32 protein-coding genes and 1 tRNA gene (1 of these 33 running past the window's edge) are annotated in these 57,671 nt (G+C 67.1%); 13 read left to right on the top strand and 20 right to left on the bottom strand.

Translation table 11 applies throughout. From position 1 onward, the window contains the following. Positions 1–941, top strand: partial view of a spore photoproduct lyase family protein gene (locus tag LWF15_RS15300; protein WP_232811479.1) — the 3' portion only. The gene continues 112 nt to the left of window position 1, outside the view; 941 of the gene's 1,053 nt are visible here — the last part of the coding sequence; the start codon falls outside the window, past its left edge; it ends in the stop codon at positions 939–941. Between the two features lie 7 nt (positions 942–948). On the opposite strand, the gene LWF15_RS15295 is transcribed toward LWF15_RS15300, so the two are convergent. Then, positions 949–2,673: a S8 family peptidase gene (locus tag LWF15_RS15295; RefSeq protein ID WP_232811478.1), complete on the bottom strand. Its 1,725-nt coding sequence runs from the start codon at positions 2,671–2,673 to the stop codon at positions 949–951. Between the two features lie 162 nt (positions 2,674–2,835). Between LWF15_RS15295 and LWF15_RS15290 the strand changes: the two genes are divergently transcribed. Beyond that, positions 2,836–3,216: a VOC family protein gene (locus LWF15_RS15290; protein WP_232811477.1), complete on the top strand. Its 381-nt coding sequence runs from the start codon at positions 2,836–2,838 to the stop codon at positions 3,214–3,216. Here LWF15_RS15290 and LWF15_RS15285 read toward each other — a convergent pair. Next, the gene (locus LWF15_RS15285) at positions 3,213–4,046 is read right to left on the bottom strand and encodes a carbon-nitrogen hydrolase family protein (RefSeq protein WP_232811476.1); all 834 of its coding nucleotides are present in this window, start codon (positions 4,044–4,046) and stop codon (positions 3,213–3,215) included. The two genes, LWF15_RS15290 and LWF15_RS15285, sit on opposite strands and share 4 nt — an antisense overlap. 100 nt (positions 4,047–4,146) lie before the next feature. Beyond that, on the bottom strand, positions 4,147–4,320 hold the full coding sequence (locus tag LWF15_RS15280) for a hypothetical protein (protein WP_232811475.1): 174 nt from the start codon (positions 4,318–4,320) through the stop codon (positions 4,147–4,149). A gap of 83 nt (positions 4,321–4,403) precedes the next feature. Here LWF15_RS15280 and LWF15_RS36420 point away from each other — a divergent pair, with 83 nt between their 5' ends. Next, entirely contained in the window at positions 4,404–4,532 is a 129-nt protein-coding gene (locus LWF15_RS36420) for a hypothetical protein (RefSeq protein ID WP_269810228.1), read from the top strand. 401 nt (positions 4,533–4,933) lie between these two features. On the opposite strand, the gene LWF15_RS15275 is transcribed toward LWF15_RS36420, so the two are convergent. From LWF15_RS15275 to dnaA, 9 genes are all read right to left on the bottom strand, one after another. Continuing rightward, positions 4,934–5,007: transfer RNA gene (locus LWF15_RS15275), tRNA-Ile, on the bottom strand. Positions 5,008–5,196: 189 nt separating this feature from the next. Next, on the bottom strand, positions 5,197–6,360 hold the full coding sequence (locus LWF15_RS15270) for a DUF3566 domain-containing protein (RefSeq protein WP_232811474.1): 1,164 nt from the start codon (positions 6,358–6,360) through the stop codon (positions 5,197–5,199). Between the two features lie 294 nt (positions 6,361–6,654). After that, complete coding sequence (gyrA, locus tag LWF15_RS15265) at positions 6,655–9,276, bottom strand: DNA gyrase subunit A (protein WP_232811473.1); 2,622 nt, start codon at positions 9,274–9,276, stop codon at positions 6,655–6,657. Between the two features lie 112 nt (positions 9,277–9,388). Further along, a complete protein-coding gene (gyrB, locus tag LWF15_RS15260) occupies positions 9,389–11,404 on the bottom strand; it encodes a DNA topoisomerase (ATP-hydrolyzing) subunit B (protein WP_232811647.1) in 2,016 nt (671 codons plus the stop codon). Positions 11,405–11,763: 359 nt separating this feature from the next. Next, positions 11,764–12,285, bottom strand: a complete 522-nt coding sequence (locus LWF15_RS37545; RefSeq protein ID WP_232811472.1) for a DUF721 domain-containing protein — start codon at positions 12,283–12,285, stop codon at positions 11,764–11,766. A 253-nt stretch (positions 12,286–12,538) separates the two neighbouring features. After that, positions 12,539–13,708 (bottom strand): DNA replication/repair protein RecF, encoded by a 1,170-nt coding sequence (gene recF / locus LWF15_RS15250; RefSeq protein WP_232811471.1) that lies wholly within the window; start codon positions 13,706–13,708, stop codon positions 12,539–12,541. 223 nt (positions 13,709–13,931) lie between these two features. Next, complete coding sequence (gene gnd / locus LWF15_RS15245) at positions 13,932–14,861, bottom strand: phosphogluconate dehydrogenase (NAD(+)-dependent, decarboxylating) (RefSeq protein ID WP_232811470.1); 930 nt, start codon at positions 14,859–14,861, stop codon at positions 13,932–13,934. Positions 14,862–14,880: 19 nt separating this feature from the next. Next, positions 14,881–16,011 carry a DNA polymerase III subunit beta gene (gene dnaN / locus LWF15_RS15240; RefSeq protein ID WP_232811469.1) on the bottom strand — a complete coding sequence of 377 codons (1,131 nt, stop codon included), beginning with the start codon at positions 16,009–16,011 and terminating at the stop codon, positions 14,881–14,883. A gap of 3,651 nt (positions 16,012–19,662) precedes the next feature. After that, positions 19,663–21,246 carry a chromosomal replication initiator protein DnaA gene (dnaA, locus tag LWF15_RS38165; RefSeq protein WP_408623354.1) on the bottom strand — a complete coding sequence of 528 codons (1,584 nt, stop codon included), beginning with the start codon at positions 21,244–21,246 and terminating at the stop codon, positions 19,663–19,665. A 1,705-nt stretch (positions 21,247–22,951) separates the two neighbouring features. Here dnaA and rpmH point away from each other — a divergent pair. The 8 genes from rpmH to LWF15_RS15200 all read left to right on the top strand — a co-directional run bounded on the left by rpmH (position 22,952) and on the right by LWF15_RS15200 (position 46,166). Then, the gene (gene rpmH, locus LWF15_RS15230) at positions 22,952–23,089 is read left to right on the top strand and encodes a 50S ribosomal protein L34 (protein WP_052528269.1); all 138 of its coding nucleotides are present in this window, start codon (positions 22,952–22,954) and stop codon (positions 23,087–23,089) included. Between the two features lie 21 nt (positions 23,090–23,110). Next, positions 23,111–23,533, top strand: a complete 423-nt coding sequence (gene rnpA, locus LWF15_RS36410) for a ribonuclease P protein component (RefSeq protein ID WP_352396732.1) — start codon at positions 23,111–23,113, stop codon at positions 23,531–23,533. Between the two features lie 85 nt (positions 23,534–23,618). Further along, positions 23,619–24,029: a membrane protein insertion efficiency factor YidD gene (yidD, locus tag LWF15_RS38160; protein ID WP_232811468.1), complete on the top strand. Its 411-nt coding sequence runs from the start codon at positions 23,619–23,621 to the stop codon at positions 24,027–24,029. Positions 24,030–24,044: 15 nt separating this feature from the next. Continuing rightward, entirely contained in the window at positions 24,045–25,130 is a 1,086-nt protein-coding gene (gene yidC, locus LWF15_RS15220) for a membrane protein insertase YidC (RefSeq protein ID WP_232811467.1), read from the top strand. Positions 25,131–25,294: 164 nt separating this feature from the next. Continuing rightward, positions 25,295–25,921 (top strand): Jag family protein, encoded by a 627-nt coding sequence (locus LWF15_RS15215; RefSeq protein WP_232811466.1) that lies wholly within the window; start codon positions 25,295–25,297, stop codon positions 25,919–25,921. Between the two features lie 5 nt (positions 25,922–25,926). Further along, positions 25,927–26,682 carry a 16S rRNA (guanine(527)-N(7))-methyltransferase RsmG gene (rsmG, locus tag LWF15_RS15210; RefSeq protein WP_232811465.1) on the top strand — a complete coding sequence of 252 codons (756 nt, stop codon included), beginning with the start codon at positions 25,927–25,929 and terminating at the stop codon, positions 26,680–26,682. Positions 26,683–43,597: 16,915 nt separating this feature from the next. Further along, on the top strand, positions 43,598–44,719 hold the full coding sequence (locus LWF15_RS15205) for a ParA family protein (protein WP_332879907.1): 1,122 nt from the start codon (positions 43,598–43,600) through the stop codon (positions 44,717–44,719). A gap of 283 nt (positions 44,720–45,002) precedes the next feature. Continuing rightward, the gene (locus LWF15_RS15200; RefSeq protein WP_232811464.1) at positions 45,003–46,166 is read left to right on the top strand and encodes a ParB/RepB/Spo0J family partition protein; all 1,164 of its coding nucleotides are present in this window, start codon (positions 45,003–45,005) and stop codon (positions 46,164–46,166) included. 65 nt (positions 46,167–46,231) lie between these two features. Here LWF15_RS15200 and LWF15_RS15195 read toward each other — a convergent pair whose 3' ends face one another. Together LWF15_RS15195 and LWF15_RS15190 are read right to left on the bottom strand one after the other, a co-directional pair. Then, entirely contained in the window at positions 46,232–47,173 is a 942-nt protein-coding gene (locus tag LWF15_RS15195) for a D-alanine--D-alanine ligase family protein (protein ID WP_269810227.1), read from the bottom strand. A 55-nt stretch (positions 47,174–47,228) separates the two neighbouring features. Beyond that, positions 47,229–48,563 carry an aminotransferase-like domain-containing protein gene (locus tag LWF15_RS15190; protein WP_232811462.1) on the bottom strand — a complete coding sequence of 445 codons (1,335 nt, stop codon included), beginning with the start codon at positions 48,561–48,563 and terminating at the stop codon, positions 47,229–47,231. A 249-nt stretch (positions 48,564–48,812) separates the two neighbouring features. Between LWF15_RS15190 and LWF15_RS15185 the strand changes: the two genes are divergently transcribed. Further along, the gene (locus tag LWF15_RS15185) at positions 48,813–49,475 is read left to right on the top strand and encodes a GNAT family N-acetyltransferase (RefSeq protein ID WP_232811461.1); all 663 of its coding nucleotides are present in this window, start codon (positions 48,813–48,815) and stop codon (positions 49,473–49,475) included. Positions 49,476–49,561: 86 nt separating this feature from the next. On the opposite strand, the gene LWF15_RS15180 is transcribed toward LWF15_RS15185, so the two are convergent. The 6 genes from LWF15_RS15180 to LWF15_RS15155 form a co-directional block, all read right to left on the bottom strand. Beyond that, entirely contained in the window at positions 49,562–50,770 is a 1,209-nt protein-coding gene (locus LWF15_RS15180; protein WP_232811460.1) for an N-acetylmuramoyl-L-alanine amidase, read from the bottom strand. 15 nt (positions 50,771–50,785) lie between these two features. Next, positions 50,786–51,121, bottom strand: coding sequence for a thioredoxin (gene trxA, locus LWF15_RS15175; RefSeq protein ID WP_232811459.1), 336 nt, complete (start codon positions 51,119–51,121; stop codon positions 50,786–50,788). Positions 51,122–51,265: 144 nt separating this feature from the next. Next, complete coding sequence (gene trxB, locus LWF15_RS15170; protein ID WP_232811458.1) at positions 51,266–52,288, bottom strand: thioredoxin-disulfide reductase; 1,023 nt, start codon at positions 52,286–52,288, stop codon at positions 51,266–51,268. 115 nt (positions 52,289–52,403) lie between these two features. After that, positions 52,404–53,945, bottom strand: a complete 1,542-nt coding sequence (locus LWF15_RS15165; protein ID WP_232811457.1) for a cupin domain-containing protein — start codon at positions 53,943–53,945, stop codon at positions 52,404–52,406. Beyond that, entirely contained in the window at positions 53,942–54,712 is a 771-nt protein-coding gene (gene sigM, locus LWF15_RS15160) for an RNA polymerase sigma factor SigM (RefSeq protein WP_232811456.1), read from the bottom strand. Before sigM ends, LWF15_RS15165 begins: the two co-directional genes overlap by 4 nt. Beyond that, positions 54,709–56,448 (bottom strand): hypothetical protein, encoded by a 1,740-nt coding sequence (locus LWF15_RS15155; protein WP_232811455.1) that lies wholly within the window; start codon positions 56,446–56,448, stop codon positions 54,709–54,711. Before LWF15_RS15155 ends, sigM begins: the two co-directional genes overlap by 4 nt. A 1,039-nt stretch (positions 56,449–57,487) precedes the next feature. Here LWF15_RS15155 and LWF15_RS15150 point away from each other — a divergent pair. Continuing rightward, on the top strand, positions 57,488–57,671 hold a 184-nt coding region (locus LWF15_RS15150; RefSeq protein ID WP_232811454.1), incomplete at its 3' end, for a hypothetical protein.

The raw sequence follows: 57,671 nt of genomic DNA, 5'->3' as shown, positions 1-57,671 counted from the left end.
CGAACCGGATCGACGCGGTGCACAACGCCGAGGAGAACGTGCAGCGCTGGGTGCGGACGAAGACCGAGGTGCTGGCGCTGGGGGTGCGCAAGACGCTTACTGCGCGGGTGAACGGGCGCTCGGCCGACTGGATCGCCGCCTCCGCCTCGAACGGTTGCGCGATGGCCTGCGCGTACTGCTATGTGCCGCGGCACAAGGGGTATGCCAATCCGATCACCGTCTACGCCAACATCGAGCAGATGATCGGCTACCTGCGCCGGCACGTGGCCCGGCAGGGGCCGAAGACCGAGCCGAACCAGTGCGACCCCGAGGCCTGGGTGTACGACCTGGGGGAGAACAGCGACGCCTCGGTCGATGCGATGGTCAGCGACAACGTGGCCGACCTGGTCGCGGCCTTCCGCGACCTGCCCACGGCGAAGGCGTCGTTCGCCACCAAACTGGTGAACCGCGATCTGCTCACCTACGAACCACAGGGGCGCACCCGCGTCCGGTTTTCCGTTATGCCCGAGAAGACAGCGAAACTGCTGGACATAAGGACGTCCTCGGTTACCGAGCGGATCGCGGCAGTGGACGATTTTCTCGCCGCGGGTTACGAGGTGCACCTGAACCTGTCGCCGGTGGTGGTGCACGAGGAGTGGCTGGAAGACTGGGCCGAACTCCTCGACCACCTGAACGACGTGCTCTCCCCGGCGGCCAAGGCGCAGGCGGCCGCCGAGGTCATCTTCCTGACCCACAACCAGGGCCTGCACGAGGTGAACCTGGGCTGGCACCCGCAGGCCGAGAACCTGTTGTGGCGTCCCGACATCCAGGAGTTCAAGGTCTCGCAGAACGGGATGCGCAACGTGCGCTACCGCGCGGCCTGGAAGGCGGTCTGGAAGCAGCGCCTGCTCGACCTGATCGCTGAGCGCGCACCCTGGCTGACCGTGCGCTACGCGTTCTGACCGGGTTCTAGAGCGTGCGCACGATCTTCAACGTGTAGGTCCCCTGGCCCTTCACCCGTTCCACCTGCCAGCGGTACTTGCCGGAAGTTCCGGTGTAGCTGACGTTCTCGCTGGATCCGGCCTTCTTCCCGGCGGCCACCTTCACCCAGCTCCGGCCGTTCCATTTCTGCAGAGTGAGGTCGAAGTTCGTGGCCCGCGGTCCGGTCAGGGTGCCGCGCTGCGGGCCGGTGGCCTTGCTGGTGTAGCTCGCGGCGGTGAGGCTCTTGGTCTTTGCGTTGACCCGGCCCCTGCTCGTGGTGGCTTTCTGAGCGGGCTTCGGCGCCACGGTGGTTGTGGTGGGGGAGGGCTGCGTGGGGACGCGCGTGGTGGGCACCGCTGTCGGCGTGGCCGTCGGGCTCGTGGTCGGGGTTTCGGTCGGTGCGCTGGTGGTCGGGGTGGCCGTCGGCGTTGCGGTGGTCGGCGCGGGGGTAGGTGTGGTGGTTGTGGGGGTAGGCGTGGGAGTGGGGATACTGGCAGATCCGCTGTACAGCAACAAGTTCGGGGTGTTGGCGGGGACATCTTCCAGGGCGTCAGCGGTCGCGCTGTCCTCCAGAGCGGCGGCGACAGCGCTGGGGGAGGCGCCGGGGTTGGCCTGGAGGTAGAGGGCCGCCGCGCCGGCCACGTGCGGGCTGGCCATTGAGGTGCCGCTCATCGTGGCCGTGCTGTTGTCGGCGTTCTTGTAGTCGGAGACGATCGCAGTACCCGGGGCGTAGAGATCCACGCAGGAGCCGAAGTTGCTGAAGCTGGCGTTCTCGTCGGACTGCGTAGACGCCGCCACGGTGAGCGCCGCGGGCACGCGGGCGGGGGAGACGTTGCAGGCATTGACCGTTTCATTGCCGGCCGCCACGGCATAGGTGATGCCGGAGGCGATGGAGGCAGCAACGGCATTGTCGAGCGGGGCATTGGCCTCGCCGCCCAGGCTCATGTTCGCCACGGCCGGGCTCACCGCGTTCGCCGTGACCCAGTTCACCGCAGCCAGCACACCGGACGAGGTTCCCTCACCGTTACAGCCGAGCACCCGCACCGCCACGATGTCCGCGCCCGGCGCCACTCCGTATCTGCTGCCGGCCACCGTGCCGGCGACGTGCGTGCCGTGGCCGTGGCAGTCGTCCGTACCTTGCCCGTCATTGATGGCCGTGTAGCCCGAGGTGACGCGGCCGCCGAAGTCCTCATGGGTCGCCCGTACGCCGGTGTCGATGACGTACGCGGTGACGCCGCTCCCGTCGCCGGTGGTGCTGAGCTTGCTGTTCAGGCCGGAGCGCTGGTCGATCCGGTCGAGCCCCCAAGAGGGCACGGTACGGCTGCCGCCGATGCTGACCACCGTGTCGGCCGCGATGTACGCGACGGCCGGGTCGGTGCGCACCTTGTTCAGTTCGGTGCCACTCATCGTGGCGGCGTACCCGTTGATCGCCTCGCCATACTCCTGCGTGACCTCCGCGCCGCGATCTTCCGCGCGTTCGACGGCGGCCTCCAGGGCGGCGTTGTCCTCACCCGTGGCCGGGGCCTTGAGCACCACGATGTACTGACCGGGGATCGCATCCTCAGCCTGAGTACCTACGACCTGGGCGCTGTAGACAGCGTCGGCCTCGCTCCGCTCCGCGCTGCCGGGCAGAGCAGTGAGCACGGCTCCCATGCCAACGGCAGCGATGATGAGCTTCGTGGGCAGATCAAGCTTGAGGTGGCGCTCGCCCACGATGGAACCTCGCTCTGGTAGACGATCCGTCACCATGACCCTACGGAGAGCTTTAGCCGTCAATCAGCGCCCGATCGGGTTTGTCTTGGCCGGTCGGTGCCCCTGATCTACCTATGTGCGACTGATCGGGATGGTCGTATCCACTGGACTACGTTTGGTGACATGGCCATGCTGGGCGCGATCCCCTCCCTGCCCGTCCGGGACATCGCCGCGGCGGTGGGGTTCTACACCGTCCGTCTTCCCTTCCACTGCCGCCATCAGCAGGCCGGCCTGGCGATCCTGGTCCGCGACGAGGTAGAGCTGCACCTGTGGGCGGCGAACCGGCCGGACGTTCCGGGCGGTGAACCGCATCTCGCGGGCAGTGCCTCGTGCGGTATCCGGGTGGACGAGGCTCTTGCTCTTTACGAGCGCTGCTCCCAGGCGGGGATCGTGCATCCGAACGGGCCGCTGCAGCGCACGGCCTGGGGCACCGAGGAGTTCACGGTGCTGGACCTCGACGGCAACGCGCTTCGGTTCTTCCGGATCCTGCCGACCTCGGGTTAGACGCAGGTCAGGTCGGCACTGCGGGGATCGTCGTGCACCCGGCGCCCGCTGTAGATGTCTCCATGGCGAGCCCGCGCCCGCCACGGACGGGCCTTGGTCAGCGCGGTGTCGAACAGAGGATCGTCCGGGTCGATGTCGGCGAACGCCACCGGATGCTCGTCACTGGCGTTGGTGAGCTGGCTGCCGTCCGGCCCGAACACGCACGAGCCGAGGTCGAGGCTGAGCCGGGCCGACACCGACAGAGCCAGCCAGTAGTTGTTGATCGCAGCGTGCGCCTGCGCCTTCACCTTGAAGATCGAGTCGACCGGGTAGGCGGACAGCAGCACGCAGTCGACGCCCAGGGCCTCGTACTCGGCGAACAGCGCCGGAAAGTTGACCTCGATGCAGGTGAGCAGGCCGAAGCGGAAGCCGTCGACGGTGAAGGTGGCCGGCCGGAAGCCGGGGGAGAACCAGTCGGTGATCTCGGTGTGCGAGCAGAACCGCTTGTCGTAGCGCTCGGCGATCCGGCCCTGGTCGTCGATTACGTAAAGGCTGTTGTGCGGCCGGTTCGGCGCGGTCAGCCGGTGGGCCGAGCCCAGCACCACCCAGATCCCGAGCTCCCGGGCGAGCAGGCGGATCAGGTCGAGCTCGTGCTCCAGCTGCACCCAGTCGACCTGCGCCCAGTCGCGCACCTGCTCCTTGGGGTACCCGGACAGCATGCCCTCGGGAAACTGCACCAGGCGCGCGTCGTTCCGGGCGGCCAGGCGCATCGCCGAGCGCACCGCCTCCCCGTTGCGGGTGACGTCGCGGCTGATCCCGCTCTGCGTCACAGCAATGCGAAGCCTGCTCATCGCGAACCCCCGTAGATCGACATCTGAGCGCCGTCCACGCTTGTGCCTGGTTCGCGCGTTCACCAGACCCGATGCCGTACGGGTGCGCTACTCGTCACCGCTAGTGCGCAGCGCCGGGCCGGAAGATCACCCCAGCCAGCCCGACCCCGAACAGCACACCCCCAATGATCAGCGCGACCGGCGCCTCACCGGGGGACACGTGCTCGAGCCCAAGCACGAGCAGACCGACGAGCACGAAGAACCACGGTGAGACAAAGCTCTTTCTAGCGTTCACAGATCCTCCGAGCACGACACCGACTCCACCCCAGGATCCTTCCAAAGTCACGCACCTCCAGCCAGACCCGACGCCCCCCCCTGTTGGCCCCGCCCCTGGCCCTGCCCCTAGCCCTAGCTCTGGCCCTAGCTCTGGCCCTTGCTCTGGCCCTTGCTCTGGCCCTTGCTCTGGCCGGCCGCCGCCTGACCGAGGTCAGCAACGGCTGCGCCTAACTGATCGCTGTTGTGCTGACTCGGACGATCACGAAAGAAAAGACCATCAGGGCATTCTCGATCGTCCCGGGTTTCGGCGCACTGCTCGCCCTACTCCGCCTGAAGGTCGCTCCAACTCGGAAGCGCGATCGTCTGTCCGACGGCTGAGGACTACGTCGGTCGGCCTCGGTGGTCTGAGGTGGAGCTTCCCAAGGTGCGCATGGGGAGCGGCTGCACCAACGAGGACGCTTCTGCCATGAGGACGCTTCTGCAACGAGGACCCTTCTGCAGGAGCCTCACCCCGCGGCGCGGTGAGGGCCACTGCACGTCGCAAGAGCTACGGCGCTGTGGGCAGCTGATACTCGTCCCACCCGCAAACCACGAAGCCCCAGCCAGACTGAGTCTGAGCTGGGGCTTTTCGGTGGGCCTAAGTGGACTTGAACCACTGACCTCTTCCTTATCAGGGAAGCGCTCTAACCGACTGAGCTATAGGCCCGAACCGCGTGCACCGCCTGTGGCGACGACCGCTCGTAGAGATTACCGCACTGGGCCCGGTCCTCCCAAACCGGGCCCGCGCGTGAGTCTCTGCGAATCCGATCGCCGAGGCTGCTTCGCCCCCGTTTGCGCCGAGGGCAGCGAAGAGGCCCCCGCCCCCAGTGGGGACGAGGGCCTCTTCGGAGGGCTGTCAGTCGTCGGACAGAGTGACGCGCACGCCGCCGACCAGGCCGGAGCTGAGGTTGTAGAGCAGCACGCCCACGGTGGACAGCGCGGTCAGGATGAGCGCGTTGACGGCACCGAGCACGATGCTGATCGACAGGACCTTGCCGAAGCCGATGTACTGGTAGATGTCGAAGCTGCTGTCGGCCTGCTCGAGGCCGAGCGAGTTCAGCATCTCGTTGAGCGAGTCGAACACGCCCATCGCGCTGAGCACGAGCCAGAGCACACACACGGCGATCACCAGGGCGATCGCCGAGGCGACGGAGAGCAGGAACGAGAGCTTGAGGGCCGACCAGACGTCGATGCTGGCCAGCGTGAGGCGGGCCACCCGGGGGGTGTCGAGGTCGGTGCCGCCGCGCTCGTCGGTGGCGGTCTGGTAGGAACCGCCGCCACCTCCGCCGTTCTCGGGCCGGCCGTTCGGGCTGATCGAGTCTGACCAGGAGTCGGAGCCAGCGGGACGCGGCTGCGTGGCCGGGCGGGGCTGCGCAGAGGGCCGCGGGCTGTTGCCGGTGGGCCGGGCCGCGGAGGGCGCCGGGCTGGCGGGAGCAGCGGCGGGCTGGGGACGCAGGCCGGCCGGGGCGGCAGCTGCAGCCTTGGCCGGGGCACTGCTCTTACCGTTGCTCGCGCCGGCGCTGCCCTGAGCAGGGCGGCTGGGCACGTTGGAGCGGGCGTTGCTGCCGCCGTTGGCCACGGCCCGCGCGGCGGCGGACTCGGCCGGGCTACCGCCAGGCTTGTTGCCGGTGGCGGCCGGGCGGGTGACGTCGCCGCTGGGCGGGCGGTTGTTGCCTGCCGCGGGAGCCGGAGCACCAGGGGTGCGCTTCACGGCGGGGGCGGAAGCACCGCTGGGAGCGGACGCTGCGGGCCGGGCCGGAGGCGTGGTGCCCGGCTGGTTGGCGCGAGCGGGCTGGGGGGCCGCCTGCGGAGCCGCCGAGGCAGGGCGGGCGGGGCTGGCGGGGCTGGCGCCACCGTTGGCCGGCCGGGTGGCGGAGTTGGACGAGCCGGACGGGGCGCTCGCGTTGCCGGCCGGACGCGCGGGGCCGCTGTTACCAGCAGGGCGTCCCTTCGCCGGACCTCCGGAGGACGAGGGCTTGTTACCCCCGCCGGAGACGCTTGGCGATGCATCGGTCGTCATCGGAGACGCTCCCCCACCCGGTTTCGGTGCTGACGTGCTCGCCGGTCGGTTCTCCTTCTCCGGACTCACGTCTCACCTCCACGTTCAGCAGCCGGCGGTAACCGCCGTCAGAATTCGGTCAGATTCATGATCGGCTGCTAGCTCACTAGCCGAACGTGGGCACGAACAACACCCGTTTCAGCCGATCCTATCGCTCCGCGATCGGTATCCCGACCCTAGAGCATGTCACCGCGGCCGTCTCGCGAGTCTGGTGTTAGTCACGTGACGGCCGGGGAGGGCAACCGATCCGGCGGCTCAGACGTCGCTCTCGTCGTCGCCGTCAGTGTCGGTTCCGGTCGATTCGGTCGGTACTGCCTCTTCGCCCGCGGTCACACTGTCAGATCCAGCTGAGAGTTCGCCGGGGGTGGCGTCTTCCGCGCCCTCCTCCTCGTCCTCCAGCTCGGCCGACTCGGTGTTCTTGGCGACCGCGATGATCCGGTCGTTTTTGTCCGGCTTGGCGAACACCACACCCATGGTGTCCCGGCCCTTGGCCGGCACCCCGGCCACGGACGAGCGCACGACCTTGCCGCGCTCCATCACGATCAGGGCCTCGTCGGTCTCGCTGACGATCATCGCGCCGACCAGGTCGCCGCGCTCCTCGGTCAGCTTGGCCACCTTGATGCCCAGGCCACCCCGGCCCTGCACCCGGTACTGGTCCACCGGAGTGCGCTTGGCGTAACCATTTTCGGTGACGATGAAGACGTACTCGTCGGCGCCGTCCTTCACCACGTCCATCGAGAGCAGCTCGTCGCCCTCGCGGAACTTCATGCCGGTGACCCCGGAGGTGGCCCGCCCCATCGGGCGCAGCGCCGTGTCGTCGGCGGTGAACCGGACCGACATGCCCTTCTTCGACACCAGCAGCAGGTCGTCGCTCTGCCCGACCAGGCGGGTGGAGACCAGCTCGTCACCCTCGCGCAGGTTGACCGCGATCACGCCGCCGGCCCGGTTGGAGTCGTACTCGGCGAGCCGGGTCTTCTTCACCAGACCGTCACGGGTGGCCACGATCAGGAAGTCGGCGTCCTCGTAGGTGCGCAGGTACATGACCTGGGCGATCTGCTCGCCGGGCTGGAACGCCAGCAGGTTGGCCACGTGCTGGCCCTTGGCGTCCCGGGAGCCCTCAGGCAACTCGTACGCCTTGGCCCGGTACACCCGTCCCAAGTTGGTGAAGAACAACAGCCAGTTGTGCGTCGAGGTGACGAAGAAGTGCTCCACCACGTCGTCGCCGCGCAGCGTCGTGCCCTTGGAGCCCTTACCGCCGCGCCGCTGCGCCCGGTACTGGTCGGAGCGGGTGCGCTTGGCGTAACCACCACGGGTGATGGTGACGACGACCTCTTCCTCGGGGATGAGGTCTTCCACGTTCATGTCGCCCTCGAAGGGCAGGATCTGGGTGCGCCGCTCGTCGCCGTACTTGTCGACGATCTCCTGCAGCTCCTCGGAGATGATCTGCCGCTGCCGCTCCGGCGAGGCCAGGATCGCCTCGAGCTCGGCGATCTGCGCCTCGAGCTTGGCTAGTTCTTCCAGGATCTTCTGGCGTTCCAGGGCGGCCAGCCGGCGCAGCTGCATGGCCAGGATCGCGTCGGCCTGCACCTCGTCGATGTCGAGCAGCGCAATCAGCCCGCCGCGCGCGTCCTCGACCGTGGCGCTGGCCCGGATCAGGGCGATGACCTCGTCGAGCGCGTCGAGCGCCTTGACCAGACCGCGGTAGATGTGGGCCTGGCGCTCGGCCTCGGCCAGCAGGTAACGCGTGCGCCGGACGATGACCTCGATCTGGTGGTCGAGCCAGTGCCGGACGAACTTGTCCAGGCTCAGCGTGCGCGGCACACCGTCGACCAGGGCCAGCATGTTCGCGCCGAAGTTGTCCTGCAGCTGGGTGTGCTTGTACAGGTTGTTCAGCACGACCTTGGCCACCGCGTCGCGCTTGAGCACGATCACGATGCGCAGACCGGTCTTGCCCGAGGTGTCGTCGCGCATGTCGGCGATGCCCTGGATCCGGCCGGAGTCGACCAGCTCCGCGATCTTCACCTTCAGGTTGTCCCAGTTGACCATGTAGGGCAGCTCGGTGACGACCAGGCAGGTGCGGTTCTGGATCTCCTCGACCGTGACCACCGCGCGCATGGTGATCGAGCCGCGGCCGGTGCGGTACGCGTCCTCGATCCCGCGGGTACCCATGATCAGGCCGTGGGTCGGGAAGTCGGGGCCCTTGACCCGCAGCAGCAGCTGGCCGAGCAGCTCCTCGTCGGAGGCCTCGGGGTTGGCCAGCAGCCACTGCACCCCGTCGGCCACCTCGCGCAGGTTGTGCGGCGGGATGTTGGTGGCCATCCCGACCGCGATCCCGGCGGAGCCGTTGACCAGCAGGTTCGGGAAGCGCGCGGGCAGGATGTCGGGTTCCTGCGTCTTGCCGTCGTAGTTCGGGGAGAAGTCGACGGTGTCCTTGTCGATGTCCCGGACCATCTCCATGGCCAGCGGGGCCATCCGGCACTCGGTGTACCGCATGGCCGCGGCCGGGTCGTTACCCGGGGAACCGAAGTTGCCCTGCCCGTCGACCAGCGGGTAGCGCAGCGCCCAGGGCTGGGCCAGGCGCACCAGGGTGTCGTAGATCGCCGAGTCACCGTGCGGGTGGTACTGCCCCATCACGTCGCCGACCACGCGGGCGCACTTGTTGTAGCCGCGCTCGGGGCGGAAACCACCGTCGTACATCGCGTAGAGCACGCGCCGGTGAACGGGTTTCAGGCCGTCCCGGACGTCCGGCAGGGCACGGCCGACGATCACGCTCATCGCGTAGTCGAGGTACGACCGCTGCATCTCCAGCTGCAGGTCGATCGGCTCGACCCGGCCGGGCTGGGGCAACGGCGGGAGGGTGGGCGGCTGCTCGGTCACATCGATCCTTCGTGTTCAGCAAGCTTTTTCGATTGAGGACGCCGTGGGGGTACCACCCGGAGCCGGAGGCGCTGGGGGAGGGCACACAGGGTGCCCACCGGCGGCTTCGAGATCAGATGTCCAGGAAACGAACGTCTTTCGCGTTGCGCTGGATGAACGAGCGCCGCGACTCCACGTCCTCGCCCATCAGGATCGCGAACATCTCGTCGGCCGCCGCCGCGTCCTCCATCGTGACCTGCAGGAGAACGCGCTGGTTGACGTCCATCGTGGTCTCGGAGAGCTCGTTGGCGTTCATCTCGCCCAGACCCTTGTACCGCTGCACGCCATCGTCTTTCGGCAGCTTCTTGCCGGCCTCGCGGCCGGCCGCCACGACGGCGTCGCGCTCCCGGTCGGAGTAGACGTACTCCGGCTCCGAGCCCTTGCCCGACCACTTGATCTTGTACAGCGGCGGCTGGGCCAGGTAGACGTGGCCGTGCTCGACCAACGGCCGCATGAAGCGGAACAGCAGGGTCAGCAGCAGGGTGCGGATGTGCTGGCCGTCGACGTCGGCGTCGGCCATCAGGATGATCTTGTGATAGCGCAGCTTCGACAGGTCGAAGTCGTCGCTCACCCCGGTGCCGAACGCGCTGATCAGCGCCTGCACCTCCTGGTTGGCCAGAACCTTGTCGATCCGCGCCTTCTCGACGTTCAGGATCTTGCCGCGGATCGGCAGGATGGCCTGGGTGCGCGGGTCGCGGCCGCTCTTGGCCGAACCGCCGGCCGAGTCACCCTCGACGATGAAGATCTCGCACTCTTCGGGGTGGGTCGACTGGCAGTCGGACAGCTTGCCGGGCAGGCCACCGCCGCCGAGCAGGCCCTTGCGACGGGTGGCCTCGCGAGCCTTGCGCGCCGCCATCCGGGCCGCGGCGGCCTGGATGGACTTGCGGATCACGTCACGCGCGTCGTTCGGGTGCGAGTCCAGCCAGTCGGTGAGCTCCTGGCGCACCACCCGCTGCACGAAGGTCTTCGCCTCGGTGTTGCCCAGCTTGGTCTTGGTCTGGCCCTCGAACTGCGGCTCGGTCAGCTTCACCGAGATGACGGCGGTGAGCCCCTCCCGGATGTCCTCACCGGCCAGGTTCGGGTCCTTCTCCTTGATCAGGCCCTTGGCCCGGGCGTACTCGTTGATCAGGTTGGTCATCGCGGCGCGGAAACCCTCTTCGTGGGTACCGCCCTCGTGCGTGTTGATCGCGTTGGCGTAGGTGTGGACGCTCTCCGAGTAGGCCGTGGTCCACTGCATGGCCAGCTCGAGCGCCAGCCCCTTGTCCTTGTCCTCCGCCTCGAGGTAGATGACCTCGGGGTTGATGTTCTCGTTCTTCTTCGACGAGTTCAGGTGCTTGACGTAGTCGATCAGGCCGTCGTCGTACTTGTAGGTGGCGCTGAACTGCTTGCCGTCCTCGTCCGCGTGCTCCGGCCGCTCGTCGGTCAGCTTCAGCTGCAGGCCCTTGTTCAGGAAGGCCATCTGCTGGAACCGGGTGCGCAGCGTCTCGTAGTCGAAGTCGAGCGTCTCGAAGATCTCACCGCTCGGCCAGAACGTGACGATGGTGCCGGTGTCCTCGTCGGGGATGTCTTCCCCCTGGGCGAGCGGGGCCTGGGGCACACCGATCTCGTAGGACTGCCGCCAGATCGAGCCCTGACGGTGGACCTCGACCTGGAGGTTGCGGGAGAGGGCGTTGACCACGGAGACACCCACGCCGTGCAGACCGCCGGAGACCGAGTAGCCGCCACCGCCGAACTTGCCGCCGGCGTGCAGCACAGTGAGCACCACCTCGACGGCCGGCTTGCCCTCGGAGGCGACGATGTCGACCGGGATGCCCCGGCCGTTGTCGATCACCCGGACACCGCCGTCGGCCAGGATGGTCACGTCGATCTCGGTGCAGTAGCCCGCCATCGCCTCGTCGACCGCGTTGTCGACCACCTCGTAGACCAGGTGGTGCAGACCCCGCTCGCCGGTGGAGCCGATGTACATGCCGGGGCGTTTGCGAACCGCCTCCAGGCCCTCCAGCACGGTGATGGCACTGGCGTCGTACGTGACCCCGTCGGCCTCGACGACGGCCGGCTCGACGGCGGAGGACTCAGGGGCGCTCGGTATCGTCTGCTCGGCCACGAGTGGGGGGACTCCTGAAGCTTCAAGGGCCGGTGACTCACGCCAGCGCGGCCGACGGTACGGGCCCGAGGGTGACCCGCTGAGTGCGGTAACCCTGGCGCCGCCGAACTCCCCCATCATATCTGGTCTTCGCCCGGATTCGCTCATCAGCGGGTCCAAACGCAGGGCCTATCTGCTTCCCTAAGGGCTGCGAGCCCATCTCTGGCGCCACAGCCCACCCCTTCATGACTCCCGATACGTCTGCGGGAGCGCAATGAAGTCTGAGCGGCCCTCAGGGACCCCGCGTCAAGCCCACCTCAAGCAGCGGAGGGGAGACCCATTTGTACCGTCCGTAACGCTTTGACTCACCCGTACGTGTCGCCGGGCCCCTTGGAGCCGGGAGCCACCCGGGGGCCGTGCTTCCACGAGGGGGCCGACGGGCCGCGCACCACGATCCGGGTGACCGTGCCCTCACCCACCTCGCGCGCCAGCAGCCCGAGCAGGTTGGGGGTGAGCAGCCGGACCTGGGTGGCCCAGGCCGAGGAGTCCGCGCCCACGGTGAGCACCCCGTCGACGAAACTGATCGGCTGGCAGTGCCCGGCCACGTCCGCCCCGACGATCTGGTTCCACCGCCCGAGCACGCCGCCGATCGCGACCGTCTCGGTCCAGCCCCGCTCCGCGATCAGCCGGGCCATCACCGAGTCCAGCCCCTGTGGATCACGGGCGTCGGGGTGTGCACCGGAACGTGTGTTGGCGCCTTCGCGGCGCTGCCGGGCGAGCGCGGCGGCCCCCAGGCGGCCAGGAATCCCAGGTTTATCCCCACGGGCTGCGGCGGCCGCCCGCGCTCTCCCCAGGGCAGCACGCACCGCGTCCGCACCGTTGTCCACATCCCCCTGTGGATCATTTTTAGCTCCCTGAGCTGCGAATACGCCGGAGGAGCCAGGGGCCGGGAGGGGGACACCACGACTGGAGTCCACACCTGAACGGGACTCTGTATCCACATGCTTTTCCACAGGGGGAGCGGCGCGTCGGGGGTAGTTGTCCCCAGCCTCCCCGGCGTTTCCCACAGGGTGTGAGGAAGTTGTGGATAAAGGCTGTTCTTTGTTCGAGACCGAGTTGTTGCTTACCCCCCGGCCATCCCTAGTAGACACGCGACACTGCCCCCTTCACCACGTCCACCCGACCCCCGCTGAGCGCCTTAGGTACGTCTTCCGCCACGGCCGCCGTCACCAGAACCTGCTCCGCGCCGGCCACCATCTCGGCCAGGCGCTCGCGGCGCCCCGCATCGAGCTCGGCGAAAACGTCGTCCAGGATCAGCACTGGTTCGGCCGACTCGTCCCCGTCACCACGCAGCAGGTCGTACGACGCCAACCGCAGCGCCAGAGCGAACGACCAGGACTCGCCATGACTGGCATACCCCTTGGCCGGAAGCCCCCCGAGGCTCAGCAGCAGATCATCGCGATGCGGCCCGACCAGACTCACGCCGCGCTCGAGCTCGCTGGAGCGTTGTTCCTCCATTGCCGCGAGCAAGCGCTCGCGCAGCGTTTCCCGGCCAGGGACATCCATCTGCACTGGGGTGTCTGAGACCGGGCCGCCAATGTCTTCGCCCAGCGTGCTGCGGTAGGTCAAGGTCGCGTTGCCCTGGCCCCGGCTCACTGCCTCGTAAGCTCCCGCGACCAGGGGAGTCAGGGCTCTGACCAGGTACAACCGGCCGTACAGGAGCTCGGCCCCAACCCCTGCGAGGTGGGTGTTCCACACATCGAGCGTGCTCAGATCCGGCTTACGGCCAGCGCGTCGCGCCTTGCCTGCCGTCTTGAGCAGTGCGTTCCGCTGGCGTAGCACCTTGTCGTAATCCGACCGTACCCCGGCGAAACGTGGCGCCCGGAGCACGAGCAGGTCGTCCATGAACCGGCGCCGGCCGTCGGGCTCCCCCTTGACGATGGCCAGGTCTTCCGGTGCGAAGAGCACCGTGCGCAGCATCCCCAGAGCGTCGCGCGGGCGAGTCACCGGCGACCGGTTGATCCGAGCGCGGTTGCTGCCCTTGGCCGCTATCTCCAGCTCGACCATCGCCTTGCGGTCGTCACGCTGGATCGCGGTGCGGACCACGGCCCGCGCCGCACCCGCCCTGATCAGGGGGAAGTCGGTGCTGACCCGGTGGCTGGAGTGCGATGCCACGTACCCGATCGCCTCGACCAGGTTGGTCTTCCCCTGCCCGTTCGGCCCGACCAGCGCGGTCACTCCCGGCTCCAGCGGGAGCTCGGCGCTCTCGTAGGAACGGAAATCGGCCAACGAGAGATGGGTGACGTGCATCGGGGCGGATCGGTCTCCGGTCCGGGTCGGGTGATGACAGCTGTACGAGAGGTGACCGACACTCACGTCCGCTTACGGACGTTCGTGCTCACCGACGTCCTCAGGTGGGCGTTTGTTTCTCGCTCACCATCGTCGTGGTCACCCGGCCGGGAGTCCAGCGGGCCCGGCACAGCGGAACCGCCGGGCGCCCAGATCGGGTGCCCGGCGGTTCGGTGTCGCGTGCTTACTCCTGGGTGGAACCGGCGCCCGAGCTCGGGCCCGCGTCCGCCGCAGCCTTGGCGGTGACCGCGTGGCCACCGAACTGGTTGCGCAGCGCGGCGACGGCCTTCATCGCCGGGGAGTCGTCCTGCCGGCTGGTGAACCGGGCGTACAGAGCAGCCGTCATCACCGGCGCCGGAACGGCGTTGGCGATGCACTCCTCGATCGTCCAGCGGCCCTCGCCGGAGTCGTTCACGTAACCGGTGATCTGCGAGAAGCCCGGGTCCTCCTCGAGGCCCTTGACCAGCAGGTCGAGCAGCCAGGAGCGCACCACGGTGCCGCGCGTCCAGGCCTTGAAGCTGCCGGTCACGTCCTTGACGATGTCCTTGGCGGCGAGCAGCTCGTAGCCCTCGGCGTAGGCCTGCATCAGGCCGTACTCGATGCCGTTGTGAACCATCTTCGCGTAGTGGCCGGCACCGATCTCACCGACGTGCACGAAGCCCTCTTCGCGCGGGCCCTCGGGGCGCAGCGCGTCGAAGATCGGCATGGCGCGCTCGACGTTCTTGGCGTCGCCACCGACCATCAGGCCGTAGCCGTTCTTCAGGCCCCAGACACCACCGGAGACGCCGCAGTCGACGTACTCGATGCCCTTCTCGGCCAGCTCCTTGGCGTGGACGGCGTCGTCGCTGAAGCGCGAGTTGCCGCCCTCGATGACCAGGTCGCCGGGGGAGAGCAGGTTGCCCAGCTCGGTCACGGCGTTCCGGGTGATCTCGCCGGAGGGCACCATGACCCAGACGATGCGCGGGGCGGGCAGGGCCTCGACGAGCTCCTGTACCGAGGCGACGTCGCTGACGGCAGGGTCCCGGTCGTAACCGGTCACCTTGATGCCGGCCTCGGACAGGCGCTTGTACATGTTGCCGCCCATGCGGCCGAGGCCGATCATTCCGATGTGCACGGGGTGTTTCCCTTCGGGCTCAGCCCGCGATTCGCACCGGCATCAGGAGGTACCGATAGCTGCTGTCGTCCGACCCTTCCGGATCGGTTTGCGGCGACAGCACCGCGGGCTTGGTGGGCTGTGTGAATGAGAGGCGGACCAGGGGCGAGTTCAGCGCCCCGAGGCCGTCGAGCAGGAACTGCGGGTTGAAGGCAATAGAGAGTTCGTCACCGACGAGCGTCGACTCAACTGCCTCCGATGCTTGAGCATCTTCTCCTTGCCCGGCTTCCAGCGTGAGGAGGCCCTCCGTGAAGGTGAGTCGGACCGGTGTGTTCCGTTCCGCCACCAACGCGACACGTTTCACCGCGTCTGTCAGAGCCTGCGTTCCCACCAGCGCATATGTCGCCACCGAGTCGGGGAACAACGCGCGAACCTTCGGGTAGTCGCCTTCCACCAGGAGCGAGGTGGTGCGGCGGCCGCCGGCCTCGAAACCGATCATCTCGGTCGCTCCGCCGGTGGTGAGTGCGAGGGTGACGTCGGCGCTGGTGCCGAGGGCCTTCGCGACATCGTTCAGGGTCCGGGCCCGGACCAGGGCGACGCTGCTCTGACTCGGGTCGCCAGGATGCCAGGGCAGGGTGCGCATCGCGAGCCGGTACCGGTCCGTGGCCAGCAGCGTGATCTGGTCACCCTCGATCTCGCACCGGATCCCGGTGAGGATCGGGAGCGTCTCGTCCCGGCTGGCTGCGATGCTGACCTGCCCCACCGCCTGGGTGAAGATGTCACCCGCGACCGTACCGGACGCATCCGGCATCACCGGCAGGGTGGGGTACTCCTCCACCGGCATGGTGAGCAGGGTGAACCGGCCGGAGCCGCAGACCACGGAGACCTTGGAGCCGTCGGTGGTGACGTCGACCGGCTTGGCCGGCAGCGAGCGGCAGATGTCGGCGAGCAGCTTGCCGGAGACCAGGGCCGTGCCCGCGTCCATCACGTCGGCGGCGACCTCGACCCGGGCCGAGACCTCGTAGTCGAAGCTGGAGAGCCGCAGCACGCCCACCTCGTCCGCCTCGAGCAGGAGACCTGCGAGGACCGGGACGGGAGGACGGCTGGGCAGGGCCCGTGCCGCCCAGGCCACTGCGTCCGCCAGCGCGTCGCGCTCAACCCGGAATTTCACGGGTAACCCCTCCACAACTGGCTGATGTCTGGTCGGACGACACACGTCGCCGAGCCCGGCCGGACGCCGGGCTGGGAGGTGTGAAGTTCTTGCCCGCCGACATTACGCGAGTTGGTGAGGCGGGGGGAACTCGATCGGCGGGTCGTGGGATGCCGGTAGCGGCCAGTGGCGGTTGCGGTGGTGGTGGGCATCGCGCCAGAGCCTGAGGACGAGCGTGGGCACCGAGGCGCTGAAGCCGGGTTGGGCGGTTGCGGGCGGCGTGGGTGGGTCTTCGGGCGGGTATCGGGGCTCGGTGGCCCGGAGGGGGTGCTCAGGTGCTTGTGGACGTCGGTGTCGGCTTGGTCGGGGAGCGGACTTGGGCTGAATGTCGGCGGACTGGGCGGGCGGAACCGGAAGAGGGCTCGGGCGACTTGGGTGGCTGCAGTTCGGGTTCCTGCTGGCTCGGGGCGGGGGCGAGCGCGCTGACGCTGGTTCTGGGCCGGCGTCAGATGGGTGCCGACTGTATGCGCGGAGCTAGGTCGGTTCAGCCCGCCGGACGCTCACTCATTTCCCGAAGCGCTCTTGGCACGGCTGTTCTCGGCCGGAGCGTTCTCAACTGCGCAGCCAGCGTGATCTGTCAGCTCAGGGCCCCACCTCTCGGGTCTGTCAGCTACCAAGCAGGGACGCATGTCGACGCTGACCAGCTAGCGGGGCTGCACGTTCATGACCTCACCAAGCGAGCCCACCAGGCAAGGACGACCACCTGGTCGCCTGACACTCCCCCGTGGGGCTCAGTCCTGAGCAGCACCTCGATCAGGTCGTGCCCCTCGCCAGGCGTCGGCTTCCAAGGCAGGCAGCTCCCGCCTCGCACCTCCGCCTCGCACCTCCGCCTCGCACCTCCGCCTCGCACCTCCGCCTCGCACCTCCCGCTGTCCTGTCGTCTGCCTCTCCGCTTCCCTGCCTCCCGGCCTTCCCTGCCTCCCGGCCTTCCCTGCCTCCCGGCCTTCCCTGCCTCCCGGCCTTCCCTGCCTCCCGGCCTTCCCTGCCTCCCGGCCTTCCCTGCCTCCCGGCCTTCCCTGCCTTCCCGGCCCCCCGCCAGCCTCAGCTCCGAGGTTCGCGCTGCGTGCCGGTTGCGGGGCTCGGCTGCTGGATCCCGAACCGGGACTCGCCTGGGCGTCCACCTCAGGTCTGGCTGTCTGACGACCGATGAGGTCTTGCCAAGGCCAACGTTCGAGCAGACACTTGTCGTTCGAACATCTGTTCGACTCCTTGTTTATCCCCAGCCCACAGATTCTCGAAGTCCCGCTCGATCGCCCAAGCCAAATGTTCGCGGATTCACAACCTTCCTCAAGATAACTGTTTGGTGTTTGTAGTAGCGGTTGTGGAAACTGTTGATAACCCTCGTTTTTGCAGGTCACAGCCCTAAGGGCCTGTAGATAGATGGTGGATGAAATCGGGGTGTCCGTGGAAAGAAGGTGGACAAACTGGGGGAGACCCACAGGGTTGTCCCCAGTTTTCCACCGATGACCCACAGTTATCCACACTTCATCCCCAGGAATCAGGCCTTTATCCACGCCTTTATCCACGGGCCAAAATCGCGAGTTATCCACTGGCCGGCCGCCGGTTGTCCACGGGCTGTAGATAACTGCCACCGTCCCCTAGAACCAGCCTCAAGTTTGGCCGTTTTGGCCGGTGAGAGGCTTACCCACAAAAGCGCAGCCCTGTGGGTAACTCCTGTGGACAGTCGGGATCCACACCAGTTCATCCACAGACTTCTCCCCACCTGTGCGCGAAACGCCTAGTTTTTCCACGGCTGTGCACAACGCTCCGAGCCCTGTGGATAAGTGGCAACTCGAGGCCAGCAAAGGGCTTTCGCCGACAGCGCCCCGTGTCAGGCCCTCTCAGGGTCTGTTTTCCACAGTTTTTGTCCCCAGTCTGTACACAGTGTGGACAGACCTTCCAGGTCCCGGCCCCCCAGAACACCGCTGCGAGGCCACAACTTTGGCCTCTGAACTGGGCGGACAGTCTCCAACCGGAACTGTGGAGAGCTGTTTTTGCCCGACCCTCATTTTGCCCCGGCTGTGGACAACCCGTGGATAACTCTGTGGGAAGACATATTGGCGTGGCAAATTCCCGCCAAAAACCAGCTCAGGCCGAGTCGAGGGCCCGGCGACTACTCAGAAGCGAATGAAGCTGTCTTTTGTGAGCGCCGCGCAAAAATGACCGCTCGCCGTGAGGTTTTTGCCCTAGGGAAGGTATGTGGATGGCCACCGGGCACAGTTTTTGTCTACGGCGCTGAGGTCGCGCGCCTTACGCGAGGGCATGGATGGCTGCGCCGGCAGAGCCGTGGACTGCGGGCCGGATAGCAGGTGCGGGGATTGCGTGCCCGAGCGGTGAAGGAGGTCGGTGCCGACGGGGCGACAAGGTGTGACCGACCTCGATCAGCAAGGTAGATACCGACTTGGCCTAAATGGTTGTCGACCTTGTGGTGCGGGCTCGACCTTCGGGGTGGGGAGGTGGTTCCGGACCTTCGGGGTGGGGAGGTGGCTACCGACCTTCGGGGTGGGGAGGTGGCTACCCACCTTGGGGTGGGGAAGTGGCCACCGACCTTGGGGTGGGGAGGTGGCTACCGACCTTGGGGCGGGCAGATGGCTACCGATCTGGAGTCGGCAAGGTGGTTGTGGGCCGTCTTGTTTGGGCAGGGCCGGTCTCGGTGGGGTGTGTGCGGCAGGGGCAATCGCTGGCCGGGGGACTTCTTTGGTCGCGGTGTTGGCGGGGGGCGGTCGCCAGCCACGGTCTAGACAGGGCTGATGGTCGACCTGGGCGCTGGCGGGGTCGACCGCAGGGCTGACCGCCGGTCGGCGTGTTGGCGACTCAATCGTCGTCGGCGTGACTCCCGTTGGTGTTGGCGGGGCGCGACCTCGCACGGCCCAACGCCGTTTCGTGGTGCCCACTCCCAGGATGGCCGCGGTGATGGTGTGGGTGGTCGTGTGGTGGTGAAGATCGGCGCATGAAAGCGTGCGGGGTGGTTCGGCCAAGGTGTTTGGACGGGGTGATCGCCGGCCGGGTGTTGGCACAAGGCGCTTTCGCTCAGGTGTTGGCGGCGGGCGAGCGAGGGGGCGATCACCGGCCAGAGCGTTGGGCAGGACTGGTGGCTAGCCCGGGTTTGACGAAGGCGGCTTTGGCCAGGTGTTGGCAGGGACGGTCGCCGGCCGAGGTTTTGGACACGGTCGATCGTGGACTGGCTGCTGGCGGGGCCGCTCTTGATGAGGTGATGGCAGGGGTGAATGCCGAGGGGGGTTTGGCGGGACAGGTTGCTGACGGCGGGGATCGGTGGGCGTAGCTGTAGGTCCAAGGGGCTCTAGTGCGATGGATAGCCATTGGCGCCGGCTCGTTGTCGGCCAGGTCGAGGCTCAGGGAGAAGGCGGGATAGCGGTGGCGCGCTGCAGGGTGAGCCAGGGCAGGTCGGCCGGTGCTCGGTCCCGTTGCCGAGCAGTCAGCCGTTGGCATACCGCGAGCTCGGACAGGCCGGCTGCTGCGCGGAGGAACGTACACAGCACGGGCGGAACGCGAACGGGGTTGTGGACCCACCCAGCCGCCCACTGTCGTCCACGGTTCGCTGGGGCCCGCCACGAGCGTCCTCAAATTGAGGATTACTGGCTGCTGCTCAGGTCAGGGCATGCGCGAGGTCTGCTTGATCCGGTTCGTGAGCTCGGTGACCTGGTTGTAGGTGGAGCGGCGTTCGGCCATCTGCGTGCGGATCTTGCGGTCGGCGTGGATGACCGTGGTGTGGTCGCGGCCACCGAACAGCTGGCCGATCTTCGGCAGGGAGAGGTCGGTCAGTTCGCGGCACAGGTACATGGCGATCTGGCGGGCGTTGCTCAGGGTGCGTGAGCGGGACGGGCCGCACAGGTCGTCGAGGGAGACGCTGAAGTAGGCCGCGGTCTGGGCCATGATCGTCGCCGAGGTGATCTCCGGGGTGTCGTCCGCGGGGATCAGGTCCTTGAGAACGATCTCGGCCAGGGAGAGGTCGACCGGCTGCCGGTTGAGGCTGGCGAACGCGGTCACCCGGATCAGGGCACCCTCGAGCTCGCGGATGTTGGTGGAGATCCGCGAGGCGATGTACTCCATCACCGCGTCGTTGACCTCGAGACGCTCGCCGATCGCCTTCTTGCGCAGGATGGCGATCCGGGTCTCCAGGTCGGGCGGCTGGACGTCGGTGATCAGGCCCCACTCGAAGCGGGAGCGCATCCGTTCCTCGAACCCGGCCAGCTGCTTGGGCGGCAAGTCGGAGGTGATCACCACCTGCTTGTTCGCGTTGTGCAGGGTGTTGAAGGTGTGGAAGAACTCCTCCTGGGTCTGCACCTTGTTCTGCAGGAACTGGATGTCGTCGATCAGCAGCACGTCGACGTCGCGGTAGCGGCGCTGGAAGGTGCTGGCCTTGTCGTCGCGGATGCTGTTGATGAACTCGTTGGTGAACTCCTCGGAGTTCACGTAGCGCACGCGGACCCCGGGGTAGAGGTTCATCGCGTAGTGCCCGATCGCGTGCATCAGGTGGGTCTTGCCCAGACCCGACTGGCCGTAGACGAACAGCGGGTTGTAGGCCTTGGCCGGAGCCTCGGCGACGGCGACCGCGGCGGCGTGGGCGAACCGGTTGCTGGCCCCGATGACGAACGTCTCGAACGTGTACTTCGCGTTCAGCCGGGCCGGCTCGACCGTGGGCTTGGTGGCGCGGTGGCGAGCCGGACGGTCTTCGGGGTGCGGCACGGGCTCGGAGTTGCCCGCGGGCAGACCGGTGGCCAGGCCGGCCGGGGAGTTGTTCTCCAGCGGCTTGGCCCGGTCGAGATTGCGAATGTCGATGATCGAGTCCGAGCTCTCGCCCCGGCCGGTGCGGAACCCGCTGTCAGGCTGTGGATTGCGCTCACGGCCGGTCGGGGATGCGGGGTTCTCGAAGCCGAACCTTCCCTCGCCGCCGCGGCGGTCGGGGTTGAACGAGTCCTGGCCGAACGAATCGCCCTGATAACCGAACAGGTCCTCCTGCAGCGGTTCCCCCGGCTGCGGCTCACGCTGGTCCGGCTGGTCGCCCGAGGGAAGCTCGCGGCTCTCTGTCGGCCGAGAGTTGCTCGCGTTGTCGGAACCCAGCTCACCCTCGGAACCGAACCGCTGGCGCTGCGGACGCTCGTACCCCTGGTCGGCCGGCTCACCGCCGGAGTTGCCCAGGTCGTAACGCGTGCCTTCGTGACGTCCGGGGTCCAGACGCGAGCCGTCGTAGCGGGTGCCGGAGTAACGGTCGGTCTCGAACCGGTCGTTGCCGGACTCGAAGTCGAAGCGGTCTGCTTCCGGACGTTCTTCCTGGACGCGATCTGCTTCCTGGCCGCCTTGAACAAGATGACCTAGGTCGTTCTCGTTGCGGGGGGCATCGGGCTGCTCGTCGTACCGGTTGTTCTGACGGAGCTCGCGCCGGCTCTCGTAGCGGGGGCGCTCGTTCTCGTAACGGTCACCGCGCTCGCCGCGCTCGGCCCGGTCGGAGTCGAGACGGCTGACGGGGTAGCTGCCGAACGTGCCGGGGTAGTCCTGCCGGTAGTCGGGCTGGACCGGCTGGTACTCGGCCGGGTACTCGTCCTGGTAGCGGTCGAAGTGGTTGCGCTCGGCCCGGTCGGTGCCGTCGGGACGCAGGTCACGCATGTCCGGAACGGCGCGGGGGGACTGCGGGTTGTTCCACGACCCGGGGCCCTCGACCGGCGCCTCGGCCCGGAAGTCGGCGCGAGGCGTACCGAAGCCGCTGTCGCCGGAACGGGACATCGGCCCGCGGACCTCGTAGGTGGCGTTCTCCTCGGAGTCGAACATCCGGATCCCGCCGGCGGGGGTACGCACGTGCACCGGCTCACCGCCGGCCAGCGACGAGTCGACCGTGACGGCCAGGCGGATCGGGATCCCGAGATGTTCCGAGAGCAGGCCGGTGATGGTGTCGCGGACCCGCTGCTCCAGGATCTCCTTGGTCAGGTCGTTGGGGACCGCGAGGATGGCGGTGCCGTCGAGCAGACCGACGGGCCGGGCGAGTCGCACGAAGGCGCGCTGCTGCGGAGTCACGCCCACTGAGTCGAGCGAGTCGAGGGCCCGGCGCCAGACTGAGGGAAAGTCCTCGTTCGGCGATGCCACGCCGCTCACCTCCGTTACCAGTCCGTACGCGGTCGTTCTTCCACAGCGTTGTCCACACCCTGTGCATGAACGAGAGGCCGGACCGGTCCAGTGTGCACTCGAGCCCGGTCGAACCCGCCGGTGACCCCCGCTGCAGTCAGCTGGGACCCCCGGTTCGCACCGTCCGTCCACAAGTCAATGACCAGCCAGTTCGGCGTGTCGTTGCGGGTCACGGAAGCGCAAGAGAGGACGATAGCCGCTCGGACCGGACCTTGGGGGCGGCCGTCGTCCGACCGGGCGCCGAGCGGAGTACCGGCAAATCCGATTCGTCCGCTCCCACCTGCCAGGTTGTGGATAACTACGCGACGCAGATCACATCGGATTCGGGTCTGGATCTGCACGTGACGCCACGTTGCCCGGCCGTTCAGGCCCCGGAAGCTCCTCGTTCAGCCGCCGTCGCGGCGGCCGGAGGACGGCCGATGCAGTCCAGGTGCCATACCTGTGGCCCGGTCGAGCTCGCGCCGGGATCGTCCCGTTCGCGGGTTGTTCGCGACGGCGGCGTTGCCGCCGGCTTTGATCAGTGCTTTGATCGACGAATCGCCGTGCCGAAGGCCGCGCCCCGGGTGTGAGTTTGACCGAGGGCGCGTGCGCCCGTACCGTGAGAGGGCTTGACGGCGACCTCTCTTCGCATGTCCACGCAGACCTTGCGCGGGCGTCCGATGGAGGTCGGTGTCAGCGGTCGATGTCATTCCGGCACGGCCGCGCCGACTGCAAAAGCATGCGCACTGACACTGCGTTGAATTAACTGCATGGGAGTCCTCAGGTGAGCAAGCGGACGTTTCAGCCGAACAACCGGCGCCGTTCCAAGACGCACGGTTTCCGCCTGCGTATGAGCACCCGCGCCGGCCGCGCCATCCTGGCCGCCCGCCGCCGGAAGGGTCGCGCGGAACTCTCCGCCTGATTCGGCCGTCCCGGTCTCAGGGTGCTTCCCGGCGCTCACCGGATGCGACACAGCAGCGATTTTTCCGCTGCTGTGCGCAAAGGCCGTCGCGCCGGTCGGCAATCCCTGGTCATCCATCTGAACCGCACTGGTTCGGATCCGGCCTCGCCAGCACGAGTGGGTTTCGTCGTGTCCAAGGCGGTCGGCCCGGCGGTGGTGAGGAATCGCGTGAAGCGGCAACTGCGTCACATCACGAGAGAACGCCTGGCGGCGCTGCCGTCGGGCGCTCTTGTCGTGGTTCGGGCCAATCCCGCGGCAGCCGGTTCCACCACTCTCGCTGCGGATTTCGACAGCGCTCTGGCTGCGGCCCTGCGTAGTCCGGCCGGCACCGGCCCGGGCCCCGGCGGCCGCGGACGCCGTTCGTCAGGAACTGGTTCTTCAGGTACCGGGAGCCCTCGTGGCTGAGCCGCCGTCGGCAACCGCCGGGGACGAATCGTCCTCTGGTACTGCTCTTCGCCGGGCCACCGCACTGGTGGGCCGAGGTGCCCGCTTGCTCGCAAGCGTCCCCAAGTACCTGCTCATCGGTTTCCTGATGCTCTACCGCGCGCTGATCTCACCGCTCTACGGTCAGACCTGCCGCTTCTATCCGTCGTGCTCGCAGTACGCGCTCACCGCCGTGCAGCGGCACGGAGCCGTCCGCGGTTCCTGGCTGGCGGGGCGGCGTCTGCTGCGTTGCCACCCCTGGAACCCGGGTGGGATCGACCACGTTCCACCGGTCAGGAGCAAGGCCGGGGGTGAGCACGGGGTGTCTGACGAAGCCACTCCTTCTGCTGCGCCGGCGCAGGCCGACGCGCCCGCGTCACTCGCCACCGAGCCCGAGTCGCCCGATCCCGGGGCGAGAAGCCGGGTGGCTCCTACTGACCAGAACTGCGCGCCGTCCGCCTCGCGACGTGCCGCCTGATCCGGCGAGGAGCCGATGCAGATCCTGAGACCCCTCGAGTACGCCGTTGCCTGGATCATGGTGCAATGGCACTCCCTGTTCACTGCGATCGGCCTGCCCGAGGATTCCGGTTGGACCTGGGCGCTCGCCATCGTCGGTCTGGTGATCGTCATCCGGATCATCCTGATCCCGCTGTTCGTGAAGCAGATCAAGGCTTCCCGCGGGCTCCAGCTGATCCAGCCGGAACTGCGCAAGATCCAGGCGAAGTACAAGGGCAAGACGGATCCTGACTCCCGTCAGAAGATGACGCAGGAAACGATGTCGCTCTACCGGGAGTCGGGCACCAACCCGTTCGCCTCCTGCCTGCCGATCCTGCTCCAGGCACCGATCTTCTTCGCCCTGTTCCGGGTGCTCAACGGCAACTTCGCGATCGGCCCGCTGACGCCGGAACTGCGCGAGCAGCTGAACTCCTCCACCCTCTTCGGGTCGGCGCTGTCGGACACCTTCCTGAAGTCGGACGACCTGGGCACCAAGGCCCTGACCGTCGTCCTGATCATCCTGATGTCGGCCGCGACCTTCATGACGCAGCGCCAGCTGATGATGAAGAACATGCCGGCCGCCGCGCTGGACAACCCGTTCGCGCAGCAGCAGAAGATCCTGCTCTACGTGCTGCCGCTGATCTTCGCGGTCTCCGGCGTGAACTTCCCGATCGGTGTGCTGCTGTACTGGCTCACCACCAACGTGTGGTCGATGGGTCAGCAGTTCTACGTGATCCGGCGGATGCCGGCTCCGGGCTCGCCCGCCGAGAAGGCTCTCAACGAGCGCCGGGCCAAGCGGGGCAAGCCGCTGCTGGGCATGGGCGCGGTCGAGGCCGAGGAAGCCAAGGCCAAGGAAGAGGCCGCGGCCGCCGCTCCTCAGCGGGTGCAGCCGAAGAAGCAGACCAAGGCCCAGCGGGCGAAGCAGGGCACTGCCGGCCAGGTGGCGAAGAAGGACGACAACGCCGCCACTGGTCAGGCGCCGACGGCCGAGCCGTCCTCGGACGGGCACGCCCCCGTCCCCGGCTCGCCCGGGGCCACGAAGAAGTCCGCGCGTAAGAAGAGCGGCAGCCAGAAGAGCACCTGAGCGCCGGATCGATCGGCGTAGCGACCGGAACTCCCCGTGCACGTAGGGGAGTCCCGGTCGCGGATCGTTCGTCAGACAGCATGGAATTCATGTGGCCGGTCGTTGGGGACGACCGGTGCCAGGCTTGCCGTTCGGCGGGCCGGCTGCGATGTGAGGAGACGTTCATGGAGAGCGGCGAACAGGCCGAAGCAGTGACGGTCCAGGATCGTCCCGCGGACGAGGCGGAGCCCGCGGTGGCGGTCGACGAGACCGTGGCGGGGGAGACTGACGAAGGCGCTGCCGGCGGTGCCAAGAAGTCCCGCTCGAGGGCCTCGATCAAGGACCTCGAGGAAGAGGGCGAGGTCGCCGCCGACTACCTCGAAGAGTTCCTGGACATCGTGGACGTCGACGGAGACATCGACATCGACGTCGAGAACGGCCGGGCGTCGGTGGCCATCGTCGGGGACGGCGGTAGCGAGCGTGCCCTGCGTCGTTTCGTCGGTTCCAGCGGTGAGGTGCTGGAAGCCCTGCAGGAGCTGACCCGGCTGGCCGTGCAGGCCAACACGGGCGAGCGCAGCCGGCTGATGCTGGACGTGGCGGGCTACCGGGCCCAGCGCCGCACCCAGCTCACCGAGAAGGCCACCAAGGTGTGCCAGCAGGTCAAGAACTCGGGCAAGTCCGTCGCGATGGAACCGATGAGCGCCTTCGAGCGCAAGATCGTGCACGATGTGGTGGCCGAGGCCGGGCTGACCAGCGAGTCCGAAGGCGTCGACCCGAACCGGCACGTCGTCGTGCTGCCGGCCGAGTCCTGAGCTTCGTGCCCGTCGAACCCACCGAGGCAGAGGCGGCTGCGGCCCGGACCGTTTTCGGGCCCCGCCTCGACCTCGCGCATGCGTACGCACAGGCCCTGGCAACTGCCGGGGTCGAACGCGGTCTGATCGGTCCCCGCGAGGCGGAGCGGATCTGGGAGCGCCATCTTCTGAACTGCGCGGTGCTCCAGGAGCTGATCCCGGCTGACGTCGAGGTCGGCGACGTCGGGAGCGGTGCTGGACTGCCGGGAATCCCGGTGGCCATCGCCCGGCCGGATCTGACGGTGTACCTGATCGAGCCGATGCTGCGCCGCACCACCTGGCTGCGGGAGATCGTGGCGGAGCTCGAGCTGAGCAACGTGGAGATCATCCGGGGTAAGGCCCACATCGTCGCTGAGTCGGGGCAGCATTTCGACGTCGTCACCTCACGTGCCGTTGCAGCGTTGCCGACGCTGGCCGAGTGGTCGATGCCCCTGGTCCGCAAGGACGGGCAGCTGATGGCGATCAAGGGGGACACTGCCCAGGAGGAGCTGACGGCCGCCGGCGAGGTTCTGGCTGCCTATGGCGCTGCTTCGTCCGAGGTCGTGCACTGTGGAGAAGCGGTGCTGGGTACGCCTACTACTGCTGTCCGCATCGTGGCCGGCCGTACCGGGCAGGTGTTGAAAAAGAAGAAGGCCGCTACGCCGCCGAGCAAGTCGGCCGGTGCTGGCGGTGCTGGCGGTGCTGGTAAGAAGCGCGCTCCCTCTGGTGGACGTCGCCGTTAGTTTGTTGGCTGCGCCTGGCCCCGATTCTGCGGTTCGCCGCTGAGTCGGGGCTTTGCCGTTTTGGCTATGGGGTCCTGGCATCCGGGCATGTTGCTGTGCGGCCTTTGGGTGTCCGATTTAGGACGTCTTGTGCGCAGCCTTGGTCACCTGCAGTTACCAATTCGATGGTCGCGTTCGGTTGTGCACAGTGCTGCCGACACCTGTGTACAGACCTGTGGATAACTCTTGTGGATATGAGTCCCTGACTGTCGGTGGATGAGCCGGCTGGGGGCTTGCGTGAAGGCCTGCCATTTCACGACGTGGGTTTGACCTGCGGGTTCGTGTTCAGGAGGCCACTGTCCGGCGTTTGGGGAGGCCTGGGGTCGAAGGCTGTGCACAACGGGCTGGCCTTGTGGAAAAGCCCGTCGCCGGGGCGAGGGCGATTCGCTTTCCACAAGGGTGTGGAGTTCTCGGTTTGGTCACGGTGAGGCAGCTTATTTTGGACGGTTGTGGTGGCCGCGCGCCTCGCGGCTGGTTACGTGCTGGCTGGGTGCGAGACATCTGAGGTTCTTGCCGTAGTTACGGGCGTTCGCGCGGGGGACCTGGGCCTAGCTCAGCTCCGTCGTCGGCATAAGGCAGCTGTCGTTCGGGCCCGACTACAGGAGTCCGGGCTGCGGGGTCCTTCTGTTCGGGGCCTGGCCGAGGATGTAGCTCGGTGCAGTTACGGGGGTTGGATTCCGGCACTTACTTACCTCTGAAGAGATGCGGCGTGCGTCAGCCTCTGTTTGGCGCTGTGCGCACCGCTTGTCTGCGTTAGCCCTCGAGCTACCTTCCGGAACGAATGGGCCTGGGACGCATGGGCGTGAAGCCGAGGTAGCTCGGACTCGGGGATTGTGTGGCCGTCGTTCTGCTGCCACGGGCGGTCTTCCAGCGACCCCATTGATCTTCGTCAGAAGCACGTGCATTCGATGCCGATGGCGGACATGGCTACCCGGGTCAGTGCGGGCATGGGGACAGGCCATTCACCTCTATAGCAGTTCGGCTCTGCCAGCGCTTCGTTGGCCGGGCCCCTAATGACGGCATCTGTCCTGCGCCTACAGCATGAGGGCCAGCGAACCCCATCTGCGGAGGGTGTCTCCGCGCCATGGTTGGCCGCGACAAGACCACTTCCTTCACTGAAGCGCAGACTTCTGCCAGGTACCACTGCATCGCTGATCGCCAGCAAATCGCGGACGAGCGCGAACTTGAATGCAGCCGGTTTGGTCTTGCTATCCGGTTCATGACGTAGAGCCGCCTGTCGCCGCCCAAGCGCGGCGACAGGCGGGTCCGCGACAAGGCCCTACGATCGCTCTCATGGGTTGCCTAGCGCATACGCCTGCCCCACTGAAGCAAAAGACCGCCGAGGTCCCGAGGCTGCCGGCTTGTTTGGAGCTCGGGAGGCTGGGATGGGGGAGGTCCGTGATTGAGTGAAACCCGCTAGGACGTGGCTGGAAAGCCGCTTGGTCACGACTTGGTCCAAGACAGTTCGTGACTGTCTATGGCAGCGGATGTGTCGGTTCAGCGCCGTGTGATGTCTGGCGGAACTGCCAGGAGTCCAAGCGGGTGCCAAGGGCGAGCGATGGGGCGATGACACATGAAGGGCGACCTGCGTGCAGGGCTGATCTGGCAACCGTCGAGCGCCGGGGCCCAGCTAATGACAGCAGGGCCGGTTGGTGTAGTCGCGCCAATGTTTCACGTGAACCGTCCTGCTATCGCTGTCGGGGACTAGTTGACCTATTGGCCAGCCAAGGTCATCCACGGCCTCCTTCATAGGCACCGGCCCAAGGTAAGTAAGGATCCTGCGAGGACCTTTCCGGCATGACAGGGGCCCCTCCAACGGGCAGAAGACGCATTTTCCAGGGGGCAGCTGGCCCCAGAATCCGGCCATCAGGCCGGTGGCGGTCCATGCGTGATTCACGTGAAACGGAGACGAATGCGCGCAGGCTATCTGGGGAAGACAACAGACGCAGCGCGCTAAAGCCGCACTGGGGTCGCGTGACGCCCGCCTGGGCTCAGCCCCGGATCACTGCAGGAGACTCGACCCACTCTTCCCAACGGCTGGCGAAGTGCTGACTGACGCCAGTCGAACCCAAGTCGGTGCGGCTGCTTGCGAGCCGCCCGTGGGCTTCATTGCCACGGGGAGTGAGTGCTAGGTGGGGAGATCGCCATTGCCGCGACCGCGCACCACGGCATACAGGAAACCCTTCCGCCGGAAGCTCCACAACCCAGCGCGCGGATAGATACAGACGTAGGCAGACTCGCTGGCTAACTAGCCATGAGTCATTCTTAGGTTCCTGTCACCGCAGGACTGGAGCCTTGCTGTCCGCTGGCCCAGGAAGGTGTGCGTACCCAGCTCATTTCAACGGTCGACGGCGATTGGGCACTGCTGGTTGGAGAGCCACACGCAGGAGATGCGGGCTGTCGGCCTGCGCAGAAGTGCTGCGGTTGCCGTACGGGAAAGGGATGCGTCAACTGCCGGCTCCGTCCGCGCCCGGGTAGCCGTCCCGCAAGCGATGAGAGCGAATCACGAGGGCCTGTCATCCGGCGTGCCGTTCCTCACCGGCCGGTCGGACCATCAAGCGTCCGAATCGGGTGAGCTTTCTGGCGACAAGGTCGGCACCGCGCGACTACCGGCAGCGGCCGTTGACACCGTCTGGACACGACAGCGCGGCCACTTGCAAAGGCCCGGAGGCTCCCTAAAGGTCAACCGACGCCCAAGCTCAGCAGATGGCCGTGCCCATCGTCTCTGCGCCTCCTCTGTCGGCACAACCGCAGCAGCATGACATCCCAGACTGGTCTGGGTGGCTGGCCGTGATGGCGCTCAGGTGAACCCCCCGGGGCTGCTCCGGCGACTTTCGTTGAGCGCAATCAGGCCGCCGCCCGCAGTGATCGGCCGACGAGCTGGCGAGTAGGGATGACTCGCGTAGACCTCTTCAGAGCCTGGGCGGCCCTCAAAGATGAAGGCTGCATGAGCGCGCTGCCGTCCCCTGGCGCTGCCGCTCATGAGACCGCAGGGGAGTCTTGGGTGAGCGGCCGCTCTGGGGACAGCCATTCAATCCCGAGACCAGATTTGGCTGGACTGTCTGCACAGCTGCAAGCGCGTGAAGGCTCTGCCCTCTTGGCCGGTTCGCCGAAACCCGCGACCGGTTGCTGAAGTGCTATCTACGGGCCCAGGCACATTGATTGCCTGACGGAGACGGAACAGTCCACCCGCACGTCACGAGAGCGAATTATGGCGACAGCCCTGGGCTTGCCTGCCGCCAGATCAGGTGCCCGGTGGATGCCCTGTGGGGCCAGCGGGCGTCAGCGCCCTAGACGATCGATGTCTGGATCGGGACCCCGAAATACGCCAGTAGTCTCAGCGGTCTCGGTGGCCAGCCAGGCGCTGAAAACCCGTGAATGGACGAGCGCTATCAAAGAGCCGCCGGCATGAGTGGTCGTCTCCTTGGTGGACGTGGTGGACCGGCCGGTGAGTCACGAACACTGAGGCGGCCGCCATGTGCCACAAGGACCGCGGTCGCCGAGGTGTTTGGCTCGACGTCAGCATGCTCAGCCCGCGATGCCACAACGCGATATGCGGCAGACGACAGCCGGCCCGGTGCCAATCCACAGGTGACCCCGCGAGCGTCACCTCTGTCAGCGGTTATCGGTCTCGGCCACGCAGCGCAGACCAGGGCGCGATCGGCCTTCGAAGGATCGACGTGACCCAGCCCCTGCCTGCCAATCGCGACTCTGCAAGCCGCACAGGGCGTGTGCGAGGCGCACCAGTCGGCCTAGCCCTGCAGCAGCCCTAGCTTCAGTCGATCAGTCTCAATCGTCGCGAGCACATGAGCTGGGCCAGCCACCAGGGCAGGCCCCCTTCACAGTGCCTTACCGCTCAGTGACCATTTGGCAGATGCCACAGGACGTGGCCCTAGTGCCCAACGCCAGCCAGTCGAGGACTACTTGGGCCATGCATAGGCCAGCTGCGCCGATCCACAGTGACGACCGCTGCTCTGGCAGTGCCGGTCGCGGCCGGGCTGGCACAGCGAGCACCTCGTCCAGAACTGACAGCACGCCGTCGACACCCGCCGGGCGGCGGACCTCAGTCTGAATATCTGGGCCAGCGCCCACCCGGCCTACTTATGTTGCCCCTGCCATTCGAGAAGCAAGGATTGTTCCCTGTCCATTGTGACTAGGGGAGACCTTCGTGGCCCAAGCCAGCCCGTAAAGCTAACGTTCGGCGGGCCGACCGCGAGACTTGAAGGCGGCAATCCTCGGCATCCGTGGCCAGCCCGCCGCTCTCGTCGGGGCCCTCCCGCTATGAGCAGGGTTCGAGGCAAGTCACCAACTTCGTACCGCGATGGGGGCTCGATGGAGGGGCGAGGTGGGAAAGTCCGCTCAGCATTGCGCAAGGCATCTGAAGATCTCGAGGTGATCCACTGCTAGTCGGGCACAACAACCGAGGCCAACCCACATTCGAGCGGCATGCCCGAACGTCTATCGCGCGGCCAGGGATGCCGCCGAGAATCCACCCACGCCGATCTTCCTACCGCGTAAGCGTGCCAAGCGGCCCTTGGTCCGTGGCCGATGCTGGCATGCAGGCGGCCGACCGTGACCAACCAGGCCCAAGAAGCCCGCCATGGACCGGGCACAAGATGCAAGCATTGGGCCGCTACATGGCTTGATGGATTCGCAGCCAATCTCGGCAGGCCATGCAGCGGCGTGGTTTGTTTTACGGACCGCCTCCTGCGCGGGGCATGCGACCGACAACAGTGCCCATCGGCCTCGCCATGTCGCCGGCCCGCATGTCCGAGTTCGTGGCGCTGCGGGCTGCCCTGTGCGCTGCTGAGAAGAGCGCCGACCGAGGCTTGAACACGGACCTGGCCACCAAGCCAAGCTTCACAGGCCCATCCGCGACCGATTGGAGAATCCTTGGGAGCTGTCGCCCCAGCATTGAGCCCAGTGCCGTCGCATCGATTGACCTATCAAGACTTGAGACGGGTTGGACGAGCCGCCGGTCATGAACTGATTAGACCGGTCACTGACCACCCGACTGATTGGGTCTCCTCGGTGGTCATCGCGATCAACTGCAGCGGCCACTTCCGCTCGTCGGGTTCAAGCACCCTTCGTACGCCACAAACCGGCGTAGGTGTGCACCCGGGATGGCGCACGCGGCAGCGCGACCCGAGAGTGTGAGCGCGGCTCGGTGACGTTCAAGGGACTGAATTGACGCGATTGAACTTGCCGGCTCAGACTCGTAGACCGAGGCCTGCTCGCTCGAGTACAGCGTCGCCGTCCGCTCAACAGGCCATCATCTGGATCCACTAGGCGAGGCCCACCTCGGCGCGGCCCGACCGCGCCAGTTCCTAACCCTGCACCAGCCCCGTGATGCGGAATACGGGGACCGCTATTCGCGCCTCGGCATGAGGTCGGCGCATAAAGATGTTGGGCGCATGGGAACGCCATGCGATCTGGCATAGCGAATGAGATGAACCAACTGCATGGTAAGGATGCGCCGGCACCGGTGGCTGAGGACGAGCACAGGTACAGAGAGGTCCCTGCCGCTACGCGCGTTTATGGTGGGGCTCGTCACGGCGAGCTGGGCATCGTGCCCGTGACTGCACTGACTGGACCATCTCTTCGTGTGCGTCGGTCGCTCACGATTGCGGGCCGCCGAGACAGCGTGTGCCAAGGCGCTTGCACAATCTCAGGCGCGGACCCTATGGGTCGGGGGTGCTGCCCGACTCGATCCCTCTCGGACGATGGATTGCTGATCGCGAGGTAGCGGCTCCGTTTCACGTGAATCAGCGGCGATGCCAAGACCGCTTCGTTGCGTGAGCTGAAGAGCGCCTGCAACTGTCGACGTGAACCATTGACCCTCAGGTGGCCCGGGCCCGGAATATGGACCGGCGGCGCGCAGGTCCAGCGAGAGGCCAGAGCGGGAGGCGCCGCCGGTCTGGCAAGAAGGTCATGAAGGTGGCCAGCGATGCAAGGGGGCAGTCTTCGACGAATCATCTGGCGCCCGCCACCATGGGCTACGGCCCCTCCTTCAAGGACCAAGAAGCGCTACGACACCTTGGGAAGACATGCCGATCTGCAACAGGTCGAAGCTGTACTTACTGCGTGCAAAATAAAGGGCGGGCGGAATAGCAAGCCCCTCCCGACGCCAATGGACGCTCTTCCCGCGCGCCGGCTACTCCGGCGCCTAGTCGCGATGGCAAAAACACGGACGATCCGTCTTGGCCAGTACGCAGCTACGCCACAACCAGCCTGCCAGTGGCTCGGATACAACTGGCTGCTCATACTCCTGAGCCCATGCTCTGTCGTATCCACAGCGCTAGAAACTCGACACCATGCTACGGCCCAAGGTGAACATCACTGATAGGTCAGATGCCCCTCTGAGCGTCGTAAGAGCGTGGGGCCGGTACATCAACTAATTTTCGTCCACTGAGAGGGACAGCGCCTCTGTTCTATTGACTCCGTCCTCCTGATCCCCCGGCATGCTTGGATGCCCACCGCCAGGTCCAAGGGCCCGCGTCACTCATCCTCGTCAAGCAGGGTCTCCGCCTCTTCCTCAATTCCATCGCCCTAGGTGGCAAGAACGGACTGGCTGCCGAGCCGGCCTGAGTGACCAAGAGCCCGGTAAATGCGATGGGCCGGATGCCCACCGGCCACGGGTTGGGGCCGGGGGTGACCGCCTCAATGTCGACCTCCGCCAAGGCTGCGTGGACCAGCTAGGCGCAAGGTTCAAGGGCACGTTGACGCCGTCCTAGGCGCACGACATCCAGACATGTCTGAGCGGAGCCATCGTGGCTTCCCGACCGGCGCTTTCTGGGTAAGCCATCTTGGCCGACCGCCAATCGAAGGTTGGACGTCAGATCGTGTCCCCATGCAGGCGGCAGAGCGCGGCCAGCGCTAGCTATCCAGTACCGAGCTATCCAATACAGAGTTATCCACCGCACTACCCACATGTGGATATCGAGCAATAGCAATCTGATGTCTGCCGGAGGCAGAGTCGCGCGGGAGGCCGACGGGGGCGAACGCGGGCTCAACTACAGATCCGAGGTGCTATCGATCGCTCTTCGGCCTCTGGCAGGTGCGCAGCATTGCCATCCCGGCTGCGCTTGAAAGGACTCGTCTTCCGGGCCGCGGTAGATGGATGGTGTTCGCGCAGAGGGTAGCTACCTCGCGGCACATCCGCTTACCCCACCGCTCATGGGCCTCGCCCTATGGAAGTCGCACCCTGCTTCTAGATAGACCAGGGGGTGATCGCGTAGAGGCGCGCTTCGAGCATGACCGATTGGCGCCGCCGCTCCTTGCGTGCACCTGCGCACTGCGCCAGGGCGGAGTTGAGCAACGCCGGTCGCCCGCAGGTCTGCCAGCCGTGCGCTTCTCTTGCGCAGTCGGATGTGAGCAGCCTCCGCCGTTCCACGTGAAACGACGACATGGCTAGCGCTCGTCTGGTCGGAGTCAGAAGCCTGTACTCGTGAATCCGGCCCTCAACGCTTGAGCAGCAAGATGGTCTGGCCAGCACCTATGGGCTCGGTTCCTGGCGGCCGGCCAGAACCCGACAGGGACGCGATCTTGGGCAGCGCGTATCGGGCTTAGGCTCTCAAGGCCAACGTTCGCCTGGGAAGGATGGCAAGGGAGGAACTGGCTTCCGGCCCGCTGGCCATGAACGTTCAGCGGCTTTCAAGGCTCACGGTCAGCCCACTGGCGCTCAGTTTCGCACCCAGTCGCCCCCTGACTGCGGTCGAAAAGAAACGAGCGCCAGCAAGACCCGCAGTGAGCATCTGGAACGACGCGGCATTTAAATGACCATGTTTGAGCTCAGATCCTTGCACCGTGGGTCGGCCGGCCCGAGCTCACCAGAGTATTGCGGTAGACCGCCTTCCAGGAGTCATCGCCTTGTCCCTACCCGCCGCGGGACAGCAAGGCCCTTGGTCGATCTTGAAGTTGCCTAGTTCTGAATGCCTAGGCAGCGCTCTTGCGTCAGTGCGCCTGACGCCCGGGCAACCTGGCCTCGAGCATTTCAGTGGATGCGGCCTACGGGTCTGTGGCATGAGACAACCCGCGACTATGGCTCAGCCCGATAGCGGGACCGTCATCCGTATGGCTCTTAGCTGTCGTCGCCTAGTCCCGGATGATCGCGGACAGAGCCGGCCAGCCGCAGCATGGGTCTTAGCTGCGACGCCCCCATGACAAGAGCATGGTGGCCAGTTGCCACGTGATCCTGTCGCACGAGGTTGGGTCAGACCGAGTCGGAAAGCCGTATCGGTCTGAAGGCAACCTGCGGTCGTGAGCCCCTTAAGCGCGTCGCCAGGACTTAGCTACGGCTGGTGGTTACTAACACCAGTTATCCCCAGGACTATCCACAGGGGTGTGAGCGACAACCTGCAGGTCAAACTGAGATCGAGGGCGCCCTGTCGCGTGTATCCACAGGCAAGACGCACCGTGTGGAAGACGCGCGGCAATCTTTGGAAAGTTCGACGAGCTGGTGAACAGGCACTGCGTCTACCCCCTCAAGCGACAGACATGCTGCCGCCGAGCGATTGCCCCAAAGGCAGTCGCGGGACGGAGGGGAGGAGCAGTGACCTGCACCGACTTGGATCTTCTGTGCTGTGAACCAGCCGATCGCTAACACGCCCGGTCCAATGAGAAGGCGTGTCTATGACGACGTGTGTCGTGCGGTAACAACTCACACACAGTGCAGACCCGTTCCAGCCCCACGATTGGCAAGCTGACTCATGCCATCAGAACGAGCAAGTGGCGGTCAGTTCGGTAGCTGGCACACATGCGTCCAATGGGCTCCGAAGGCTGGCGATCAGTGTGAGCGAACCGGCCTCGGCCGAATGACAATCGCCAACGTGTGGTCGATGGGGCAGCAGTTCTACGTGACCGGCGGATGCCGGCTCCGGGGTCGCCTGCCCAGAGGCCTCGTCGGCACCGGCAGTCGCACGTCCTTCCTTGAGGGCTGCCGGCCGTGCTCAATTTGAATGGCCACGGAGTGAGGACGTTCAGGTAGAGGAGTCTGAAGATGAACTACGCGTGTAGTCAGGGCTGAAGCTGTCCGTCCATCGATAGTCTTCCCGCACCTGACCTCGGCGATCCCGCCGCCCGGGATGCTGGCGAACAGATCTATGCAGAGGATCGCGATTAGGTTCTTGCCGGTGGGGAAGAGCATCAGACCCCATGGCCAGCTCAAGCTCAACTTTGGCTGAGGAACTTAGCGTCCAACAGCGAACGCAATGAGCATCCTGTCTGAGCGGCACTGAAGTATCACCACTCGAACGCTTTCGTACAGACGAGTTGATGAAGCCCCGACGCGGGCCATGCGGCCAAAGATTCTCGCGACCCGAGCTCAGGGCTCTGCGAGGCCCAAACCCGGCCGGGAGCAAAGGGGCCTGCGGTCGTCCCGCTGCCCGTGGTGTATCCGTCCGCGCATAGGAAGGCGTTTGAGCTGCACAACGAGGTAGCCATGAGGGCCGCCACCCACAGCCTCGGTAAATCGCGAGCAAGCGACTGCTGCCGTGCAGGTGGATTAACTCGCTGGCCGGCCGTTGAAGTGATGGGCTCCATTGCAGCCAGCGGTCGTGTTTCACACCACCAATTCGCAAGGCTAACGAGCTGTACCTCCCGTTGGGTTCTTGACTGGACTATGAACGATCAACGTTCAATGAGCGAGTTGCCGAACTTGGACGACCAGGTGGCACCCACCTCCGGCAGGTTTCGGCAGTGCCCGTCCGGTGACTTTTACTGAAGAGCGGTCGGCCGATCGACGCCCTCGAGGTGGGTCCAACTACTCTGGGATTGATTGCGGTTTGAGCCCGGGGCACAGGTGGCTTTCCAGTTGTCGGTCCGCCGTCCTGGCGGATGTGAGCGACGGCAGGCCTCCAGGTTCGAGCCATGAAATCGCGAACGTAGCCGCGACCAGCAGCGTGGGCTACGTACCCGTTTCACGTGGAACAGGTAAGTGCCGACGGGCGGCGGCACCGCGTTGTTGGTTCGGCTGCGTTGGCTGGGTACGCATCCCAGCGAGGTCTTCGGTACCAAGCCGCCAGCTATGCGTCACTGTCCCAGAACACGAATACCGCTACTTCGCTGAAGCCTTCCCGTACATTGTTGCTCTCCCGTAAGTGCCGATGTTTCGGCCTACCCAGGGGCTCGAGATAGTGATCCATCGGTGCCCGCCTCTGTGTTGCGACGGGCCTGCCGCGGGCGGCCGGAGCCATCGTCCGGCGGACGTCGACGATTCCAGGGGCACGTCAGAGTCAGGATCGTCGGCATGCGCGATACGGCTCGATGAATGCATGGAGGCGGTGGGCCCACGCCAAGGGGAGGGAAGATTGACGCCTGCAGTTCGGCCATCCTCTCCTGCTTACCAGAACGGTCATGTTCTCCCGGCCCATGGATGAACCCACGGCTCACCTCGTACGAGCGGACTAGTAGACGCCCGGTAAATCGCTGTGCGATAGGCCGGCCTAGGCGCGAGACATCATTCCAGCCAGAGTTGCTCCCCGATGACAGTAAGGCCAGCAAGGTGGGGCGGTTCCACGTGGAACTGAGTCACCTGCTCCGAACGTCGGGTAGGGGACCTCTTCCGTTAGGCCCGATAGGTAGCTTCAAGCGCGCCACGCACGGAGGTCATCCGCGGACGGCGCCTGTAGACGAGTTACTTTCTCAGTCCTCGAGACTTTGACGACCGCGCCCATGGCCAAAGGCAGCGCACGACGGGGGCATCATGGCCGGGCACTAGGTCCCTGCGCGGCGACTTGCTCGATCGGGGAGGGAGCTCAGGACGTATGACCGGCACCAAGACCCAGATTGATTGTTGAGCTGGGCTCCTTCCTCGAGGCGGTTCCGACGGCGGCGGGGCGCGCCTGAAGGGGGGCTCTCGCTCGAGGTGGATTCATGAGTTCGTATTTGGGCGGTGATTCGCAACAGGTAGCAATCGGATCTGGAGCAACCATCGACCTAAGTCCTTCAGCAGACGAGGCCCAGCATGGTCTTCCGCAGTTCACCTACCGGGCGAGCTCAGTCATCCAAGCGCTCTGGGGCGTGACCGTGCCGGCGGGCGCAGGAAGGCCGTCGCGGTTACGCAAGATCTCATTCCTGGCCCCCGTAAGTGTGGCCCGGAAAAAGCACACAGCAATGCTGGCTGGCGGACCTCGTAAGGGACCGCGACCGCTGACCGCCTAGACAGTGATGCATCACGGGGCGGGGGCAGGCAGGGGCATAGGTGCCAGCCCGTAGGTGCCAGCCAGCACCACGACTCGGGCGCACTTAGTCATACGAGCTTGCAAAGGCAGCCTTGGAGGCAAGGCGCAAGAGCGTCGAACCTTGGGCCTCGCCCTGGGGCGGCGACCCCCTAACTGCTCCGGCAGTCCTGGAGCACTGCGGGACCATCATGTCGATGCTGCCGTCCTCACCGCACCTGTGTGGTGCGGCACCGAATTTGAGATGGGGTTTCACGTGGAACGAGCGGGCTCGTCTCGACATGATCGGCCGGCCTTGGGGCAGTTGGGGACCTAAGAATGGATCGACAACGCCTCAACTCATAAGCATGCGAGGGTGTGCAGACAAGCCGGTCGAGCCTGGGGTCCAGCCTCATCGCGACACATGACCGGGCTGGTCAGAGGTCGGCACAGGTGAGGTCATCGGTTAAGTGAATACGGCCCCGCGAGCCTCGAAGGCCTCAGCGAACAATTTCGACCTGAGCCCGCCGCGCGGGTAAGCCGCCCTAGGCCTGCCGCGCGGGTTGGCACGTTGCTGCGCGCGCCTCGAGCGCATTGAGTAAGACGCTGGGCGGGATGGGCCCAGCTATTAGCTCACGCTTCCCGGGGCGGACGATGCCGGCGTATGCGTTAGGCGCTAGGTCCCAGCCCCTTGGTCTACGAATGACTTGTCGTGCGTCCAAGCGCGACTCGAAGCAACGGCCTGTCGCGATGCTCCAACCGGCAACCGATCCATTCACTATCAGGCGGCCCTACCTGCGCCGACGGTCGATGCGCGGATGTGCACACCTGTGGATCGTGGTTGGGGAAAGTCGTTAACCAGTTCGGAACAGTCACCGGTGCATGCTGACTATGGGGGAGTTCGGTGTGCACGTGGGCGCAATTGCTGACGTTCGGCAGGAGCACTTATCCCCGACCTATGGGACGGGAGCGGCTCAGGGCCTTCCCTACGCCTAGCGGACTGGGATCCCATTTTCAGCGTATGGGGCAGCGAATTATGCAACTTCGCGGGTGACCCAACGGACCTGGTAGCTGCGACGGACTGCCCCTTGGATCAGTAAGTCGGGCCGGGACCGAGCGCCTACCGAGCATGGGCGCTGCACCTGCGAGGCTAATTCGGCGGGGGAGGAAGGACACCGGTACGTATCCAACGATTCGGTACCCCGCTGAGGCGTCGTCCGGCTTGGCCATTCGAGCGTCACAGCCGGAAGTGACGGTCGGAGCCAGCGCCTCGGTCAGAGGAGGCCGTCGAAAGAATTGCGGCAGCCAAGCCCTATGGCGCTACTGACGCAGATGACCTTCGACGGAAGAAGCAGCTTGATGCGGAAGCTTCGTTGGACGGGGCCCGCGGCGCCGGCGGATTGCGCGAACCACCAGCACGAAGCGGCCTGTCTCTTGAAGCTGCCACCGGTCAAGTGAACTTGAAGGGGCTTTGCCGAGATCCTGAATCAGGGCAACGGGCAGGATCCAGAGGTGAGGCGATCGGTACAGGGGCGGGCTTGGCAGAGGCGAGCACGGATCGCACGACGAGCAGTTAAGCGCTTGCGAAGGTGAGCGGATCAGTCTTACCAACCTAGGTAGGTGCCTGGGGGTGCAGGTGCCCAAGGCACCTCCTCATGTTCTGGCGACGTGCCTCTTTGAACCGGCTGCTTCTGGATTCGGCGCGATGGAGGTGAACGGCGAGGAGCATGGAACGAGGGCGGCGTGGGTTTTTGGCGTCGTTGTTGCGTGGGGGCATGTGCCCTACAAGCCGGGCCATTTCTCGAACGGGCCGCAACCTTGACGGTGACGGGCATGGCGGCTGCTGGCCGGCGGAGGATGAGTGTTGTCGAACCGACCGCCTGGCTGATGCTGACCCACCGGTGGTCGGCGGTTGGACGGAGGAGTACACAGGGCGCACCCCATTCACGAGCGCAGGCCCAGCCAGGTGTTGAGCGAACTGACGGAGGCCGGCGTTGACTGAGATTGAGGCTCAGCATGCAGCGATCAGCCTTGTCGACTGGCACAAGGCCGAGGTCGAGGAATGACGCGGTGAAAGTTGACCGCATGACTGGCGGCCTGCCATCTCCCTTCCAAGATGAGCAGACTCTGACACGTCCGCAGCCTGGCTGAGGGCGCGAGCCAGGTTCCGGGGACTGCGGCTAAACGGAAGTGGCGATCGGAAGGCCAACCGTGAAGCTGCCTTGGCCGCCACGACGTGGACATCCGTTAACGTCCACGGTCATTGCTGGCCTTACCGATCTCGGGGCGCAGAAAGGGGAGACGCTCAGCAGGCGGGGAGCTCGATGCGCGCAGCGGCCGCCGACGAGGAGGACCGCATGGGTGCTGCAGCCTGGGGATCTCTCTTGTTCCATGAATCTGTACGCCGCCCTAGACGTCGGTCTCGGGGGATGCTCATGCCAGGCCCTCGGCTGACCAAGGCACGACCTCCACTGGTTGGCCTGATCTCGAGCATGACGATCCGCTTGCTTCTAGATCAAATGCAGTATTCCGATGCCTCAGTGCGGCTCCTGCATTGCCAATGGGCCTCCGTCAGTCGAGCCCTCCTGGCAATGCCGAGCGCCCGTTGAATAGACGAACAATGCTTGGCATGAAGCCCAGTGCTTTGGCTTACGCGGAGAACGGGCGCTCGAAGCTTGCGGCGTCGTCCGACTGTGGCCATCAGCATTCCGGCTGCCACTGAGTGAGGCGGCACCTAAGAGCAGTCAGTCGCGACCGCCCCTTGGTTGTGGCAGAGCTAGCTAGGACCGCCTAAAGGACGCTCAAGACGGAGATAGCTGTTCTGGCAAGTGGCTGCGGCCGGCCGTTTCGCCATGAGCCGCCTGCCCGGGTCGAGACGCTGCAAAGTGAAGGTGCCGAGATATCCGCGGCTGGCTAAGTAGACAAGCTTCATCGGGAAGCCGTTGCCGCGCGCACTGAATAAGTTCGGCCAGGCAGGCCTGAGCGATGTTGAAGATGCCGGTGCATGGCGGCCGAGACGCGATCGGCGACGCCCCATGTCTGGCTAAGCCGCGTGAAATGGCGCAAGGAGTCAGAGGCTGAAAGTGGCGATGGGCTGGATCGCTCGTGCCGACCTCTTGCCATACATCGGCGGCGACCCGTGGGTTATATGCAGCCCCGGCTTTCTCATGGGTCTGAGTGTTCTCGGCGAAGTTGCGTCGTGCGCTGCCAGACATAGAGCAGGCCGGCTAGCTCGCTCGGGTGGCTGCATCCTTGGGTGCGCTCAAGAGATTGCTCAATGGGGTAAACGCTTCGGAGCTCGGTGGCGGAGCTCGCCGACGGAGCACGCCGACGGAGCACGGGGACGGAGCACGGAAACGGAGCACGGAGAGCTAGGCGGAACGGAAACGGGGGAGGGCTGGGGGCGGGAGCGAAGACAAGGATGAGGCAGAAGACAAAGGATGAAGTAGAAGCGCGAGGTGAAGATCGCGCGTCTAGGGGCACAGGACGGGAAGTCGGGGAGGCAGCCTTGGGCAGGTGGGCAGGTGGGTGGAGCGCGGTTGGTAATGGGCAGGTAGGTCGAGCGCAGTAGGTGATGGGCAGTAGGTGGGCGCGTGTGGTTCGGCGAAACCATCAGCGCGGGCGAAAGCTAGCGATGGGACCCTCCCAAGAGGCGCGCGGTCGGGTAGGGCTAGCGGCAGTGGCAAAAGTGGATGAGTCGTGCTGCCGCACGCGATAGGGCAGCAGCGTCGAGGAGGTGGCGGTGCGGGCTGCCCTGTGCGATCGATGTCTGGTTGGGGCCCCGAAATACGTCAGTGCCTTCAGTGGTCTTGAGTGGCAGGAGATCGCGGCCGGTGTCGCCTGGTCCTGTATAGTTGAGCCGGGCTAACAGCTCAGTGAGGCATAGGCACTGAAGACATGCGCAGCGCCGCTGGCCCGCCGCTGGGTTTCCCTTGCCTGCCTGGCCAGCCATGGGAAGGGGCCAGGAGTAGCGAGCGCAATCTTGCGCCGCTGCCGTGTCATCTGCCTGCGAAGGATGGATCCTTTGTGGTGCGGCACCCGGCTTGGCGATCGTGCCTTGGCCTATGGCTGGGCCTGCAGTGAGTCGACCTGGGCGCTGCGCTGGCAACGGCTTAGGCCAGTCACAGGTAATTGGCCGAGAGGGGCCGGGTCTGCGGACGGTCAATCGGCCGCTTCGAAGGGGCCAGAGATAAGCAGCGCAAGCGTCTTCGCGTGGGTAACGCGCGACCGTATCCGAGGCGGTCCGGTCGAGATGTAGGTGACGGCAGCACGGCGAGAGGGCCTAGGGCCAGGCTCGCGACGCGCGTCAGCCCACGCCTCGCCACGACTCGGGTGGGGGATGGCGACAGATCAAGTTGAGCCCAAGCCGGCAAAGTCTGCCGCTGATTCACGTGAAACAGCGCCATCGCCACCGCGCCATGAGGCAGGCCCCATGACGCGCGGGTACTTTTCCCCGCTACTTCGTGAGCAATGTGATGGTGACGTGATTGACTTACTCCACTACCAGCGGTGAGTAAGCACGTGCCTACGCAGGTGCCATCCATCGCTGGGCGCGCCCGAGTAATCCACAACCTATGCACTGTCCACCTGTGGACAACTTGGGGAAAGTCTCTAACCACGGACTAGGCAGCAGGACTCCGATTCGGGCTTTGACCAGCCCGGATGAGTTCGTTCCACAGCCGTTAACGGCCCAAGAAGTTATCCACACCCACTCAAAGAACGGGCGGGCTGTGGAGAACCAAGGCCCGGGCCGATGGAGCGCGAGATGACGACTTCGAGTGGTCAAGGAGAGGACGTTGGTGAGCGACTTGGGCTGGCCCTCGACAGCACTGAAGCGAATGGCCAACGGCCTGGGATGGCCGAGGAGTGAGCGCAAACCCGCAAAGGTTTCCCGTGAAACATCGCGCTCGGGAGCCGTGGAACAGGCAGCGGCCGCGAAGGCAGCCCCGGCCAGCCCGGAAGTGGAGCTGTCGAAGACTGACGAGGAGTCCGCGGTAGAGGCGCCCCAGCCGACCCCTGCTCGCCATAAAGGTGGCGGTGCCTTCAGGGCGCGAACCGCAGCGTCAGTCAACGAAGAGCGGCGGGCTCTGGTTCAAAGAGCGGTGACCGAACCGGTCGAGCCGACCTGGTCAGCCCAGCCCACAGTCGCCGTGAGCGACCGGCCGGCTGTAACCACCAACACCGCAAGCTTGGCCGGAGCCCGAGACGGTGGAGCTAGTTCTGCGGTCGGGCTTGAGAATGACAGCCCTGCCTTAGACGCACAGGAGCTCGAGCATCCTGCCTCAGCCGGAACCGCCCCGTCCGATCCGTCCCTGCAGGTGATCCACCACATCCCCCCAACCACAAGCGAAGAAGCACCCCCGGCAATCTCCCCACCACAGACCGTTGTGGACCTCCGAGAAAGTGACGATCTCCCGCCGCCTCCCGTGGATCGGTTCAACACAGGAGGCGGAGTTTTCCCCCCGGAGGGATACGATCAGGGAGGTACACCCATTGGAATTCCGGGCCAGCAGATCGTCACGCCAGACATCGACAAGATCGTTGCGGCGTATGTGAGCCGGGCCCATAGTGAGAATGGCTCTCTGATCGATATGAACCCGGCTGAGCGGCACGGAAGCACGCCGGCCACTGATCGCCAGCAGCAGCACGCCAGCGCCGAGTTCCACGGCAGCCGGGCCGGGGCAGAAGCTCCGGCTCACCAACCATCTGCAGAGGTTCGGATGTCAGCGAGCAACGAGCCCAGCACTTCGGACACCGAGGCCGGATACTCGATGTCCGTCACCCGCCCCTGGCTGGGCGTTGAGCCGACGCCGGGATTCCGGCAGCCGGTCCAGCGTCCGGTCGAGGCCCGGGATGCTGCGGCGACCACGGCACCGACGGCTCCGCCCACCACGGGCAGTCAGCCGCTGGTCGAATCGATCTCGTTGCTGGACGATTCCACGCCCCTGGCGCTCGAGGTTGCTGAGGACACTCGTCGGCGCATCGCCCTGGCCGGCCGGCGGTTCCCGCGTCCGAAAGAGACCCGGGTGCTGACGGTGTCCAACCAGAAGGGCGGCGTCGGGAAGACCACCACGACGGTCAACCTGGCTGCGGCCCTCGCCCAGGCCGGTCTGCGCGTGCTGGTGCTCGACAACGACCCGCAGGGCAATGCGTCCACCGCCCTCGGTATCGATCACCACGCCGAGGTCCCCAGCATCTACGACGTGCTGGTCGATGGCATGCCGCTGAAGGACGTCGTGCAGAAGTGCCCCGACGTCGACAACCTCTGGTGCGCGCCGGCCACGATCGACCTGGCCGGTGCCGAGATCGAGCTGGTCTCGCTGGTCGCCCGCGAGTCGCGTCTGCAGAAGGCGGTCGCCACCTACCTCGAGGAGCAGGAGGCCGGGCCGGGCCGGCTCGACTACATCCTGATCGACTGCCCGCCCAGCCTGGGGCTGCTCACGGTCAACGCCTTCGTGGCCGCGCAGGAGGTGCTCATCCCGATCCAGTGCGAGTACTACGCACTGGAGGGCCTGTCCCAGCTGCTGCGCAACGTGGACCTGATCAAGGGCCACCTCAACCCGAAGCTGCACGTCTCGACGATTCTGCTCACGATGTACGACGGGCGTACCCGCCTGTCGTCGCAGGTTGCCGACGAGGTTCGGGCACACTTCACCACCGAGGTACTCAGGACGACGGTGCCGCGTTCGGTGCGGATCTCCGAGGCGCCCAGCCACGGGCAGACGGTGATGACGTACGACCCGGCTTCCAGCGGTGCGCTCTCCTACCTGGAGGCGGCTCGGGAGCTGGCCGAACAGGTTCTGGACGAGAGCGAACGCGGCAGTGCGGGGGGACGATCTTGATGGCACCTGCCGACAAGGCGACGGGCACCATCGACCGGTAGTGACAACGACGGGGGTGGCCGCTGGCACGTTCGGACGAGAACGAGACGGTAGCCGCCCTGGTCGCACGCTGGGGGTTACAGCTGCGGCGCTCACCCGCCGAGCGGGATGTAGAAGCTGCGCCACATGGGTGATCCCGTGTGTGGGCCAGCGCACCATAAGCCGTAAAACGGGGATCGACTAGGCCAACCGGCGCAAGCACGTGGCAGAGCGGAAAGACCATGCGTACTGACGAGGAGCAGGTGTGAGCGACAAGCGAAGGGGCTTGGGGCGGGGCCTCGGAGCGCTGATCCCACCGCCTCCGGCCGCCCGACCCGCCGGTGACCGGCCGGTGGACGGCGTCTTCTTCAACGACCGTCAAGACGGTGACGCGCCGGCCGAGGCCAAGGCTGACACCAAGGTCGACGCCAAGACAGACACCAAGGCGAGCGAGGCCAAGGCCCAGACGCCGGCCGACGCAGCCACGCCGGACAGTCAGTCGAACGAGAAGGCAGACCAGACCAGCACCCCCGAGCCCAAGGCGGATGCCCGGCCCGCAGGCCCGGAGCTGGTTCCCGTACCTGGGGCGTACTTCACTGAGCTGCCGGTCGGCGCCATCGTGCCGAACTCGCGCCAGCCGCGCACCGCGTTCGACGAAGAAGCCATGGCCGAGCTGGTGCACTCTGTCAAGGAGATCGGTGTACTCCAGCCCATCGTGGTCCGCTCGGTACCCGGTGGTGGTTCTGCCGGTGACGCGACCTACGAGCTCATCATGGGTGAGCGGCGCTGGCGGGCGAGCAAGGAGGCCGGCCTCGAGCACATTCCGGCCATCGTCCGGGACACCAACGATGACGACATGCTGCGCGATGCGCTGCTGGAGAACCTGCACCGCAGCGAGCTGAACCCGCTCGAGGAGGCCGCCGCCTACCAGCAGCTCCTCGACGACTTCGGCTGCACGCACGAAGTCCTGGCCACGCGCATCGGTCGCTCGCGTCCCCAGATCAGCAACACCATCCGTCTGTTGCGCCTGCCGCCGCAGGTACAGCGGCGGGTGGCCGCAGGCGTTCTTTCGGCCGGTCACGCCCGGGCCCTGCTGGGTCTCGAGAACGCCGATGCGATGGACGCCCTGGCGCAGCGGATCGTCAACGAGGGCATGTCGGTGCGTGCCACCGAAGAGGCCGTCGCGGTCAGCGATCCCAGCGACTCGCCCAGCACCAGCGCTCGGCGTAAGCCGCGGGCCGGCGGCCGCAACGCCGAGCTGGACGATCTGGCCGGGCGTCTGGCTGACCGGCTCGACACCCGGGTCAACATCGCGCTGGGCCGGGCGAAGGGCAAGCTGAGCGTCGAGTTCGCCAGCGTGGAGGATCTCAACCGGATCCTCGACATCCTGGCCCCGGAGCTGCGCAAGGCGTTCCAGAACGACGAATAGGCCCGAACCGACAAAGGACGCCTGTCAGCCCAACCGCTGACAGGCGTCCTTTGCTTGAAAGGGCTCTAGACCAGTGCCCTTTCGACCAGCTGCCGATACATCGAGGGGGCCGACAGGCCGGCCGCCTCGATCGACAGTGGCAGCAGTGAGGTCTCGGTCATCCCCGGTGCCACGTTGACCTCGAGGAACCAGGGTTCGCCGGACTCGTCGACGATCAGATCGGTGCGGGACACGTGCCGTAGACCGAACGCCTTGTGGGCCGTGAGCGCGGCCGCCTTCACCGCCTCCAACGCAGCATCGGGAAGACGGGCTGGGCAGAAGAACTCGGTGGCGCCGGCGATGTAGCGGGCGTCGTAGTCGTAGAAGCCGGAGTCGGGCACGATCTCTACCGGGGGGAGAGCGACCGGTCCCGTCCCCGTGTCGAGCACCGTAACGGCGACTTCGACCCCAGTGATGCGCTGCTCGACCATCGCCACGTCTCCGTAGGCGAAGCAGTCGACCATGGCGCGGGGCAGAGCCGTTGCCTCGCGCACCGCTGAAGCTCCCAGCGCCGAGCCGCCACGGGCGGGTTTGACCACGAGCGGCAGACCCAGCTTGTCCACGATCGAGTTCAATACGCGGTTCGCGCCGAGCTCACGGAAGATGCCGTGGGGTAGGGCGACGAACCGGGGCGTCGCAATCTTGGCCTCCTGCACAATGCCTTTGGCCACGGACTTGTCCCACGAGAGCCGACAGGCAGCCGGGTCGGACCCTACGTAGGGCACGCCCACCAGTTCCAGCACGTCCCGCACCGCGCCGTCCTCGCCACTGACCCCGTGCAGCAGCGGCCACACCACGTCGACCTGCCCGGAGCGGAGGGTGTCGAGCAACTGGTCGTCGACGTCCGTGACGGTGACCTCGCACCCGCTCTCCCGCAACGACTCGGCGACCCGGCGCCCTGACCGGAGCGACACCTCTCGTTCGTGCGAGAGACCACCCGCAAGGATCAGAACCCGCGGCGACAACATCAGCTTTCAAACCTCCAGCCCCGTGCGGGGCGAATCATGCGTGGATCAGCAGGGGTCAGGTGAGGTCGGGGCCGGCCGTTTGCACATTGCTGCCCGGAGCGGCCGAACGCGGTGCAGGGCCGAAAGTTGTCTGCACCTCTAGCTCCTCGTCGATGACTGCGGCCAGCCGCCGTACCCCCTCGCGAATGCGTTCGGGGGAGGGATAACAGTAGGACAGACGCATGTGGTCGCGCCCCTGGGCGTCGGCGTAGAAGGCAGTGCCCGGCACGTAGGCGACCCGGGCCGTGACCGCGCGGGGGAGCATGGCTTTCGTGTCCAGACCCTCGGGAACCTTCACCCAGACGTAGAAGCCGCCCTGGGGGTTGGTCCAGCTCGAGGTGGGCATCATGTCGTTCAGCGCCTGCAGCATCGCGTCGCGGCGTTCGCGGTACATCTCGCGGAACACGCCCACCTGGTGCTTCCAGTCGTGCTCGGCCAGGTAGGCGGAAACTGCCATCTGGCTGAACGAACTCGGGCACAGGATGGAGGATTCGCTGGCCAGCACCAGCTTCTCGCGTACGGCGTGCGGAGCCACGGCCCAGCCGACGCGGAAGCCGGGGGCGAAGGTCTTGGAGAACGAGCCCAAGTAGATGACGCCCTCGGGGTCGAGCGAGTGCAGCGCGGGAAGTGGGTCCCCGTCGAAGCCGAGCAGACCGTAGGGGTCGTCCTCAAGGATGAGAACGCCGAACCGGCGGGCGATCTCGAGAATCTGAGGACGGCGGGCGGCGGAGAGGGAGACGCCCCCGGGGTTGTGGTGGTTGGGAACCGTGTACAGCAGCTTGACCCGGCGGCCGGCGCGCTTGAGCGACACCAGGGTGTCGAGCAGGGCCTGCGGGATGAGGCCTTCGGCGTCCATCGGCACGTGCACCACGTCGGCCTGGTACGAGCGGAACACCCCGAGAGCGCCGACGTAGCTGGGAGCTTCGGCGACCACCACGTCGCCCGGGTCCACGAAGATGCGGGTGACCAGGTCGAGGGCCTGCTGGGAGCCGGTGGTCACGACGATGTCGTCGGGGTGCGCGCTGACCCGGTTCGGGGCCATCACGTCGAGGATGCGGCGGCGCAGTTCCGGATCGCCCTGCCCGGAGCCGTACTGCAGGGCCACCGGGCCGTTCTGGCTGACCAGGGCGGCGAGGGAGCGGCCCACCACGTCCATCGGCAGCGCGGCCAGGTTCGGCATACCCCCGGCCAGGGAGACGACCTCGGGGCGACTGGCGACTGCGAAGAGAGCTCGGATCTCGGACGCAGTCATCCCCCGGGTGCGGGCTGCGTACGACCCCAGCCACTGGTCGAGCCGGGAGCCCACATTGCCTTCGCCCATCTGCATGATCACCTTCACCGCTCGCGACATCGTCAGACGTGTAAGACCATCAGGTAGGTCCCGGGATGTCTATGGGGTAACTTTCTGTAACCAAGAAGTAACTGCATGACGTATTCACGTGGTACGCCCACCGGGCCTACGATCTTTTCCGGTCGGTGATCTCGTGGTTCGCGCGTTGTGCGCCGACAAACAGACTCCGATGACGACATTGCCGCCGAAGCCACTGCCGCCGACACCCTTGCCCGCATCAGATCCGATCACCGCCGCAGGAGCCATTGGATGAGCCGGAGGCTCGCACCGCTCACGCTGGACAATCTCTCGGACCTTCCGAGTACGTGCCGGCGTTGTGTCACCTGGGAACTCGATCCGCTGGCGGCGAAGCAGGCCGGCCAGGCGGGGGACACGGGTTTCGAGAAGGAGGCCTGGGTCTCCCGGACGTTGCTGGAGTGGGGGTCGTGCGGGCGGGTCGCCTACGTCGACGACGAGCCCGCCGGTTTCGTCATGTACGCCCCGCCGGCCCTGGTGCCCAGAGCGCTGGAGTTCCCTACGTCCCCGGTGAGTGGTGACGCGGTACTGCTGATGACGGCGCGGGTCCTCCCGCAGTTCGCCGGCGCGGGCCTGGCGCGCATGCTGGTGCAGGCTACGGCCAAGGATCTGAGCCGGCGCGGGGTGCGCGCGCTGGAGGCGTTCGGCCTCACCGCAGGGGGAGGGATGACGGCTGACCCCAACGACGAGGACAAGGAGAAGGCGTCCTGCCTCGTACCGGCCGATCTGCTCACCGCTGTGGGGTTCAAGACCGTACGTCAGCACCAGCGGTTCCCACGGCTGCGGCTCGAACTCAAGACGGCGATCTCCTGGCGGGAAGACGTCGAACTGGCCCTGGAGCAGATTCTCGGAACAGTGCGTCTCCCCGCGCTCTCCGGGACGAGCATCGCTCCCTAGCTCACGAACGTCCTTAAACTAAAGACGTCTGTGAGCCCCCAGCGCGAAGCCCCCACCCGTGTGGGTGGGGGCTTCTGCATGCCGGATCAGCGCTGCCGGGCGAACGCCTGCACGTCGCTGAGCTTCAGGGTTCCCGTCTCAGCGTCGTTCTCGGCGAGGTAGAGCCTCTGCACGGCGAACAGGATGGCCTCGGCGACCTGGGACCGGAAGTCGGCATCGCCCAGGTGAGCCGCGTCTTCCGGGTTGGTCAGATAGCCCAGCGCCAGGATCACGGCCGGCATCCGGGTCAGCCGCACCGGGTCGTACGAGCACGGATGGCTGTGGCAGTCGAGCAACGTCGTACGGGCGACGATCTCGCGCTGCATCAGCTGGGCCAGGCGCTGTCCGACCTCCGAGTGCTGCCCGACCCGGCCGCCACCCCAGTAGTAGGTGGCCACACCGGAGGCGACCGGATTGTGATGGCGCTCGGTGATCAGGTTGATCACCAGATCCGCGCTCTCCGACTCGGCCAGGGCCACCCTGTCCTCGGTGCTGACGTCCTGGTCGGGGTTGTGGGTCAGCCGGACCCGCGCACCCACGGCGGAGAGCCGGTCGGCCAGGCGCAGCGCCACGTCGTACGCCACTGAGGCCTCGGTGACCCCGCCGGCGCCCGGCGTATGGTCGGAGCCCGGGTCGAGCACCACCGTTTTGCCGGCCAGGCTGACGCCGGCCATGGCAACGGAACCACGCGAGCGCAGCGCCCAGGCGTCGCCCCCGGAGACCGAACGTCCCAGGGCGCCCAGAGCCGTGAACGTAGGACGGCCACAGATACCGTCAGCGGGCAGCCCAAGCCCCCGCTGCAGCTCTCGCAGCGACGACTCGGTGGCTGGCCCGAAGATGCCGTCTACCGGCCCAGCGTGCAGACCGAGGACGACCATGCGTTCTTGCAGCGCAGAGACATCGTCTCCACGCATCCAGTGACCAGCCGTCAGCAGCAGCGTGCGGTCGCCCAGACGCCAGCGGGCGCCGTCGAGCGCGAGTGCAGTCTGCGGGCCGACCACCCCATCGGTGACCAGCCCACGGTCCTGCTGGAAACCGCGCACAGCCGCGTCGAGCGGCTGATCGAACCGCGTCTCCTGGGCCGGTGGCTGCGCCACCACGCCAGGCAGCAGTGCACCGGCGCGGACCAGGAGCGCCCGCAGGACCGGAACCAGTTCGTCGTCGTCACCCAGGCGGAGCGGCCGCCCAGCCCCGGACCTACCCATCAGCGTGGGCAGATCCGGGACAGACGCCTGATGGCGGGGGGAAGTGCTCACCATCGTGAAGTCGGATCAGTTCAGGTAGTCCGCCAGCTCACGGAGCAGGATCGGCTTCGGCTTGGCGCCGATGATCGACTTCACCAGTTCCCCGTTCTGGTAGACGTTCAGCGTCGGGATCGAGGTGATGCCGTACGACGAGGCCACCTTGGGGTTCTCGTCGGTGTTCACCTTCACCACGGTGATCTCGTCGTGCGCGGCGGCGATCTCGGCCAGCACCGGCGCCACCTGCAGGCACGGGCCGCACCACGGCGCCCAGAAGTCGACCAGCACGGGCTTGTCGGACTTCAGCACCTCGGCATCGAACGTCTCGTCCGTGACGGCCTTGGGTGCGTTCGTCGTGTCAGCCATCGGTTCTCCTCGAAAGTGGCGGGCGTAAAGCGATTTCAGACGTACCGGGACCAGGTGGGAGACCGGGGCCCGGACGATGATGCCGGACCTGGAGGGTCACGGCGGGCAGGTCGGGGCCGCGAGTTGCGGGCCCGACCAGGTACTTCAGTGGACCACGGAACTCCAGTTCGCGACGGTCTCGGCGCGCTCTGCGGCCGCACTGGCCACCGTGCCCTCACCCAGGCCGGAGGTGACGTCGTCCACTGCGGCCAGGAAGCGCTCCGCGTCGATCGCGGCGGTGGTGCCGGAGGCCGCGGCGGTGATGGCCTGCTGGTACTCGTGGTCGACGACGTCGCCGCAGGCGAACACGCCGGGCACGCTGGTGCGCGAGGAGCGGCCCTCGGTCCTGATGTAGCCGGCGTCGTCCAGCTCCAGCTGGCCCTTGATCAGCTCGGTGCGCGGGTCGTGGCCGATCGCCACGAACAGGCCGGTGATCTCCAGGTCGCGCTCCTCACCGGTGACGGTGTCGCGCAGCCGGATGCCGGAGACCTTCGCGTCGCCGTGGATGTCCACGACCTCGCTGTTCCAGGCCCAGCGGATCTTCGGGTTGGCCGTCGCCCGCTCCTGCATGATCTTGGAGGCGCGCAGCGAGTCGCGGCGGTGCACGACAGTGACCGAGCGGGCGAAGCGGGTGAGGAAGGTGGCCTCCTCCAGGGCGGAGTCGCCCCCGCCGACCACGGCGATGTCCTGCTCGCGGAAGAAGAAGCCGTCACAGGTGGCACACCAGCTGACACCGTGGCCGGAGAGCGCCTTCTCCTTCGGCAGGCCGAGCTCGCGGTAGGCGGAACCGGTGGCCAGGATCACCGACTTGGCCCGGTAGGTGGTGCCGTCGTGGAGCTTGACCTCCTTGATGTCACCGGTGGCGTGCAGCTCGGTGACGTCGTCGGGGATCAGCTCGGCGCCGAACTTCTCGGCCTGGCTGCGGAGCTTGTCCATCAGCTCGGGACCCTGGATCCCGTCCGGGAAACCGGGGAAGTTCTCCACCTCGGTGGTGTTCATCAGAGCGCCGCCGGAAGTCACCGAACCCTCGAAGACCAGGGGGTTCAGGCTCGCGCGGGCCGCGTAGAGAGCCGCGGTGTAACCCGCCGGTCCCGAACCGATGATAATGACGTTCCTGACGTCGCTCACGTCTTCTCCAAGTCCAGTGCCTAGTGCCTGATGCTGTGCAACCGCGTGGGCGGTCGTGGTGTTCCCTGTCCCACCCGCCCGCCGGTGCCCCGGGAAGCACCAGGTCAGTGGGGCCTCACGAGTCCACCTCGACGACGTCGATGGTGCCGTCGGCACCAGGTTGACAGGTTCTGGCCACGATCCACACGTCGTACCCGCCGCTGGTACCCGGCAGCACGATGAGCGCGGCCTCCTGGCCGTTGTAGGTGGCCAGGTCGACGGCGACCGGCTGGGAGTCGGCCCGGTCGATCGCCTTGAGGCAGGCCTGCAGGGCCGCCGGGTCCTTCAGTATCTGGTTGCCCTGGGGAGCGCTCTGCGGCGCGCCCGACTCCTGCGCAGGGCTCGCGGAGCCGTCCTCCTGCGCACTGAGAGTCTGGTCACCACTTTCACCAGAGGACGATTCGGCCGGGTCGTCGAGGAGCGGCTGGTTGCGCTTCTGCACGAGTTGGCCGACCTGGGAGCCGAGTTCGGCCTTCTGGTACTTCGTGCCGGTCTCCAGCACCGAGGCCAGCACCGGGCCGGCCTGTGAGTCGGAGGCGCTCGCGGCACCGGAGGACATCTCGTCGGCCCCGCTGCCACCGCCGCGGATCTGCCAGGTGACCACGCCGCCGGCCAGAGCCATGACCAGCACCACCGCCGCCGCGATCTGCGGGGAGATCCGGGGCCAGCGCGACGGCTCGTCGGCCTTCTGTTCCTCCAGGGCCTGCCGGCGCACGCGGATGGCCTGGGTCGAGTCCATCCGGGTGAGCTTGGCCGGGCCCTTGTCCCGGACCGGGCGCATCACCTGGGTGATCGAGGAGGTGTTGTCGGACGGCGGGGCGACGGCGCGACGGCGTTTGCGGACGGGTTGCGTCAGTTCCGGGTCGGGTGCGTCTTCGCGTACGGCTGGGTGGAGTGCAGTGGGGCTCTCGGCGGGGTAAGCCGTCTCGTTCTCTTGGCGCTTGAACGAACGCACGCGGTAGGACGATGTGTTGGATGCCGCCTGAGCGCCCTGGTCGAGTTCGGCCGGCCGCTGGGGTTTCTTCTGCGTGGGCTGCACCGGTTGCTGCGGGGTCTGGCGCGGGTCCTGGGGGACCGGGCCGGTGGCGCGCGGGCCCTGAGGGGTGGGGCCGGTCGGGTTCGCACCTTGGGGATGCTGGGGATGCTGGGGATGCGCGCTTTGGGGGTGTGCGCCGGTAGGGCGCTGGCCCTGAGGCAGCGGGCCGGTCGGGCGGAGGCTCTGGGGCTGCGGACCGCTGGGGTGGAAGCCCTGGGGCTGGGGGCCGGTCTGGCCGGCGCGGGTGCCTCGTCGGAGAGGGCCGGTCGCTGCCTGCGGTGCCGGTGCCGCCTGCGGCGGTTGAGCGGCCTGCGGAGACTGGGCGCGGGGCATGGGCTGGGGTTCCTGGCCCTGCCGGGCGGCGGCGAAGGCCTGCTCGAGCCGGGCCATGACCTGCGGCGGCATCGCCTCGCGGGGTGCCTGACGCAGCAGAGTGCGCACGCTCTCGGCGTCGGACAGCACCTGGGAGCACCGCGCGCAGGTGAGCACGTGGGCCTCGACCTGGCGGGCAGCGTCGACCGGCAGAACGTCGGCGGCAAGGTCGGCCAGGAGCTCGTCTTCCGGGTGGGCGGGCATGCTCACCAACCTTCTCCTGCTCGGCTGTGTCCTCGGGGGGGCTCCTCCGATGTGACGCGGCCGCTGCCTCTGTGGTTCCCCGCCGGATGGTCCGGCTCTGCGTCGTACGGGTCGTTCCGGTAGGGGCTCGGTCGCGCCTCACCGATGAAACCGGGCGCCGCCGTACCGGCTCGACCGGCCCGGCGGTCACGGGCCTGACCTGCGGCGGGAGCGTTCTGCGGGGCGGCCTGGCCGGAACCTGCGCCACGGAGCAACTGGGCCAGCGCGACCCGGGCCCGCGAGCACCGGGACTTCACCGTGCCTTCCGCCACACCGAGCATCTGGGCGGCCTCGGCCACCGGGATGTCTTCCAGGTCGACCAGGACCAGGGCCACGCGCTGGGCCTCGGGCAGCTTGGCCAGGGCGCTGCGCACGTCGAGGCGGGCCACCGTGGCGGCATGAGCGTCGGCGCCGGCCACCACATCGCGCTCGCCGAGCGGCACGCTCGGCCGGGCCGCCCGCCGGCGCAGTCGGTCGAGGGAGGCGTTCACCACGATGCGGTGCAGCCAGGTGCTCACCGCCGCGTCGCCGCGGTAGTGGTCGGCGTACCGCAGGGCCGACACCATCGCGTCCTGCACCGCGTCGGCCGCCTCTTCGGGATCGCCGGTGGTACGCAGGGCGACGGCCCACAGGCGGTCGGCGTGCCGGCGGACGATCACCGAGAACGCGTCCGGGTCGCCGGTGAGGTGGGCGGCGATCAGACGACGGTCGTCGACCTCACCGTCGTCACTCACGTCAGTCGCACCTCGGAGACTTCCATCCGGTACCCGCTCTCCACTGCCGGGAGCTCGGTGAACCACAAAATGACGTACTTCCCGGCGTCGGCGTCTTCCTTGGCGTCGACGGTGACCGTGCCGTTCTCGAACGACCCCGAACCGATTGAGGTCGAACCCTCGAACTCTGGCTCGTCGGCGGTGCGCAGCTGAACGCGCCCGCCGGTTCCGGCGACATCGATCTCTGCGGAGCTTACCGCCGTAGTACGCCTCAACTCGATCGCCAGCCCCAGGCCTTTCTTCAGCCCCCCGAAAGCTGCGCTCTGGTACCGCTCGGACTCCCAGAAGGTGTCCTCGTCGCCGTCCACCGCGCGGGCCGCGCCGGCCGAGCGCTCGTCACCGTCGCCGAGCGGATCGATGGCGGTGACCGCCTCGATCTCGACGACCACGGGCTCCTCGGTGGGGCTCGGAGCGACCGGGGCCTCGGTCTGGGCCGCCTCTTCCTGGGTCTTGCTGGCGATCGGGGCGGTGGTGAGCACCGGACCCTGCTCCCGCGGACCGGCCGCGCTGTCGTCGGAGCCGGTGAACAGGCCTCGCAGCGACCAGGCGGCGACCAGGAGCAGGACGGCGAACACGATCAGGACGCCGACCAGCACCTTGCGCGACTGGTCCTTCGGCGGGGCCTCGGGCGGGATGACGATGGAGAACGGCCCGCTGGACTCCAGGGCCGAGGGCGGGCCCACCGAGTGCGGATTGGGCGACCAGCCCTCTTCCCAGGGCAGCCGCGAGTTCGCGGCGGCCGAGGCGCGGCCCTCGGCGGGGCCACGGTGACGACCAGGACCGGCAGCGCGCTCGGAACCCATCCCGGCATGCTGTCCCGCCTCGTGCGGGGACGCCAGTTCACCACCGGGCGCGTCGCCGGCGGATGAGCTGGGTGATGCGAACAGTGACGGTGGGGCACCCGGGACCACCGGCCGGGCCGTGGGAATCCGTTCGGGCGACGGGGAATTCGACTCGGCCTGGCCCGGGCCGTAACCCAGAGCCGGGCCGAAGCGCTGGTTGCGGTCTGAGCCGAAGCCCTGGCCGGCGCTCTGGCCGAAGTCTCGGGTGGTGTCTTCGCCGTAACCCTGGCCGCCCCGGCCGTAGCCGGCCGTCTCGCCCTGACCTTGGGCGAAGCCGGCAGCGGCGTCCTGGTCCGGGCCGAAACCGGCGGCGGTGTTCTGGCCTTGCCCGAAGCTCGCGGCGGTGTTCTGGCCCTGACCGAAGCCGGTGCCCGAGCTAGAACCTGTACCGAACGCCGAGCCCGGGTTCTGCCCTTGCCCCGGGCCGGACCCGGCGCCCTGCCCAGGCCACTGGCCCTGGGCAGGGCCTTGGCCGAAGTCTGCGCCCGGATGACCCGGTGCCTGTGGGGCGGGGTCTCCGATCGGCCGCGAAGCCGGTCGGCCGGCCCGCATCCCGGCTGCGGTGCGGGCTGCTGCGGCCGTGGCGATCGGACCACTGTCCAGCGGGTTTGCCGCCGGGCGGGTGCGCGGGGGCTGGGCGAACTGGGCCGGCTGAGCCGCTCGACCCGACTGCTGAGGACCACCCGGCTGCGAGGAGTGACCCGGCTGCCCGGCAGAGCGCGGCTGAGCAGCCTTCTTGGCCTGCTCGAGGGCCTGCAGCGGCACGGGAATGGCCTGGGTGTCGACCGCGGGGCTGATGTCACCGAAGAGAGCTTCGGTGCGGCGACGGTTCTTGCCCAGGGGAGGTAGGGGCATCGAACCGGTCATGGCCACGCTGGGGGTGGGGAACAGCGAGGCGGTGCGGCGCGCGGGCCGACCGTCGGAGCCTGGCCGGCCTGCGCCCTCGGGCCGGCTTCCTTGCTGAGGCCGGTTCTGAGGCTCTGGGCGGTTCCGGGTTTCGGGCCCGCGCGGCTGAGTGGCCCGAAGACGACTGGGCTGGGGGCGACCCTGTTGGGGCCGACCCGACTCGGGTTGACCAGGCTGGTGCTGCCCAGGCTGCGGCAACCCGGGCTGACCCGGCTGGGGCTGGTGCAACCCGGGTTCAACTGGCTGGGGCTGGTGCAACCAGGATTGCCCCGGCTGGGGCTGGCCCAGCTGAGGGCTACCAGACTGGGGGTAGTGGACCTCGGGCTGGCCAGGCTGGTGCTGGCCAGACTGGTGCTGACCCGGTTGGTGCTGACCCGGCTGGGGCTGGCTGGCCGGGGCCGGGGCCGGGGCCGACCGGACCTGATCCTGTTCCGGCCAGGCCGTCTGGGCGTGATCGGGCAGAGGCTCGTTCAACCGGCCCCAGGTCTGCTCGGCCCAGCTCTGTTGCGCCTCCTCCGCCCCGGGGGGACTCGGCGGCGACTCGTTCCCGTAAGCCTGGGTCGGCTGCGGCTGCGGCTGCGGCGCGGACGACGTGGCCTCGGGCTGCCCCAGGCCGGGCTGCAGCGGCCTGGCGCCGGTGGCCGGATTGCTCACCGGACGCTGGGGGCGCAGCGGCGCGGCCATCAGGGGCGGGGCTGCCCGCTGATCCGACTGCCGGTTCGGGGCGAGAGCTTCACCGCGCCCCTGCCCCTGGAATCGCTGGGGGGTGGGGGCGGGCTGCAAGGGGCTGGACGACGACCGGCTCGGATAGCCGCCTTGCGGCGACTGACTCGACTGGGAACGGCCCTGGGGCTGCTGCGTGGGCCGAGGCTGGGGTGCAGGCTGAGGCTGGGGTGCGGCCGACTGCTCCGCGGAGCCCTCGCCACCGAACAGTGCGTCGGTGCGCTTACTGCTCTTGACCCGGGGCGGCAGTGGCATGGAGCCCGTGATGGCCACGCTGGGGGTGGGGAACAGCGAGGCCGTGCGCCGGGGAGCGCGGTCCTGCCCAGCCGCCGGTGCCGACGGCCGGGCCGGCCGGGCCTGCACATCGGGACGGGTCTGGCTGGGGCGGGTGACGTCTTCGGCGGGAACCGGGCGATGCGTGCTGGCGCCGGTGGGCCACGCCGTGGGGC

The sequence above is a fragment of the Kineosporia rhizophila genome, assembly GCF_021277265.1.
Lineage (GTDB): Bacteria > Actinomycetota > Actinomycetes > Actinomycetales > Kineosporiaceae > Kineosporia > Kineosporia rhizophila.
The sequence above is the reverse complement of the archived record's forward strand: the minus strand, read 5'-3'. Positions and strand labels throughout refer to the sequence as shown.

Bases quoted from the DNA above. Each gene is read 5' to 3' on its own strand.
- LWF15_RS15290 (WP_232811477.1), top strand. From the start codon at position 2,836: ATGGCCATGCTGGGCGCGATCCCCTCCCTGCCCGTCCGGGACATCGCC.
- LWF15_RS15285 (WP_232811476.1), bottom strand. From the start codon at position 4,046: ATGAGCAGGCTTCGCATTGCTGTGACGCAGAGCGGGATCAGCCGCGAC.
- LWF15_RS15270 (WP_232811474.1), bottom strand. From the start codon at position 6,360: ATGACGACCGATGCATCGCCAAGCGTCTCCGGCGGGGGTAACAAGCCC.
- recF (WP_232811471.1), bottom strand. From the start codon at position 13,708: ATGCACGTCACCCATCTCTCGTTGGCCGATTTCCGTTCCTACGAGAGC.
- yidC (WP_232811467.1), top strand. From the start codon at position 24,045: ATGCAGATCCTGAGACCCCTCGAGTACGCCGTTGCCTGGATCATGGTG.
- LWF15_RS15215 (WP_232811466.1), top strand. From the start codon at position 25,295: ATGGAGAGCGGCGAACAGGCCGAAGCAGTGACGGTCCAGGATCGTCCC.
- LWF15_RS15205 (WP_332879907.1), top strand. From the start codon at position 43,598: ATGTCAGCGAGCAACGAGCCCAGCACTTCGGACACCGAGGCCGGATAC.
- LWF15_RS15195 (WP_269810227.1), bottom strand. From the start codon at position 47,173: ATGTTGTCGCCGCGGGTTCTGATCCTTGCGGGTGGTCTCTCGCACGAA.
- LWF15_RS15190 (WP_232811462.1), bottom strand. From the start codon at position 48,563: ATGTCGCGAGCGGTGAAGGTGATCATGCAGATGGGCGAAGGCAATGTG.
- LWF15_RS15185 (WP_232811461.1), top strand. From the start codon at position 48,813: ATGAGCCGGAGGCTCGCACCGCTCACGCTGGACAATCTCTCGGACCTT.
- trxA (WP_232811459.1), bottom strand. From the start codon at position 51,121: ATGGCTGACACGACGAACGCACCCAAGGCCGTCACGGACGAGACGTTC.
- LWF15_RS15155 (WP_232811455.1), bottom strand. From the start codon at position 56,448: ATGCCCCTACCTCCCCTGGGCAAGAACCGTCGCCGCACCGAAGCTCTC.